The organism is Lolliginicoccus lacisalsi, from assembly GCF_014841105.1.
GTDB classification, from domain to species: Bacteria; Actinomycetota; Actinomycetes; order Mycobacteriales; family Mycobacteriaceae; genus Lolliginicoccus; species Lolliginicoccus lacisalsi.
Window position 1 is genome coordinate 325,064 of record NZ_JACYWE010000001.1, and the last position, 56,696, is coordinate 381,759.

At 69.5% G+C, this 56,696-nt stretch carries 53 protein-coding genes and 1 tRNA gene (1 of these 54 cut by a window edge); 25 read left to right on the plus strand and 29 right to left on the minus strand.

Annotated features, from left to right (window positions below; all coding sequences use genetic code 11):
• Positions 1-166 precede the first annotated feature (166 nt).
• Positions 167-1,405 (minus strand): APC family permease, encoded by a 1,239-nt coding sequence (locus HT102_RS01485; RefSeq protein WP_192037633.1) that lies wholly within the window; start codon positions 1,403-1,405, stop codon positions 167-169.
• Positions 1,406-1,933: 528 nt separating this feature from the next.
• Here HT102_RS01485 and HT102_RS15760 point away from each other — a divergent pair.
• Entirely contained in the window at positions 1,934-2,491 is a 558-nt protein-coding gene (locus HT102_RS15760) for an endonuclease domain-containing protein (RefSeq protein ID WP_333473230.1), read from the plus strand.
• 239 nt (positions 2,492-2,730) lie between these two features.
• On the opposite strand, the gene HT102_RS01495 is transcribed toward HT102_RS15760, so the two are convergent.
• Together HT102_RS01495 and HT102_RS01500 are read right to left on the minus strand one after the other, a co-directional pair.
• Positions 2,731-3,666: a patatin-like phospholipase family protein gene (locus tag HT102_RS01495; protein WP_192037635.1), complete on the minus strand. Its 936-nt coding sequence runs from the start codon at positions 3,664-3,666 to the stop codon at positions 2,731-2,733.
• Positions 3,667-3,762: 96 nt separating this feature from the next.
• Positions 3,763-4,590, minus strand: a complete 828-nt coding sequence (locus HT102_RS01500) for a tRNA (adenine-N1)-methyltransferase (protein ID WP_192037636.1) — start codon at positions 4,588-4,590, stop codon at positions 3,763-3,765.
• Positions 4,591-4,760: 170 nt separating this feature from the next.
• On the opposite strand from HT102_RS01500, the gene HT102_RS01505 reads away from it, so the two are divergent.
• The 5 genes from HT102_RS01505 (at position 4,761) to HT102_RS01525 (ending at position 13,065) form a co-directional block, all read left to right on the plus strand.
• Positions 4,761-5,555 carry a RecB family exonuclease gene (locus HT102_RS01505; RefSeq protein WP_333473259.1) on the plus strand — a complete coding sequence of 265 codons (795 nt, stop codon included), beginning with the start codon at positions 4,761-4,763 and terminating at the stop codon, positions 5,553-5,555.
• A 194-nt stretch (positions 5,556-5,749) separates the two neighbouring features.
• The gene (locus HT102_RS01510) at positions 5,750-7,636 is read left to right on the plus strand and encodes a non-ribosomal peptide synthetase (RefSeq protein WP_192037638.1); all 1,887 of its coding nucleotides are present in this window, start codon (positions 5,750-5,752) and stop codon (positions 7,634-7,636) included.
• A 7-nt stretch (positions 7,637-7,643) separates the two neighbouring features.
• The gene (locus HT102_RS16225) at positions 7,644-8,855 is read left to right on the plus strand and encodes a cytochrome P450 (protein WP_192037639.1); all 1,212 of its coding nucleotides are present in this window, start codon (positions 7,644-7,646) and stop codon (positions 8,853-8,855) included.
• The gene (locus HT102_RS01520; RefSeq protein WP_192037640.1) at positions 8,852-12,175 is read left to right on the plus strand and encodes a non-ribosomal peptide synthetase; all 3,324 of its coding nucleotides are present in this window, start codon (positions 8,852-8,854) and stop codon (positions 12,173-12,175) included. Before HT102_RS16225 ends, HT102_RS01520 begins: the two co-directional genes overlap by 4 nt.
• A complete protein-coding gene (locus HT102_RS01525) occupies positions 12,172-13,065 on the plus strand; it encodes an ATP-grasp fold amidoligase family protein (protein WP_192037641.1) in 894 nt (297 codons plus the stop codon). Before HT102_RS01520 ends, HT102_RS01525 begins: the two co-directional genes overlap by 4 nt.
• Positions 13,066-13,112: 47 nt before the next feature.
• Here HT102_RS01525 and HT102_RS01530 read toward each other — a convergent pair whose 3' ends face one another.
• Positions 13,113-13,715: a TetR/AcrR family transcriptional regulator gene (locus HT102_RS01530; protein ID WP_192037642.1), complete on the minus strand. Its 603-nt coding sequence runs from the start codon at positions 13,713-13,715 to the stop codon at positions 13,113-13,115.
• A 97-nt stretch (positions 13,716-13,812) separates the two neighbouring features.
• Here HT102_RS01530 and HT102_RS01535 point away from each other — a divergent pair, with 97 nt between their 5' ends.
• From HT102_RS01535 to HT102_RS01555, 5 genes are all read left to right on the plus strand, one after another.
• Positions 13,813-14,748, plus strand: coding sequence for a sterol desaturase family protein (locus tag HT102_RS01535; protein WP_192037643.1), 936 nt, complete (start codon positions 13,813-13,815; stop codon positions 14,746-14,748).
• A complete protein-coding gene (locus HT102_RS01540) occupies positions 14,745-15,851 on the plus strand; it encodes a DUF6670 family protein (RefSeq protein ID WP_192037644.1) in 1,107 nt (368 codons plus the stop codon). The genes HT102_RS01535 and HT102_RS01540 overlap by 4 nt, the downstream gene beginning before the upstream one ends.
• A 34-nt stretch (positions 15,852-15,885) precedes the next feature.
• Positions 15,886-16,755 carry an SDR family NAD(P)-dependent oxidoreductase gene (locus HT102_RS01545; protein ID WP_192037645.1) on the plus strand — a complete coding sequence of 290 codons (870 nt, stop codon included), beginning with the start codon at positions 15,886-15,888 and terminating at the stop codon, positions 16,753-16,755.
• Positions 16,756-16,798: 43 nt separating this feature from the next.
• Positions 16,799-17,608: a thioesterase family protein gene (locus tag HT102_RS01550; protein WP_192037646.1), complete on the plus strand. Its 810-nt coding sequence runs from the start codon at positions 16,799-16,801 to the stop codon at positions 17,606-17,608.
• 121 nt (positions 17,609-17,729) lie between these two features.
• Positions 17,730-18,371, plus strand: coding sequence for a TetR/AcrR family transcriptional regulator (locus HT102_RS01555; protein ID WP_192037647.1), 642 nt, complete (start codon positions 17,730-17,732; stop codon positions 18,369-18,371).
• Between the two features lie 15 nt (positions 18,372-18,386).
• On the opposite strand, the gene hisG is transcribed toward HT102_RS01555, so the two are convergent.
• From hisG to metH, 8 genes are all read right to left on the minus strand, one after another.
• Positions 18,387-19,235, minus strand: coding sequence for an ATP phosphoribosyltransferase (gene hisG, locus HT102_RS01560; RefSeq protein WP_192037648.1), 849 nt, complete (start codon positions 19,233-19,235; stop codon positions 18,387-18,389).
• A 50-nt stretch (positions 19,236-19,285) separates the two neighbouring features.
• Positions 19,286-19,549 (minus strand): phosphoribosyl-ATP diphosphatase, encoded by a 264-nt coding sequence (locus HT102_RS01565; RefSeq protein WP_192037649.1) that lies wholly within the window; start codon positions 19,547-19,549, stop codon positions 19,286-19,288.
• Between the two features lie 39 nt (positions 19,550-19,588).
• Positions 19,589-20,647, minus strand: a complete 1,059-nt coding sequence (locus HT102_RS01570) for a hypothetical protein (protein WP_192037650.1) — start codon at positions 20,645-20,647, stop codon at positions 19,589-19,591.
• Positions 20,640-21,830 (minus strand): sensor histidine kinase, encoded by a 1,191-nt coding sequence (locus tag HT102_RS01575; protein ID WP_192037651.1) that lies wholly within the window; start codon positions 21,828-21,830, stop codon positions 20,640-20,642. The genes HT102_RS01570 and HT102_RS01575 overlap by 8 nt, the downstream gene beginning before the upstream one ends.
• Positions 21,821-22,867: a hypothetical protein gene (locus tag HT102_RS01580; protein WP_192037652.1), complete on the minus strand. Its 1,047-nt coding sequence runs from the start codon at positions 22,865-22,867 to the stop codon at positions 21,821-21,823. The genes HT102_RS01575 and HT102_RS01580 overlap by 10 nt, the downstream gene beginning before the upstream one ends.
• Positions 22,864-24,000 (minus strand): sensor histidine kinase, encoded by a 1,137-nt coding sequence (locus tag HT102_RS16230; RefSeq protein WP_192037653.1) that lies wholly within the window; start codon positions 23,998-24,000, stop codon positions 22,864-22,866. The genes HT102_RS01580 and HT102_RS16230 overlap by 4 nt, the downstream gene beginning before the upstream one ends.
• 103 nt (positions 24,001-24,103) lie before the next feature.
• Entirely contained in the window at positions 24,104-24,787 is a 684-nt protein-coding gene (locus HT102_RS01590) for an HAD family hydrolase (protein ID WP_192037654.1), read from the minus strand.
• Positions 24,780-28,346, minus strand: coding sequence for a methionine synthase (metH, locus tag HT102_RS01595; RefSeq protein WP_192037655.1), 3,567 nt, complete (start codon positions 28,344-28,346; stop codon positions 24,780-24,782). The genes HT102_RS01590 and metH overlap by 8 nt, the downstream gene beginning before the upstream one ends.
• 207 nt (positions 28,347-28,553) lie before the next feature.
• Here metH and HT102_RS01600 point away from each other — a divergent pair, with 207 nt between their 5' ends.
• Together HT102_RS01600 and HT102_RS01605 are read left to right on the plus strand one after the other, a co-directional pair.
• A complete protein-coding gene (locus HT102_RS01600) occupies positions 28,554-29,405 on the plus strand; it encodes a PAC2 family protein (protein WP_192038001.1) in 852 nt (283 codons plus the stop codon).
• Positions 29,406-29,480: 75 nt separating this feature from the next.
• Positions 29,481-29,777, plus strand: coding sequence for a hypothetical protein (locus tag HT102_RS01605; RefSeq protein WP_192037656.1), 297 nt, complete (start codon positions 29,481-29,483; stop codon positions 29,775-29,777).
• Between the two features lie 43 nt (positions 29,778-29,820).
• On the opposite strand, the gene HT102_RS01610 is transcribed toward HT102_RS01605, so the two are convergent.
• The 9 genes from HT102_RS01610 to HT102_RS01650 all read right to left on the minus strand — a co-directional run bounded on the left by HT102_RS01610 (position 29,821) and on the right by HT102_RS01650 (position 37,864).
• Entirely contained in the window at positions 29,821-31,248 is a 1,428-nt protein-coding gene (locus tag HT102_RS01610; protein WP_192037657.1) for a wax ester/triacylglycerol synthase domain-containing protein, read from the minus strand.
• A 36-nt stretch (positions 31,249-31,284) separates the two neighbouring features.
• Positions 31,285-31,653 carry a hypothetical protein gene (locus HT102_RS01615; RefSeq protein ID WP_192037658.1) on the minus strand — a complete coding sequence of 123 codons (369 nt, stop codon included), beginning with the start codon at positions 31,651-31,653 and terminating at the stop codon, positions 31,285-31,287.
• 373 nt (positions 31,654-32,026) lie between these two features.
• Complete coding sequence (gene mshC / locus HT102_RS01620) at positions 32,027-33,280, minus strand: cysteine--1-D-myo-inosityl 2-amino-2-deoxy-alpha-D-glucopyranoside ligase (protein WP_192037659.1); 1,254 nt, start codon at positions 33,278-33,280, stop codon at positions 32,027-32,029.
• A gap of 59 nt (positions 33,281-33,339) precedes the next feature.
• Complete coding sequence (locus HT102_RS01625; protein ID WP_192037660.1) at positions 33,340-34,128, minus strand: SCO1664 family protein; 789 nt, start codon at positions 34,126-34,128, stop codon at positions 33,340-33,342.
• On the minus strand, positions 34,128-34,727 hold the full coding sequence (locus HT102_RS01630; RefSeq protein WP_192037661.1) for a DUF3090 domain-containing protein: 600 nt from the start codon (positions 34,725-34,727) through the stop codon (positions 34,128-34,130). The genes HT102_RS01625 and HT102_RS01630 overlap by 1 nt, the downstream gene beginning before the upstream one ends.
• A gap of 47 nt (positions 34,728-34,774) precedes the next feature.
• Positions 34,775-35,461, minus strand: coding sequence for a histidine phosphatase family protein (locus HT102_RS01635; RefSeq protein WP_192037662.1), 687 nt, complete (start codon positions 35,459-35,461; stop codon positions 34,775-34,777).
• Positions 35,462-35,524: 63 nt separating this feature from the next.
• Positions 35,525-36,358, minus strand: a complete 834-nt coding sequence (locus HT102_RS01640; RefSeq protein ID WP_192038002.1) for an undecaprenyl-diphosphate phosphatase — start codon at positions 36,356-36,358, stop codon at positions 35,525-35,527.
• 38 nt (positions 36,359-36,396) lie between these two features.
• Positions 36,397-37,440: an LLM class F420-dependent oxidoreductase gene (locus tag HT102_RS01645; RefSeq protein WP_192037663.1), complete on the minus strand. Its 1,044-nt coding sequence runs from the start codon at positions 37,438-37,440 to the stop codon at positions 36,397-36,399.
• Positions 37,441-37,489: 49 nt separating this feature from the next.
• The gene (locus HT102_RS01650) at positions 37,490-37,864 is read right to left on the minus strand and encodes a hypothetical protein (protein ID WP_192037664.1); all 375 of its coding nucleotides are present in this window, start codon (positions 37,862-37,864) and stop codon (positions 37,490-37,492) included.
• 206 nt (positions 37,865-38,070) lie between these two features.
• On the opposite strand from HT102_RS01650, the gene HT102_RS01655 reads away from it, so the two are divergent.
• A complete protein-coding gene (locus HT102_RS01655) occupies positions 38,071-39,114 on the plus strand; it encodes a YncE family protein (RefSeq protein WP_192037665.1) in 1,044 nt (347 codons plus the stop codon).
• A 21-nt stretch (positions 39,115-39,135) separates the two neighbouring features.
• Positions 39,136-40,215: a quinone-dependent dihydroorotate dehydrogenase gene (locus tag HT102_RS01660; RefSeq protein WP_192038003.1), complete on the plus strand. Its 1,080-nt coding sequence runs from the start codon at positions 39,136-39,138 to the stop codon at positions 40,213-40,215.
• A gap of 159 nt (positions 40,216-40,374) precedes the next feature.
• On the opposite strand, the gene HT102_RS01665 is transcribed toward HT102_RS01660, so the two are convergent.
• Both HT102_RS01665 and HT102_RS01670 read right to left on the minus strand, forming a co-directional pair.
• A complete protein-coding gene (locus HT102_RS01665) occupies positions 40,375-40,905 on the minus strand; it encodes a YbhB/YbcL family Raf kinase inhibitor-like protein (RefSeq protein WP_192037666.1) in 531 nt (176 codons plus the stop codon).
• 82 nt (positions 40,906-40,987) lie between these two features.
• Positions 40,988-42,382 (minus strand): M20/M25/M40 family metallo-hydrolase, encoded by a 1,395-nt coding sequence (locus HT102_RS01670; protein ID WP_192037667.1) that lies wholly within the window; start codon positions 42,380-42,382, stop codon positions 40,988-40,990.
• 139 nt (positions 42,383-42,521) lie between these two features.
• On the opposite strand from HT102_RS01670, the gene HT102_RS01675 reads away from it, so the two are divergent.
• A tRNA-Leu gene (locus HT102_RS01675) sits at positions 42,522-42,606 on the plus strand.
• Positions 42,607-42,736: 130 nt separating this feature from the next.
• Here the strand turns inward: HT102_RS01675 and HT102_RS01680 are convergent.
• On the minus strand, positions 42,737-43,060 hold the full coding sequence (locus HT102_RS01680) for an HPF/RaiA family ribosome-associated protein (protein WP_192037668.1): 324 nt from the start codon (positions 43,058-43,060) through the stop codon (positions 42,737-42,739).
• Positions 43,061-43,264: 204 nt separating this feature from the next.
• Here HT102_RS01680 and HT102_RS01685 point away from each other — a divergent pair, with 204 nt between their 5' ends.
• Both HT102_RS01685 and HT102_RS01690 read left to right on the plus strand, forming a co-directional pair.
• Positions 43,265-44,698, plus strand: a complete 1,434-nt coding sequence (locus tag HT102_RS01685) for an SDR family NAD(P)-dependent oxidoreductase (protein ID WP_192037669.1) — start codon at positions 43,265-43,267, stop codon at positions 44,696-44,698.
• A gap of 75 nt (positions 44,699-44,773) precedes the next feature.
• Positions 44,774-45,166: a DUF2784 domain-containing protein gene (locus HT102_RS01690; RefSeq protein WP_192037670.1), complete on the plus strand. Its 393-nt coding sequence runs from the start codon at positions 44,774-44,776 to the stop codon at positions 45,164-45,166.
• 4 nt (positions 45,167-45,170) lie between these two features.
• Here the strand turns inward: HT102_RS01690 and HT102_RS01695 are convergent, their stop codons facing one another.
• Both HT102_RS01695 and HT102_RS01700 read right to left on the minus strand, forming a co-directional pair.
• Entirely contained in the window at positions 45,171-46,154 is a 984-nt protein-coding gene (locus HT102_RS01695) for an Acg family FMN-binding oxidoreductase (RefSeq protein WP_192037671.1), read from the minus strand.
• A 41-nt stretch (positions 46,155-46,195) separates the two neighbouring features.
• Entirely contained in the window at positions 46,196-47,062 is an 867-nt protein-coding gene (locus tag HT102_RS01700) for a nitroreductase family protein (RefSeq protein WP_192037672.1), read from the minus strand.
• A 224-nt stretch (positions 47,063-47,286) separates the two neighbouring features.
• Between HT102_RS01700 and HT102_RS01705 the strand changes: the two genes are divergently transcribed.
• From HT102_RS01705 to HT102_RS16100, 7 genes are all read left to right on the plus strand, one after another.
• The gene (locus tag HT102_RS01705) at positions 47,287-48,327 is read left to right on the plus strand and encodes a nucleoside hydrolase (protein WP_192037673.1); all 1,041 of its coding nucleotides are present in this window, start codon (positions 47,287-47,289) and stop codon (positions 48,325-48,327) included.
• Complete coding sequence (locus HT102_RS01710; RefSeq protein WP_192037674.1) at positions 48,314-48,940, plus strand: hypothetical protein; 627 nt, start codon at positions 48,314-48,316, stop codon at positions 48,938-48,940. The genes HT102_RS01705 and HT102_RS01710 overlap by 14 nt, the downstream gene beginning before the upstream one ends.
• A 117-nt stretch (positions 48,941-49,057) precedes the next feature.
• The gene (locus tag HT102_RS01715) at positions 49,058-49,846 is read left to right on the plus strand and encodes a histidine kinase (RefSeq protein WP_225443052.1); all 789 of its coding nucleotides are present in this window, start codon (positions 49,058-49,060) and stop codon (positions 49,844-49,846) included.
• Between the two features lie 28 nt (positions 49,847-49,874).
• Positions 49,875-50,639, plus strand: coding sequence for an energy-coupling factor transporter transmembrane component T (locus tag HT102_RS01720; protein ID WP_192037676.1), 765 nt, complete (start codon positions 49,875-49,877; stop codon positions 50,637-50,639).
• Positions 50,636-52,330 (plus strand): ABC transporter ATP-binding protein, encoded by a 1,695-nt coding sequence (locus tag HT102_RS01725; protein WP_192037677.1) that lies wholly within the window; start codon positions 50,636-50,638, stop codon positions 52,328-52,330. Before HT102_RS01720 ends, HT102_RS01725 begins: the two co-directional genes overlap by 4 nt.
• 190 nt (positions 52,331-52,520) lie before the next feature.
• On the plus strand, positions 52,521-52,817 hold the full coding sequence (locus tag HT102_RS01730) for a helix-turn-helix transcriptional regulator (RefSeq protein ID WP_225443053.1): 297 nt from the start codon (positions 52,521-52,523) through the stop codon (positions 52,815-52,817).
• A 110-nt stretch (positions 52,818-52,927) separates the two neighbouring features.
• Complete coding sequence (locus HT102_RS16100; protein ID WP_269902735.1) at positions 52,928-53,056, plus strand: hypothetical protein; 129 nt, start codon at positions 52,928-52,930, stop codon at positions 53,054-53,056.
• A 28-nt stretch (positions 53,057-53,084) separates the two neighbouring features.
• Here the strand turns inward: HT102_RS16100 and meaB are convergent, their stop codons facing one another.
• The 3 genes in view from meaB to HT102_RS01745 are tightly spaced (at most 2 nt apart) and all read right to left on the minus strand, a layout consistent with a single transcriptional unit that may run on beyond the window.
• Positions 53,085-54,062, minus strand: a complete 978-nt coding sequence (gene meaB, locus HT102_RS01735; RefSeq protein WP_192037678.1) for a methylmalonyl Co-A mutase-associated GTPase MeaB — start codon at positions 54,060-54,062, stop codon at positions 53,085-53,087.
• 2 nt (positions 54,063-54,064) lie between these two features.
• A complete protein-coding gene (gene scpA / locus HT102_RS01740) occupies positions 54,065-56,341 on the minus strand; it encodes a methylmalonyl-CoA mutase (protein WP_192037679.1) in 2,277 nt (758 codons plus the stop codon).
• On the minus strand, positions 56,338-56,696 hold the 3' end of the coding sequence (locus HT102_RS01745) for a methylmalonyl-CoA mutase family protein (RefSeq protein ID WP_192037680.1). It continues 1,534 nt past the right edge of the window; the window shows 359 of its 1,893 coding nt (coding positions 1,535-1,893); its start codon lies beyond the right edge, outside the window; its stop codon occupies positions 56,338-56,340. Before HT102_RS01745 ends, scpA begins: the two co-directional genes overlap by 4 nt.

A 56,696-nucleotide genomic window follows, 5' to 3' on the forward strand; every position in this document is an offset into this window, starting at 1 on the left:
AAACTTTTCCCGCTCCAGCCGGGAAAAGTTTCCACTGGTGGCTGGCGGCGGGGATCCGCGGCTGGCGACGGCGCTCCGGACCGCCCACGGGACACTCGCGGCGGGCACTCGCGACTGGCAGCGGACGACGGCGGGGCGCGGCCAACTGCCCGGCCGCCGCTGCGGACTATCGCGTGGCGTTCCGCCGTCGCGCCCCGTACACCGCAGCGCCCAGCGCGAGAACGACCAGGCCAGCCACCACCGAGGCCAGCGGCAGCGCGAAGCCAAGGACGACGCACCCCAACGCGCCCGCCAGCGGCACCACCCGGGCCCGGGCCGACCGATCCAGCGTCCACGCCGACACGTTGGCCACGAGGTAGTAGAACAGCACCGCGAAGGCCGAGAACCCGATCGCACCCCGTACGTCGAGCATCAGCACGAGCACCAGCACCGCGGCACCCACTGCCATCTCGGCGCGGTGCGGAACCCCGAACCGCGGGTGCACGGATGCCAGCGCCGAGGGCAGATGCCCGTCGCGCGCCATCGCGAACACCGTCCGTGAGACCCCGAGAAGCAGTGACAGCAATGCGCCCGCGGCCGCGACCACCGCCCCGCCGCGGACGACCACCTCCGCCCCCGGTATCGAGCTCACCGCCTGGGCCAGCGGATCGACCGCGCCCGCGACGCCGTCAGTGCCTAGCGCGGACACCACCGCCACCGCGACCAGGAGATAGACGCCCAGCGCGATCGCCAGCGCCCACCCGATCGCCCGCGGAATCGTCCGGGCCGGATCCCGCACTTCCTCCCCGAGCGTCGCGATGCGCGCGTATCCCGCGAACGCGAAGAACAGCAGCCCCGCTGCCTGCAGGATGCCACCCACGCCGACAGCACCCGTGCCAGTCCACGGCCAAGCGGGGCCGCCTGCATCGATCAGCGCGATCACCACCACGCCCAGCAGCACCAGCAGAACGAGCCCCACCATCAATCGGGCGGCGCGCGCGGACTTCTGCACCCCCGCATAGTTCACGGCTGTCACCACCAGCACCGTCAGCACCGCGACCGCAGTGGCATTGCCCGGCCACGCGTAGGCGCCGACCGTCATCGCCATGGCCGCGCACGACGCGGTCTTTCCCACGACAAAGCCCCAGCCCGCGAGATAGCCCCAGAACGGGCCGAGCCGCTCCCGTCCATAGACGTACGTGCCACCCGACTCGGGATATAACGCGGCCAGTCGCGCAGAGGAACGCGCATTGCAATACGCCACGACCGCAGCGATGGCCAATGCGACCAGCAACCAATCCCCCGCTGCCGCCGAAGCCGGGCCCAATGCCGCGAAGATGCCCGCTCCCACCATCGCGGCGAGTCCCACCATCACCGAATCCACCACGCCCAGCGACCGCGACAGCCGCGCATCCCCGATTCCCATGCCACACAAGCTAGTCCCGCCCGGGCCTCGGCGCAGGGAGCCAGCGCCCCGCTGCTGGTGCCCCTCTGCCGCTGGTGCCCCGCCGCTGGTGGAAACTTTTCCCGGCCAGATCGGGAAAACTCTCCACCAGCAAGAGCGGCTCGCTGCCAATCCGCGGCCAACGGAACCAACCCGCCCCCGGTTTGCGTCAAACCAGGCATGCTGCCGAAAAAGGTTTCGCGGGTGATCGCCAGCCACGATGGGGTGATCACCAGGTCTCGCGCGCTCGAGCTCGGAATGTCCCGGCACCAGATCGATGGTCGCCTAGACACGGGCGAGTGGCGTCGCCTGCACGCCGGGGTGTATTTGCCGGCTGACCGACCCGTGACCGCCGCAGCGAATCTGCGTGCCGCTGTGCTCGCGGCGGGTCCAGGAGCGGTGGCGCGTGGGCCATCCGCGGCGTGGTGGCACGGCATTCTCGACAGTCCGCCCGCCATTCCATGGGTCGTGATCCCGCGTGATCGACGAGCCTGCATTCGCAATGCCTTGGTGCTGCGCCGAGACATCCCGGCCGCTGACCGGACCCGCTCGCGTGGTGTCGCCGTGGTCTCCCGGGAACTCGCGATCCTCGAAACGGCAATCACGCTGCCCAGGGGCACAGCATTCCTGGACCGCGCGCTACAGCGCCACACCTTGCTGCCGTCGCTGATGCAGGCCCATGAGCGGAACCTGCCACGGCGCGGTGGCGCCCGATCGGCCCGGATGCTCGCGATCGCCGCGACCGGCGGGGCGTCCGAGGCGGAGCGGATGCTCGTGCGGGTCCTGCGGGGAAGTGGCATCACCGGGTGGCGGTTGCACGTCCGCGCCCACGGGTTCGAGATCGACCTCGCGTTCGAGCGCGAACGGGTAGCGATCGAGGTGGACGGGTGGGCTTGGCACCGGGATGCCGAGCGGTTCGCCCGCGATCTGCAGCGGCAGAACACCCTGGTCAACGCCGGCTGGCATGTATTGCGGTTCGACTGGCACCGGCTCGCGCATGATGTGGCTGGGGTGCTCGGCGAGATCCGTGCTGCTCTCGCGCGCGGGAGGACGCCTGGGCTTGGCTAGCGCGGACGAGCAACGGGATGTCGCCCCCGGCCCCGCTGCTGGTGGTCCGCCCGCCGGCCCCGCTGCTGGTGGTCCGCCCACCGGCCCCGCCGCTGGTGGTTCCCCGCCGGCCCCGCCGCTGGTGGTCCGCCCGCCGGCCCCGCCGCTGGTGGAAACTTTTCCTCCTCTGAGCGGGAAAGGTTTCCACCACGAAAGCGGCACAAGCCACCAAAGCCACCAAAGCCATCAAGGCCGCGCTGCTATTCCGCGAGCATGTCGTGCATGGCCACGGCACCGAGGTGGACGGCCTCGCGGTAGCCGCCGAGGTGCTTGGGATGGCGAATGATGCGCTCGGCCCCGTCGGGTGGCCGGACCTGGAGGATGTGCGGGGCGAGCTCGGGGTTGGTGCTGTGCTGGTGGAGGATGTCGTCGTCGGCGGTCTCGTGCTCGTAGCGATCGAGCCAGGCGGGCAGCGCACCGGGCGCGCGTCGAGCCAGCCATGCCCGCATGAAGGCGCGCTGGTGGACGGGTATCCGGGAGGGTGTGCTGCTCGCTGGGGTGGTGCGGAGCACGAGGATGTGCGTCGCGCCGTGGGATACAGCGCTGCGGTATGGGATGGGTTCGGCCACGCCCGCGTCGATGTAGCGGTGCCCGTCGATGGGAATGGGGGGCGCGCCGAGAACCACGAGGTTCGCGGTGGCGGCGAGGGCGCGCTGCAGGCTGGCGATGTCGGTGATGCGCGGGTGCAGGTCCACGGCGAGGCCTGTGTCCGCGTCGGTGGCGATGGGGTGGAAGCTGGTGGGGTTGTCGAGGATGCGCTGGTAGTCGAGCGGGATGACGCGGGTGTACACGGTGCGGGCGAGGTGGTGGGTGTCGACGACCGCGCCACGGCCGAGGAGATTGCGGGGGCGCCAGAGGTGTGGGAGGACGGCGGGGTCGGAGTAGGCGGCCGCGCCGAGCCCAGCTTGGTCGGCGAGCGCCCAGGCGGCGTTGAATGCCCCGGCGGAGGAGCCGTAGAGGGCGTCGAAGCGCGGGAGGAATCGGTGCGCGCCGAGGGCGGTGAGCATGCCCGCCGAGTAGGCGCCGCGCGGTCCGCCGCCCTCGATGGCGAGGGCAAGGCGATGGTTGTCGGTGTGGCCCGCGCGGCGTCGCGCGAGCAGCTCGAGGACGGGGTGCCTGCTAGGTGCCGGCGTCACCGGGCCAGTGTGGCACCTCCGACTGCTTCTTGCGCGGCCGGGGTGGCCGGCGCGGCCGGGGTGGCCGGCGCGGCCGGGGTGGCCGGGGCCTGGCGGCTATCCCTTGCTGGGGCGCCGCTGGGGCTTGGGCGCGACCACGCCGTCGGCGAGGCGGCGGGCGGAGACAAGGAACGCGGTGTGGCCCTGCATGCGGTGCTCGGGCCGTACCGCGAGGCCGACGACGTTCCATTCGCGCACGAGGGACTCCCACGACTTGGGCTCGGTCCAGCATTGTTGCTCGCGGAGCCCCTCGACGACGCGGGAGAGCTGTGTGACGGTGGCGACGTAGACGATGAGGACGCCACCGGGGATGAGTGCCTTGGCGACGGCGGGCAGCACTTCCCACGGCGCGAGCATGTCGAGCACGGCGCGATCCACCTGGCCGGTGAACTCGGACACGTCGCCGACGGTGAGGTGCCAGTTCTCGGGGATCTCGCCGTGGAAGTTCTCGACGTTGCGGACGGCATGCTCGGCATGATCGTCGCGGATCTCGTACGAGATGACCTCGCCGGTGGGTCCGACAGCGCGCAGCAGCGAGCAGGTGAGCGCGCCGGATCCGGCTCCGGCCTCGAGCACGCGGGCGCCGGGGAAGATGTCGCCCTCGTGGACGATCTGGGCGGCATCCTTGGGGTAGATGACCTGGGCACCGCGTGGCATCTTGAGCACGTAGTCGGTGAGCAGGGGGCGCAGGGCTAGGTATGCGGTGCCGTTGCTGGACTTGACGACGCTGCCTTCCTCGGAGCCGATGAGGTCGTCGTGGAGGATGGCGCCACGGTGGGTGTGGAACTCGCTCCCGGCTTTGAGCAGCAGCGTGTAGCGACGGTTCTTCGAGTCGCTGAGCTGGACCCGGTCGCCCTCGCGGAATGGTCCGCTTCTGGTGCTCATGCTGGGGGTATCCTCCCTTGGTACGTGACCGTGACACACTACACCGTCGCGGGGAACGCGGGTGTTGTCGGTGCTCGCGCCTATCCTTGGTCACCATGGATTCCCCGACGCCGCAGCAGGCCACCGTCCCGCAAGACGCCTCGACCGCGCGCGCTGCCACCGCATCGGTGGTGCGCAAGCCGCTGTCGCTGTCGCCGTCGCGGGCGAACGATTTCAAGCAGTGCCCGCTGCTGTACCGGTTCCGCGCGATCGACCGGTTGCCGGAGCCGTCGAGCAAGGCGCAGGCGCGGGGCACGCTGGTGCATGCGGCGCTCGAGTCGCTCTATGGGTTGCCGCGCCCACGACGCAGCCAGGAGCAGGCGATCGAGCTGCTGGAACCTGCTTTCGAGCGGCTGGTGGCCGATGATCCTGATGTGATCGAGCTGGTCGGCGAGGACCGCGAGGGGTTCCTGCGGGAGGCGCAGCGACTGGTCGAGCGGTACTTCACGATGGAGGATCCCACTCGCTTCGACCCGGAGTCGTGCGAGCTGTTCGTGGAGGCCGAGACCGGTGACGGCGTGCGGCTGCGGGGGTTCGTGGATCGCATTGACGTCGCCCCCACCGGCGAGGTGCGGGTGGTGGATTACAAGACGGGCCGGGCGCCGAGGCAGCTCTATGCGGGCAGCGCGTTGTTCCAGATGAAGTTCTATGCGTTGATGCTGCTGCGCACGCGCGGGGTGATCCCGCACCAGTTGAAGCTGATGTACCTCGGCGATGGCGGGGTGATGACGCTCAGTCCGGACGAGGCCGAGCTGCGGAGCTTCGAGAGGACGCTGGATGCGATCTGGGGCGCGATCCGGACCGCCGGGCTGACCGGCGATTTCCGGCCTCGCCCGAGCAAGCTCTGCGGCTGGTGCGATCACCAAGCGATGTGCCCGGAGTTCGGTGGGACGCCGCCTGACTATCCAGGGTGGCCGGGCGACTAGCGCTCGCTCTGCGATCCCAGGCCCGCCACGGCCTGGCAGCGGGCTGCAAGAGACAGACCGCCTAGATTTGTCCGGGCTGTGACGTGTCGCACGCCCTAATCGTCCGCTGCGGCTAGTTTGAGAGAACTTCCTCGCACGTTCTGTATGGAGGAACGGGTCCGTGGGTATCCCCGGGCAATCGTGAGGAGCAAGATATGACGGATCGGCGAGCTTCGCTTCATTCAGCAGCACAGGTATGGGCGCACCCGAGCCCCCCGGCCCCGCGGGCAGGGGTCGCGGGCAGGGTCGCGCTGAGGGCATCTGAGCAGCCGCGTGCCCTGGCTATCTGCGGGGGCGGCGAGAGTCTGGACTACCAGAACCTGGTCGCGCAGTCGCTGGCCCTCGCGGGCAGGCTGCGAAACGCGGGCGTTCGCGAGCAGGACCTCGTCGCTCTGTGCCTTCCACGCTCGGTCGACCTCGTCGTCGGTGCGCTCGGGATTCTTGCGAGCGGTGCGGCATATGTGGCGCTCGATCCGTCCCAGCCGGATGCCCGCTTGCAGTACATGCTCGAGAACAGCGGGGCTAGCATCCTGGTAGCTCACCAGGCTGTTGGCCGACGCCTCCGGGCCGATCACGTGCTCGCTCCCCGCGTCCCACCGGGCGATGCCGGGAACGAGGAGGAATCCGCCGCACAGGGACCCGCCGCCCCAGCATCCCTGGCTTATGTCGTCTACACCTCGGGCTCGACCGGGAACCCTAAGGGCGTCCTGGTCGAGCAGGACGGCCTGCTCAATCTCGCGGACTGGCACGCTCGCGCTTTCTCGCAGTCGGTGACGGATCGATCGACGCTGCTCATGAACCCAGGCTTCGATGTGTCGGCGAACGAGATCTGGCCCACCTTGCTGTCGGGCGGATCCCTGCATGTTGCCGACGAGGCCATCAAGAATGATCCACCTCGCCTGCGCGACTGGCTCGTCGCCGAAGCAATCACCCAGGGCTTCGTCGCTGCCCCGCTCGCCGAGGAACTGATCGCTCTGGACTGGCCCCGCTCGACCGCGCTGCGCTACCTCCATACCGGGGGCGATGTACTGCACCACCGTCCGCGTCCGGGCCTGCCGTTCGCGCTGGTCAACAACTACGGGCTCTGCGAGGTGACCGTGACGGCCTGCTCGGGCATCGTCGAGGCACCGTGCGAGGGGCAGCCGGATCTGCCGCCGATTGGTCGCGCTATCGACAATTCCTACCTCCGCGTCATCGATGAGGGCGGCCAGCCGGTCGCTGATGGCGTGGCTGGCGAGCTCCTCGTTTGTGGCGCATGCGTCGCCCGGGGCTATCTCAATCTTCCCGAGCAGACCGCGCAGCGCTTCATCACGGACCCGCTGGACCCTTCGGTCCGGGCCTTCCGCACCGGCGACCGCGCACGGGTGGGCGCTGATGGCTCGGTCGAGTTCATCAACCGGGCGGATGAGCAGGTCCAGGTCCGCGGCCACCGCGTGGAGCCCGGCGAGATCGTTCATGCCCTCAACGACTATCCGCAGTTGCGAAACAGCGTTGTCGTGCCGGCGCAGGGGCCGGGGGGCGTGCGGCTGTGTGCTTTCGTCATCGGCGAGCCGGGCGAGCGCATTGACATCACCGCGCTGCGCGCGCACGCCTCCTCCCGCCTTCCCGACCACATGCTGCCGAGCCTGATCGTGCAGGTCGACGACCTGCCCACCACTGCGCACGGCAAGGTCGACAAGAGCGCCCTCGTGGAGCTCGCCGTCTCGTTCGCGCGATCGCGGAGGAATCCGCACCGCCTGGCGCTGGTGGAGCCCCGCAACGAGCAGGAGAGAGTGCTCGCCGATCTGGTCGCCGAGCTGCTGTGGCTGCCCGAGGTCAGCGTGGACGAGAACTTCTTCCTGCTCGGCGGGCATTCGCTGCTCGGGGCTCAGCTCATCGGCCGGATATCGGAGATCTTCGAGGTGGAGATGACCATGCTCGCGTTGTTCGACAATCCCACCGTCGAGTCGATGGCGATCGAGGTGGAGCGGCTGATCATCGAGCAGATCGACGGGATGCCGCCCGAAGCGTTGCTCAGCGACGCCGAGGCCCGTGAGCAATGAGCGCACCGTGAATTCCGCGCGGGCTCCGCTCAGCCTGTACCCGCTGCTCGACCCAGCCGTGCTCAGCGACCCCTACCCCCTCTACACGCGCATTCGCGAGCATGCGCCCGTGACCTGGGATCCCTACCTGCATGTCTGGGTGGTCGCGCGCTACCAGGAAGCGACCGAGGCGCTCGCTCGCTTCAGCGCGGAGCGCGCCGCCACGCCGAGCGCCCTGCTCGCGCTCGGAATGGGCAAGCTCGTGCCGATGGCCGAAGTGATGCTGCGGCAAATGCTCTTCCTTGATGCGCCGCGCCACGGCCGGGTGCGGGGGCTTGCGGCGTCGGCGCTGAGCCCCCGCCGGGTCGCCTCGATGCGCGCCCGCATCGAGGCGATCGCTGGCTCGCTGGTGGACGCCGTCGCTGGGGATGGCGAGATGGACATCGTCGCTGATCTTGCCGAGCCGCTACCGGCGATGGTCACCGCCGAGCTGCTCGGCCTCCCTGCGTCCGATCATGTCCTGCTGAAGAAGTGGTCGCGTGATTTCGCCGATGTGCTCGGAACGTTCCAGCACAATCCCGTGAACGCTGCGTCGATCATGAGCAGCATCGACGAGATGACCAGCTACTTCCGCGATGCGCTGCGCGACCATGCCGACGAAGGCCTGATCGCGGCGCTGCTCCGGGCCCGCGCTGACGGCGACCGGCTGACCGAGGAGGAGATCATCGCGAACCTGATCCTGGTCATGGTCGGCGGGCAGGAGACCACTACCCCGCTGATCGGCAACGGCACGCTGACCCTGCTGCGGGATCCAATCGCTGCCGCTGCGCTGCGCGCGGACCCAGCCCTGATGCCCTCGGCCATCGAGGAGCTCCTTCGCTTCGAGAGCCCGAGCCAGCACACCGACCGGATCGCCGCGATGGATACCACCATCGCTGGCGAGGAGATAGCTGCCGGTGACACCATCGTGGTCGTCCTCGCGGCAGCCAACCGCGATCCGCGGCGCTTTGTCGACCCCGACCGCTTGGACCTTCGCCGCCCCAACAACCGGCACCTCGCGTTCGGCTGGTCCAGCCACACTTGCTTCGGCGCGGGTCTAGCGAGGCTGGAAGCGCGGATCGCGCTGGACGCGCTGCTGAACCGGTTGCCGGAACCGAGGCTCGACGAGGAGTCCGTCCGGTGGCGCTCGAACCACGCGTTCCGGAGCCTGAGCGCGCTGCGCGTGAGGTGGGAGTCATGACGTCGGCAGGAGACCCAGGCCTGGACGAGGCGCGCCGGGCCTTGTTGCGCCACCGCCTGCGCGGCCTCGGCAATTCCGGCGATCGGAGCGCGCGCCCCGAACCGAGCCCCGGCCCCTGGCAGGAGGGCCCGCTGCGGCTATCCGCTGCCCAGTCGCAGCTCTGGTACTTCGCGACCTACGCGCCCGGCACGGTTGCCTACAACGAGATCGTCACCCTGCGCAAGACCGGAGGCTTCGATGCTGACGCTTTCCGCTGGGCGTTCAACGAGATCGTGCGCCGCCATGAGGCGTGGCGGACCTCGTTCGGCGTCGTCGACGGCGAGCCGTGCCAGATCGTCAGCGAGCCGAGTGATTATGAGCTTCCCATCGCTGACTTCAGCTCGCTCGCCCTCGAGGACGCGATGGTAGCGGCGCGGGAACTCGTGGCCGACGACGTCCTGCGCCCCTATGACCTCGAGGCCGGGCCGCCGCTCCGGCCACACCTTGTCCGGATGGCTCGTGACGATCATTACCTGTTCCTCGCGGCGCATCACATCGTCTTCGACGGGGTTACCATCAATACGATCGTGCTTCCCGAGCTGATACGCCTCTACGAGGCGCGGTCCAGGGGGATCGCGGCATCGATCCCCCCTCCCGCCGCGCAGTACCGCGACTTTGCATCGTGGGAGCAGGACTGGCTCCGCGGTCCAGAGGCCGCGCGCCGGGTGGACCAATGCCGCAGCCGCCTCGCGGGACTGGTGCCACCGGAGCTGCCGCACGATCATCCGCGCCCGGCACGCCGTGCTTTCGCTGGCAACGCCGTGCCTCTCTACCTCGCTCCCCGGACCGTCGCGCGCCTGCGGGAGATCGCTGCCGGGCGCGGCGCGAGCCTCTTCCACGCGGTCGCCGCGGGCTATGCGTTCTGGCTGGCCCGGTACGCCGGTGGGGCGGAATCCAGTTTCGCTATCGCTAGCGATCTTCGACGCCCGCGGTTCGCGTCGGTGGCTGGCTACTGCCTCAACACGGTCGTGCTGCGGGTGCCGCTGGCGCGCACCGCGTCGTTCGAGCAGCTAGTGGGGGTGGTCCGCGGCGAGGTGCTCGCGGCGCTGGACTGCGCGGTGCCGTTCAGCCATCTGGTCCGCGCGCTCAACCTACCGCGCGATCCGCGCGCGAACCCCGTGTTCAATGCTCTGCTCGCCCTGGAGCCGCCCCCCGCGTCGCTCGACCCTGCTTGGAGCTCCCCACAGATGGACAACGCGCTCGCCGACGTTCCGGTCAGCGCTGTCTGCGACATCAGTGTCGAGCTCGACGAGCAGCCCGATGGATCGATCGCTGGTCGGCTGATCGCCGATTCGGCGTTGTTCGACGATGCGACGGCCCGGCTCATGGCGCAGCATCTCCTGAGGGTTCTCCGGTGTGCTGCCGAGCAGCCCGATCGCGCGCTCGGTGAGATCGCGGGCCCGGATGCTGCCGATCGCCGCGAGCAGCTCGGGGTGTTCAATCCCGCAGTGCCGCCCGGAGCGTTCCGTGCCGTCCATGACCTGGTGGCAGAGCAGTCCGCCCTCGCGCCCGATGCGGTAGCCGTGGAAGTGGGCGGGCAGGAGCTGACGTACTCCGGGATGGTGGAGCGGGCAGAGCAGATCGCCGATCTGCTCGCGACAGAGGGCGTGGGCCGGGGCGATGTCGTTGCGGTGTTTCTCGGCCGCACGATCGATCTGGTCCCGGCCCTGCTCGGGATCATGATGTCCGGCGCCGCCTACCTGCCACTGGAGAAGACCCACCCCGCCTCGCGCGCCCGGTTCATGATGGCCGACGCCGGAGCGAGAGTGATCCTCACTGATGAGGCCACGCGCGACGCCGTGCCCAAGGAGGGCAGGGCAGTCCTGGTGATCGAGCATGCGGCGGACTGTCCTGCGCGCCGTGGACGAACGCGTCCCGGGTGCATGGCGCCGGACCTGGCATATGTCATCTATACCTCGGGGTCGACGGGAGCCCCCAAGGGCGTGCAGGTCGAGCACGGCAATCTCGCGCACCTGGTGGACGCGATGCCCCGCGCGCTCGGGCTGGACAAGCAGGATCGGGTGCTGTCGGTGAGCTCGTACACCTTCGATGTGTCGGTCGGCGATATCTTCCCCACCCTCGTCGCCGGTGCCACGCTCATCCTCGCGACCGGCGAGCAGATCCAGGATCCGCGGCTGCTCGCCCGCTTGATCGACCAGTCCTCGCCGACGTTGCTCTGCGCGACCCCGACCGCCTGGACCGCGCTCCTGGCTGCCGGGTGGCAGGGAAAGCGTGATCTGATCGCGGGCAGCGTCGGCGAGAGCCTGCCCGATGCCCTGGCATCCGAGCTGCACGCGCGCTGCCGCGGCGTGTGGAATGGCTGGGGCCCCACCGAGGCGACTGTGTATGCGGGTGGCGGGTTCGTCGCGGCGGGCGAACCGGTTACCGTCGGACTCCCGCTGCGGGGAACCCGGATACTGGTCATGGATGAGGACGGGAGATTGCTGCCCACAGGGGTTCCCGGCGAGGTCGTGATCGCTGGCCGCGGTATCGCGCGCGGCTACATCAATCGGCCGGGCCTGACCGCGAGCCGATTCGTTCCTGACGGCCTTGCCCCGTCGAGCGAGGGTGGCCGGGCGTACCGCACCGGCGATCGTGGACGTCTTCTGGCTGATGGCCGGTTGCAGCACCTCGGTCGGCTCGACGACCAGATCAAGCTGCGCGGCTTCCGCATCGAGCCGGGAGAGATCGAGGCCGCGCTCACCGAGCATCCAGGCGTCGATGCGGCGGCGGTGGCCGTGCGACCCGGCCATGACGGTCAGGCACGCCTGATCGGCTATGTCGTGAGCAGCGCGGATCCGGGCGCGGCAGGGCTGCGCGATTGGCTGCGCGCGCGCCTGCCGGAATACATGGTGCCGACGGCCTGGGTTGTCCTGCCCGCCCTCCCGAGGCTCCCGAGCGGCAAGCTCGATCGCGCCGCGCTGCCAGACCAGGTCGGCTGGTCGGGCATGGACATCGGCGGGACGGGGGCCGAGGAAGTGATGCCGGAGGGGCCGTGGACGCCGGTGCAGCGCGAGCTGGCACGCATCTGGTCAGGCCTCACCGGGACCGCCGTGACCGACTTGCACGCGACATTCTTCGACGTTGGTGGTCATTCCTTGCTGGCCGCGCGCGTCGTTTCCCGGGTCGAGAGCGAGCTCGGAGCGCACGTGCCGCTCGCGGACTTCCTCGAGCGCGGGACGACGATAGCCACTCTCGCGCACCTCGTCGAGGCGAGCACAGGGTCTCCGGATGATGGTCCATACCGGGCGCCCGCGACGAAAGGAACTGCGCCATCATGATCTCCACTGCGACGCGATGCCTGGCACAAGCGCACCTGGCGGTAGTGCGGGCCATGCCGGTGACGGCACGCCGCTCCTACGGGTACCTCCTCGCGATGGGGCGTCCTCCTCGGCTCCGTCATCCACGCACGTTCACCGAGAAGGTGAACTGGCGCATTCTGCGGGACCGGCGGGAGCTGCTCGCGGGCACGTGCGACAAGCTCCGCATGAAGGAGCTAGCTTGGCAGAGCGCCGGGGACCTCGTGAGAGTGCCCCGCACCTTGTGGAGCGGCCGGGACCTGCGCGAGCTCGCGGGCATCGCGCTTCCGCACCGCTGGGTGCTCAAGCCAAATCACCGTTCCTCCGGAATCGTGATTCTCGGCGAGGGCGCGCCAGATATCGATGATCTCGTCGCTCGCACCCAGGGCTGGCTGGAGAACCCGAGCTGGGAGCTCGGCGGCGAATGGGCCTATAGCCATGCCCGGCCGATGTTCATCATCGAGGAGTTGATCGGGGATGGCAGCTCTCCCCCGTGCGACTTCAAGTTCTTCGTGTTCGATGGGGTTCCGCGCCTGGTGATGACGAGTGTTGATGCCGGGAGAACCATCAACACCTACACGCCGGACTGGAAGCCCTTCGATATCTGCGCGCGAAAGAAGCTGGGCGCGCCGATGCCTCGTCCAGACAGCCTGGACCGGATGCTGGCGATCGCTGCGCGGATCGGTGGTCCTTTCGACTTCCTCCGCGTCGACCTGTACGACCACGACGGCGTCGTGTGGTTCGGCGAGACGACACCGTATCCGGGCAGCGGGATGTCGGACTACAGCCCCCGCGGCAAGGCCGACGCCGAGATCGGCAGCTGGTGGACCTTGCCGGATCTCGCGCTCCACGAGGCGCGCCGGGCTTCGTAGCCCCATACCCGTAGCCCCATACCCGTAGCCCGCGCCGCTCGCGCCGGTCAGCGCTGCACGGTGGCGAGCGCGTCGATGAGCCGCTTGCTGCGGGCGCTCATCTCCGCGGCGGTCTGCTCGGGGTGGCGCAGCCACCAGTTGACGAGCGAGGTCACCGCTCCCATCCAGACGTCGGTGAGGGCGGAGAGATCGTTGGGGTCGGTGATACCGGTGGCGTCGAAGACCGTGGCGATTCCCTGCGCTGCTTGGTGGGCGATGCGTCGGCGGGCGATGCGCACGGCATCCCCGGCGGGGCCGCCGCGGGGGGCGGAGCGGTCGAAGAGGACGTTCCAGTCGTGGGGGCGTGGCTCGAGGGCGGCGAAGAGCGCGTCGAGCGTGTGTTGTGCCATCTCGAGGCTGGCGGTGCTGGTGATGGCCTGCTCGATGGCTTCGGCGAGGATGGTCGCGGCGCGCTCGACGCAGGCGGTGTAGAGGCCGTCCTTCGTGCCGAAGTAGCCGTACACGAGGGGCTTGGAGCCTCCGGCCTGGTGGGCGATCTCGGCGAGGGATAGCCCTGCGTAGCCGACGCGGCCGATGTGCTGGGCTGCGACGTCGAGGATCTGGCGCTCCCTCTCGGGGCGCGGGACTCCTTTGGTTCCGGCTGTGGCCATGGCCTCTATCCAAGCATTCGAGGGGAGAGGGGTTGACGGGACCACCCTCATTTGACTAAATAGTAACTTACGAACTGGTCAATTGAGAGGCGCAACGATGCTCCACGACATCTGGCAGCAGATCGAGAACCCGATCCTCTACGCCCTGCCCGTGTTTGCCATCTTCATGGGCATCGAGGCGATCGCGCTGCGGCACCATCACCACCACGAGGCCGGGATCGCCGAGTCCGAGCGCGAGGCAGCCCCGCCGCCTCGCGGGCACCTCGGCATCGACACCCGCACCAGCCTGAGCATGGGCGCGGGCGCGCTGGTCTTCATGGCGATCTTCAAGCTGCTCACCATGGTGGCGTTCGTCTTCCTGTTCACCTACCTCGCGCCCTGGCACCTGCCCACCGACACCTGGTGGTACTGGGTCCTGCTCTTCGTGGTCGTTGACATCGCCTGGTACTGCAATCACCGCTTCTCGCACCGCGTGCGCATCGGCTGGGCCGCGCACCAGGCCCACCATTCCTCCGAGTACTTCAACCTCGGCACCGCGCTGCGGCAAAAGTGGAACCCCTGGTCCGAGGCGATCTTCTGGGCCCCGCTCCCCCTCCTCGGCTTCTCCCCCTGGACCATCTATGTGGCGTTCGGGCTCAACCTGGTCTACCAGTTCTTCGTCCACACCGAGACGATCGGCAAGCTCCCCCGCCCGTTCGAGCTGGTCCTCAACACTCCCTCGCACCACCGCGTGCACCACGGCAGCGACCCCGAGTACCTCGACAAGAACTATGGCGGCGTGCTGATCGTCTGGGATCGCCTGCTAGGCACGTTCCAGGAGGAGCTGCACCGCCCCCGGTACGGGCTGACCACCCCGGTGGGCACGTACAACGTTCTCAAGCTCCAGTACCACGAGTACGGGAACATCTTTCGCGACGTGCGCTCGGCCCGATCCTGGCGCGATAAGCTCGGGTTCATCTTCGCCCCGCCCGGATGGAAGCCACAACAGGCCACTGTAGTGGCCAACCAGCAGGCAGAGGAGGCAAGCGCATGAGTGCCCTCGCTGGAGATCTCACGGAGAAAGCGCTCGGGCTCGGCACCCGCCTGCTGCTCGATCATGTGGCGCCCCGCCTCGATCAACGCATGTCCTTCTCGACGCGGCCGTTCGATGAGCCCACGCTGATGCGACCGCACGCGGAGTCACGCCGCTGGGCGTGGACGCACTACGGGGTTTTCCTCCCGCGCCTGCCCGAGCCCTACCGGTTCCTGAACACGATGACCTTCATCGGCGCCACCGGCACCCGGTGCTTCGACAATGACTACCTCGCGATGCCCGACGCCCGCGACACCGCGACCGTCCTGTCCACGACGGCGACCGGTCCGCATCATCACTACCAGGCGTATGACTCGCAGCGTGATTGCGGCTTCCGCGAGGACGGGACCGTGCTCTCCTGGGGAGAGCACCTCACCATCACCGCACGCCATCCCCGCTACGAGGCGCGCGGCCGCTACGAGCATCTCGCGGTGGAACTGGAGGTCGTGGCGACCAATCACGCCTCCTGGTTCGTGCGGACTCCCCCGTACGATCACCTCAGCCTGCTCGCTACGGTCACCGGCACCATCACCGACGAGCGCGGCACCACCTCGATCTCGGACCTGTGCACGGTCGAGTACGCCCGCTGCATGTCCCCCCAGGCGCTGACGGCGCGACCACTGCCCGAAGCAGCGAAGCTCCCCGTGGACTTCTTTACCTACCAGATCGTCAATCTCGATGAGCGCACGCAATTGCTGCTCACCGATGTGCAGGCCGCGGGCTCCACCGCCTGCCGGCTGGCGCACCTGCGATCGCTCGACGCGCCAGCCGAGGTCTACGACGATGTCGCTTTCGAGGTGCTCGAGCACCGGGCAGCGCCTGCCGTCGATCCGCTGGGGCGGAAGATGCGGATCCCTGAGCTCATGAGATGGACCGTGCGGAGTCTCGACGCCGGCGAGATCGTGGGGCACTTCGTGGCGCGGGTGGATTCCGAGCCGCGCTACGGCCACGGCCGCGGCTATGTCGCGGCGTGCACCTACGAGGGCGAATGGCGCGGCAGGCCCATCACCACCACCGGCTATCTGGAGTGGATCGATTGCCGCCCCGGGCCACCAACCGCATGACCCGTTGCGCCACGACTAGCGAAAGGCCAAGCGCTTGACCAGCAAGCCCGCGAAGAACTACCTGCTCGATCCGCCCCGGCGGCTCGGTGACACCGTTCGCTCCGTCCTCCCCGGGCGCCTAGACCGCTCCCGGCGGCAGGCCATCGAGAGCAGGGTCATCGTCGTCACCGGTGCATCGAGCGGGGTGGGCCGGGCTGCCGCGCTCGCCCTCGCCGCGCGCGGCGCCACCCTGGTCCTCATCGCCCGGGGCGCCGAGGCGCTGCACGAGGTCCGCGCCGAGATCTTCGCGGCCGGTGGCTCCGCGGAGGCGATCACCGGCGACCTGGCGAGCGCGGAGGATTCCGCGCGCCTGGCCACCGAGATCCTCGCCCTGCACGGGCGGGTGGACGTTCTCGTCAACAATGCCGGCCGCTCCATCCGTCGCAGTGGTGCTGACGCCGCCGATCGCTTCCATGACTACGAGCGGACCATCGCGATCAACTACTTCGGTGCGGCGCGGCTCACGATGGCGCTGCTGCCGTCCATGCTCGAGGCTCGCTCCGGGCACATCGTCAATGTCGCTACCTGGGGCGTCGCCGCGGGGTCCATGCCGTTGTTCACCGCCTACCACGCCTCGAAGGCCGCGCTCGCCGCGTTCGGCCGCAGCCTGGCCGCGGAGACCAGGCCCCAGGGCGTGGACGTCACCACTATCGGGTTCCCCCTGGTCCGCACCGCGATGATCGCGCCGACCGCGAAGTACGCCTCGGCGCCGGCGATCAGCCCCGAGCGCGCTGCCGAATGGATCATCGACGCGATCCGCACGCGGCCCGTGGAGGTGCACCCGCGCTACGCCCACGTGCTCCGCGCGATCGGGGCGTTCTCCCCCCGCGCGGTGGACGCCCTGGTGTGGCGCATGGGCATCTAGTGCCCGCTCGGCCCCATGGCGTCCAGGCGATAGGGTGGGCACCATGATGGCGCAGCCGTTCTACCTGCCCCTCGACGGGCAGGACGACACCGAGTGGGAGCACGTCCAGCCGACGAGCTCGACGGTGAGCGTGTGGTCGTCGAGCATGCAGCATGGCTCCCCGCCCGCAGCGCTGCTCGTGCGCGCGCTCGAGCGCTGCGGGCCGCGCGACGATGCCCGGCTCTCGCGCGTGGCGGTGGATATCCTCGGGCCCATCCCGCTCACCGAGTGCCGCGTCCGCGCCTCCGTCACGCGCCCGGGCACTAAGGTCGAGCTTCTGCGGGCCGAGCTCGAGGCCAAGCAGGACGATGGAACGTTCCGGGCGGTAGCGACCGCGCAAGCCTGGCGGCTGGCCACCGCGGACACCAGCGGCTCCACCATCGTGCACGACGAGGCCATGAGGCATCGCGATACCGGACGAGATGCTGATCCGGCCAAGTTCTTCCCGCCCGGCTACGTGCACATGGTGGAGTGGGTGCTGCTGAACAAGCCCGGCGGCACCGGGCCGGGGCAGTTCTGGGGGCGGCCGCTCGTGCGACTGGTCGGAGACGAGCCGATGTCTCCCTTGCAGCGCCTCTTCGCGGTGGTCGACTCGGCGAACGGGCTCGGCGCCAAGCTCGACATCCGCAAGTGGACCTACCTCAACACTGACCTGACCGTGCACCTGTACCGGCAGCCCGTGGGCGACTGGGTGGGTGTTTCCGCGGAGTCCTCCGTCGGCCCGGATGGCATCGGCATGTGCGCGGCAACGCTCCATGACGCGAGCGGGCCGCTCGGGCGCTCGGCGCAGACGCTGCTCGTGCGTCGCCGCTAGCGGTCCGGCAGGTCAACGCCCCGCTCGAAGCGCTGAACGACCCTGCGGCTCGGTAACATTTCGTGCCAGCAGTCGCGCGATCGCCACATCGCCACCCGCTGCCGCACTAGGGTTGTTCCCCATGGCAGATGAACCGAGCAGGAAGAAGTCCGGTCGGCCGAGAGTGCTGCACGAGCACGATATCGTGGCCGCCGCGCTCGCGGAAGGCCTGCTCGATGCCACCATGCCCGCCGTCGCACGCCGCCTCGGGGTGTCGCACTCCGCGCTCTACCGCTACTACGCCGACCGCAGCACCCTGATGCTGGCCTGCATCGGGCAGGCGGTCGCTTCCATGCCCTGGCCCGCCCCCGAGGAGCCCTGGCGCACGATGCTGCCGCAGCTCGCCGGGACCACCTGGGACATGCTGGAGCGCTACCCCGGCCTCACCGAGACCATGCTCACGGCGACCCGCTCCCCCGAGGAAATGACTGCCCTCGCCGAGAAGTTCGTCGGGGGGCTCGTTGCACAGGGTTTCACTCCGCGCGATGCGATCCTGGCGATCGAGCTGATCGGTGACCTGACCCTCACGACGTTCACGGCCGCGCAACGGCTCGATGTGCCCGTCGATGGTGGCGGCACCATCCGCGATCTAGCACGGGAGGACTGGGTTCGCCCCGGCGTGCTTTCCGACGCACTATCCGACGAGACGCTCTGGCACGGCCGCGCCAGGCTCGACAACAAGGTGGGGCTGCTCATCGACGGCTTCGCCCAGCGCGTCAGCTAGCCGGCCCCAGGCTCCCTACAAGCGGCAGGACCGGATGTCCGAGGCGAGGATCGCCTTGGTGCCCAGCGCCGCGAGGTCGTCCATCACATTGTTCACGGAGCGGCGCGAGACCATGGCCCGCACCGCCACCCACCCTGGATCTGCGAGCGGCGCCACGGTGGGCGACTCGATCCCGGGCGTGATCGCGGTGGCCTGCTCGAGCAGCTCCCTGGGGCAGTCATAGTCGAGCATCATGTACTGCTGCGCGAACACCACGCCCTGGATGCGGGCGACGAGCTGATCGCGCGCTGGCGTCGAGGGCACATCGCTCTCCCGCTCGAGCAGAACCCCCTCGGAGGCGCACAGGGTCTCGCCGAACGCGACAAGATCGTGCTGGCGCAGCGTGCGCCCGGAACCCACGACGTCCGCGATGGCGTCGGCGACACCGAGCTGGATGGAGATCTCCACCGCCCCATCGAGCCGGATCACCGTGGCGTTGATGCCGCGCCGCGAGAGGTCGGCGCGCACCAGGTTCGGGTAGGAGGTGGCGATGCGCAGCCCCTCGAGCTCCTCGACCGTCCAGTCGCGCCCCTGCGGCGCGGCAGAGCGGAAGGTGGACTTGCCGAAGCCGAGCGCGAGGCGCTCCCGCACGGGTGCCCCGGAGTCGGCGGCGAGATCGCGCCCGGTGATGCCGAGATCAAGCTCGCCGGAGCCGACATAGATCGCGATGTCCTTGGGCCGGAGGAAGAAGAACTCGACCTGGTTGATCTGGTCGAGCACGGTGAGGTCCTTGCTGTCCGAGCGGCTGCGGTAGCCCGCCTCGGCGAGGATCTCGGCAGCGGCCTCGGACAGGGCTCCCTTGTTCGGGACAGCAACGCGCAGCATGGAATTCGTTCCTTCGGTTCTCGCGGTCGTGGTGGGGGCGGAGGCAACGCTCAGAGATGCCGGTAGACGTCCTCGAGGGACAGTCCGCGCCCGACCATCAGCACCTGGACCCAGTACAAGAGCTGGGAGATCTCCTCGGAGAGCTCCTCGTTGGACTGGTACTCGGCCGCGATCCAGACCTCGCCCGCTTCCTCGAGGACCTTCTTGCCCTGGGCGTGAACGCCAGCGTCGAGCGCCTTGACGGTGCCCGAGCCCTCGGGGCGGGCGGCGGCACGATCCTGCAACTCCGCGAACAGCGCGTCGAAAGTCTTCACGACCGCCTATTGTGGCACGGAAGCCGCGCCGACCGCGATTCAGCGTGCCCGGGGCAACGATTCCGGCGTGATCTCGAACCGGGTGACACCGTTGTCCGCCATGCTCAGTACGGTCGCGATGGCCCCGCGGCCGGGAGGCAGCACGCGCGCCGTCACCGTCGTTCCCGGCCCCGCGTGGACCAGCGCGCCGCGCAGCGCCTCGCTGATCGCGTGCACGGCTGATGCTCGCTCCTCCTGCGCGAGGTGGTCGAGGCCGCCATCGTCGAGCAGGATGACTGTCGCGCCCCGGGCCCGGGCATCCCGAGCGGCCGCGAGGACCTCCTCGGTCGCCAGCGACCTGGCCCGGATGCGGTCGCGGAGCTGGGCCTCCACCGAGGAGATCCGGGCGAGATCGCTGGCAGAGATCTCGTCGGCGCGCACGATCGCCTCGAGCAGGGGCCGCGCGGTCGCGTTGAGGAACACGAGCTGGCGATCACGCTCGGCGACCCGCGCTGCCGCGCCCGATCGGTCGGCTTCCACCGAGGCAGCGGTATCGCGCAACTCGTTGATGACACTGACCTGTCGGCGCAGCGTGATGCCCAGGATGGTGCAGGTGCCGATCATGCTGAGGTTCCAGGACAGCTCCTGCCACGGATCGGCGATGTCCGACGGCACGGGGCCAGCGGCGAACCACCAGCCGAGGATGGTCGCCGAGAGCAGCGCCTCGCCCGCCCAGGCGGCGAGCGTCCGGCCGCGCAGGACCAGGAAGGACAGGATGATCGTGCCCGTCGGCCAGGTCCACGAGGCGTAGAGCGCCACGCGGTCCGGAGCGCCGATCATCGCGACGTTCGCGAGCGCCGCCAGACCAGGCAGCACCGCGATCGCGGCGGTCGCCCGGGCCGGCAGCGGGTCGCCGGGCGCGCGGAGGAGCAGCAAGGTCGCGGCGCCGATCAGCAGCACCGAGGCCAGCCACCAGGCGGGGCCGCGTTCCCACGTGCCCGTCGTCCACGCCCGCGCGCACTCGGCGATCGTCCATGCCGCGGCGATGGCGAGCGCCGGCCCGCTGCGCAGCCCGATCATCCGGGGCGTGTCGGTGCGGCCGCTAGTCCCCTCAGTCATCGTTGCCGCTCCAGGTCACTGTGACGGTGGTGCCCTCGCCGGGCGCGCTGTCGATCTCGAGCCCAGCACCCTCGATGAGCGCGACGCGTCCCCGCATCGCGGTGTGGATCCCGAGCCTGCGCGGCGGGACGCGCGCGGGGTCGAAGCCCCTGCCGTTGTCGGCGAGCATCGCGAAGATCGAGCCGGAGCCACATCGCACCAGCAAGCCGCGGCGCGCATCCTGCCCCGCATGGCGGATGCTGTTGCGGGCAGCTTCGGCGATCACTTCCTGGAGCATCCGCACTACCTCGAGCGGATAGGTGGCGCCAACGTCGTCGACGCTGGCGTGGAACGCGAAGTCCTCGCGGACATCACCGACGATCTGGCGCAGCCGAGCGATTGCCTCGCGAGCGATGACGGGCTCGGTGTCGCTGTCGCTGCGCGCGAGGGAGTCGAGCGTCTCGAGGCTGCCGAGCGCCGATTCGCGGACCTTGTGCGCGGGCGCCCCGGTGCATGCCGCCACGAAGGTCGAGACGATCGTGTCGTGCACGAGCGCGTCGAGCCTGTCGCGCTCCTGGTTGATGGCCGTCTCGCGGACCCGCTCGCCCGCCCTGGCGCGCAGCACCTCGGACTCGGAATCGATGAGTGCGGCATTCGCTTGCACGCTTCGGATCATCGCCGCGAAGATGACGCCGATCATGGCGATGGAGATGCCCTCGCGGATGGCCCAGTCCACGGGCACCCCATCCTGGGCCCAGTAGGTGTCGATCGCGTGCAGCGCGGCATAGATGACCGCGATCGGGACGAGCCTTCGCAGCGGCAGCACGAACGACGCGGTGATGATCGTCCCGGACCCGATGAGCAAGGGCCAGGGCATCGTGATGGGCGGGAGCTGGTGCGGCTCGAATGCCAGCGGGAGCGCGGCGATGACGGGGATGTACAGGACCGGATACGTGCCGCAGATGAGGCGGACGGCGCGAGCACTGCCCCACACCGAGGCGATGATCATCGCGGCATACATCCCCGGTATCGCGATGATCGCGGGAAGCAGCCACCACCATGGGTTTCCCGCCATCTGCTCGAGAATTGCGGGGAACTCGATGCCCAGGAACGCGGCCCCAGCGAATCCCAGGGCAAAACCGAGGACGCGGGTCATGCGTCCTGACGCGGTGTCCTCGCGAGCCATGAGCCTCGCTAGTGGCATGCGGGCCCCTCCGACTCCTCGTCGATCTGGATGGGTGTTCCCTGGCGCACGGTGACGCGGCGCGCCCCGTCGGGGGAGCTCGCGACGATCGAGCACGCGTGCTCGCGCCCCGGAGGCACTACCCGTACGGTCACGGTACCGTTCCCTTGCTCATCGAGCACGCGCGCGACCAGCGCGTCCACCGCATCCTTGGTTTCGCTGCGCGCGCCCGACAAGCCCCCATCATCGAGCAGCACGACATCGATGCCCCGGCGCCGAGCACGGGTGGCCGCGTCGAGCACGCGCTCGGTGGCCAGGACCCGCGCCCGCATACGGTCCCGCAGTCCGGCCTCGATGAGGAGCAGTTCCGAGCGCTCCCGCGCATCCAGCGGACCGCCTCCAGCGATGCGCTCGAGGCCAGGGATAGCGCTCTGCCGCAGCTCGGTGACCAATGCGGCGGACTCGCGCTCGCGGGCTGCCACCGCCGCCCGCTCCACGAGGAGGGACTCGCCTGCCGCGCGCAGCGTCGTGGCCCTGCGGCTCTGCGCCCGCAGCATCAGCGCGCAGCCGAGACCGATGGCGAAGAGGCACGAGGTCCAGATCAGCTTGGGCACTATGCTGTCCTGCCAGCCCGGGCCCGCCGCGACGGGCATGAGGGCATGCGTCGCCGACACCATGACGTGCCCGGTGATGGCGGTCGCGGTGCGTCCCCGCAGGGCCAGCACCGCCATCATCGCCGCGATCACTACCCACGCCCATCGCGGCTGGCTGGGTTGCATCTCGATCACCCAGCCCTCCGCGATCGCGACGATCATGGCCAGTCCCACCACCAGCCATGCACGTCGTGCGCGGATCGGCTCGCTCCGCCCGCTGACGGCGAGGATCGCCAGTGCCAACGTCGCCGGGCCGATGACCAGCGCTCCGATCGCCCCGAGCCACGTGTGGTTGGCGATCACTGCCCCGCTGGTCCCCACCACCACCCAGGCCGTGACGACGCCGATCGCTCCCCTAGTGCCGAGCCCCGCGATCGCCGCGGCGGACACGTCGTCGTTCCTCATGAGGCCTGCCAGCCGATCCGCACGGTGGTCCCCCGGCCTGGCATCGACTCGACCTCGGCGAGCCCGCCCGGCAGGTGCCGCATCCTTTCCTTGATCGACAGGGCGATGCCGATGCGCCTCGACGAGACCTTTCGTGGATCGAACCCGGCCCCGTCGTCGATGACACTGATCGCGATCCGCCCCGCGGCCACGTGCCCACGGATGCAGCGAGAAACGTGCCCGGGGCCGGCGTGGCGCAGCGAGTTCGCTACCGCCTCGCCGACGGCCGCCTGGACCGCGCGGACTGCCACGGCGGGGACGGGCAGCTCACCGACCGCGATGACATCCTGGGTGAAGCCGCATCGCTCGGCGTGGCCGGGCACGATCATTGCTGCGGCGACGCGCGGGGCAAGGGTGCTCGCGCCGTCCTCGTCGCGATGCTGGAGGCCGCGGATCGCGCGCAACCCTTCGCGGGCAGCCTTGACGGCCTCCTCGTCGGCGTGCCCCTGGCCCGCTAGGAGCAGGGCCGAGAGAACCGAGTCATGGACGAGAGCGTCCCCCCGCGCGCGCTCCTCGCTGCTCGCCCGCTCCGCCGCGACGCTCGCGGATTCCGCCCAGATCACCGCTGTCTCCCGATCGACCAGCGCTGCCCCGTTGCGCAGCGCGACCACGGCGACGACGAGAATGACGACAAGGGCCAGGGAACCGGAGATCTCCTCGCTGAGCAACCGTGCCCACAGCCCCCCGGTCGCCCAGCTCATCTGCGCCACGACCAGGCCCATCATTGCCCCCAAGTGGATCCAGGCGACCCTGCGGGAGGAGACCGCGGCGGCCACCGATGCCACTGCGCCACAGACGGCACTGGTCCAGGGCCAGCCTCCCCAGTCCAGGCTGCCCCGGGGATACGCGGCGAAACCGGACAGGACGATGAGGGCGTACAGCACGACGTAGGTGCTGCCCGCGCGGCACACCCCGCGCAACGGGGCCAGCGCCCCCGCCACTACCGTGAGCATGGCAGCGGCAGCGAGTGCCGCAGCGCCGGCGAACGACCATGCCGGCGAGGCGATGGCCGCTTGTTCACGGACCGCGGGAAGTGCCGCGAGGATGAAGACAACACCGGCGATCCCCGCCATGATCGCCACGAGCCGGATCACCCGCTCCTCGGTGCGCGAACGTGCGTCCAGTGCTCCGTGCTCCCCTCGTGCGATGCAGGCTCCGGCAATGGCCGTGGGTGGGATCTCCTCCCGGGACTGCCGGCTAGCTCGGCATCCAGATGGCGCGCAGGTCGTCCAGGGTGAGGCCCTCGAGGCTCTCGCGCTGGATGCGCCGGGGCCCGTCCGGAACGGGCACCGCGCAGGGGATGACCAGGACGGTCGCGCCCGCTGCCTCGGCGGCGGCGGTTCCCGTCGGCGAGTCCTCGATGGCCAGGCAATCGCCGGGCCGCAGCCCGAGCTCGTTCGCGGCCTTCTGGTACGGCTCGGGGTGCGGCTTGCCGAGCTGTACCTCGTCACCGCAGATGATGGCCTTGAACCTGTCCTGGCCCAAGGTGCCCAGCGCCCGCTCGGTGAGGTAGCGCTCGGTGTTGGTGACCAGTGCCATCGGCAGCCCGCTGGCCTCGACGAGATCGAGCGCCTCGCGCGCGCCCGGGCGCCATTCGAGCCCGGCGTCGAAGAGCTCGGCCGTCCGTGCACGCAGCCATTCCCGGGCCGTATCCAGATCGTCAGGCGTGCAGGGGATGCCGAGGTCGTCGAAGAGGATGGTCAGGCTGTGCGCCATGTTGGAGCCGACCATCGCTTCGCGTCCCAGGGTGGAAAGCGTGCCACCAAGATGCTCGGCAAGCGCCTCGAGGGAGACATCCCACAGCTTCTCGCTGTCGAGAAGAGTGCCGTCCATGTCCCAGAGGATCGCCGACGGCCCCCCGGCGCTGCTCCGGTCAGACATTGAAGTACTTCGCCTCGGGATGGTGCAGCACGAAGGCATCGGTGGACTGCTCGGGATGCAACTGGTACTCCTCCGACAGCACCACGCCGAGCCGACCTGGCTCGAGCAGGTCCACGAGCTTCGCCCGGTCCTCGAGGTCGGGGCAGGCCCCGTAGCCGAAGGAGTATCGCGCGCCCCGGTACGCGAGCTTGAAGAACTCCTGCACGTCGTCGGGGTCATCACTGGCGACCTTGCTGCCGCTCTCGTACACGAGCTCCTCGCGGACCCGCTTGTGCCAGTACTCGGCGAGGGCCTCGGTGAGCTGCACGCCGATGCCATGGACCTCGAGGTAGTCGCGGTAGGCGTTCTCGGCGAACAGGTCGTTGGCGAAATCCGCGATGGGCTTGCCCATGGTGACGAGCTGGAACGGCAGCACGTCCACCTGCCCGGTCTCTCGGGCATGCTCGCGGGACCGGATGAAGTCCGCCACGCACAGGAACCGGTCGCGCTGCTGCCGGGGGAAGGTGAACGAGCACCGCACGGGCGCATCCGGCTCGGGGGAATCGAGCACGTGCACGGTGTCCTTCTCGGAGATCGCCGGGAAGTAGCCATAGACGACGGCCGCGTGGGCGAGGATCCCCTCGGTGGCGAGCCGATCGAGCCAGTAGCGCAGCCGGGGCCGGCCCTCGGACTCCACGAGCTCCTCGTAGCTTGGCCCTTCGCTGCCCCGCACGCCACGCAGGCCCCACTGGCCCATGAACAGGGCCCGCTCGTCCAGCGTGGTGGAGTAATCGTTGAGGCTGATGCCCTTGACCACGCGGGTGCCCCAGAACGGTGGAGTGGGTACATCCATGTCGGCGGCGACATCGGAGCGCTCGGGCACGACGATGGGCGCCTGCTCGGCCTTGCGCTTCTCGGCGATGCGCTTGGAGCGCTCATGCCGCGCCTTGCGCTCCTCCTCCTTGCGCCGGGCCTCGATCGCCTCGGGACTGTCCGGGTCGGGCCCCTGGCCGCGCTTCTCGGCGATGATGGTGTCCATCAGCCGCAGGCCCTCGAACGCGTCGCGCGCGTAGCGGACCTGCCCGTCGTAGACCTCCGACAGATCGTTCTCCACATAGGTGCGGGTGAGTGCCGCGCCACCGAGCAGGACCGGGAACTGCTCGGCCATGCCGCGCTGGTTGATCTCCTGGAGGTTCTCCTTCATCACCACCGTGGACTTGACGAGGAGCCCGGACATGCCGATCACATCGGCGCGCTTCTCCACGGCTGCCTCGAGGATCGTCGAGATGGGCTGCTTGATGCCGAGGTTGACGACCTCGTAGCCATTGTTGCTGAGAATGATGTCGACGAGGTTCTTGCCGATGTCGTGGACGTCGCCCTTGACGGTGGCAAGCACGATCCGCCCCTTGCCGTCCTCGTCAGTGGCCTCCATGTGCGGCTCGAGGTGCGCGACCGCAGTCTTCATCACCTCTGCGGAGGTGAGGACGAAGGGAAGCTGCATCTGGCCCGAGCCGAACAGCTCGCCGACCACCTTCATGCCCGCGAGGAGGTGATCGTTGATGATCGCGATGGGCGACTTCTCGCCCATTGCCTCCTCGAGATCGTCCTCGAGGCCGTTGCGCTCGCCGTCCACGATGCGCCGCTCAAGCCGCTCGAACAGGGGCAGCGCAGCGAGCTCGGCTGCCCGGGACTCCCGCGCCGAGGCCGCCGAGACTCCCTCGAACAGCTCCATGAACACCTGGAGGGGGTCGTAGTCATCGCGCCGGCGGTTGTACACCAGATCCAGCGCGACCTTGCGCTGCTCCTCGCCGATCTTCGACATCGGGAGGATCTTCGACGCGTGCACGATGGCGGTATCGAGCCCGGCCTGGGTGCACTCGTGGAGGAACACCGAGTTCAGTACCTGCCGGGCGGCCGCGTTCAGTCCGAACGAGATGTTCGACACCCCGAGCGTGGTGTGCACGCGCGGACGCTTCTCCTTGAGCATCCGGATCGCCTCGATCGTCTCGAGCCCGTCGCGGCGCACCTCCTCCTGCCCGGTGGAGATGGGGAAGGTGAGGCAGTCGACGATGATGTCCTCCTCGCGCATCCCCCAGTTCGTGGTGATGTCCTCGATGAGGCGCTCGGCGATGCCCACCTTCCACTCGGCGGTCCGCGCCTGGCCCTCCTCATCGATGCACAGCGCCACCACGGCTGCACCATGCTCCTTGACCAGCCGCATGATTTTCTGGAAGCGGGAATCCGGGCCAGCGCCGTCCTCGTAGTTCACCGAGTTGACCGCGCAGCGCCCGCCCAGGTGCTCGAGGCCCGCCCGCAGCACCTCCGGCTCGGTGGAGTCCAGCATGATCGGCAGCGTGGACGACGTAGCCAGCCGGGAGGCGAGCTCGGACATGTCGGCGGCGCCATCGCGGCCGACATAGTCGATGCACAGGTCGAGCATGTGCGCGCCATCCCGCGTCTGGTCCTTGGCGATGTCGAGGCACTTCTGCCAATCGGCGTTGAGCATCGCGTCGCGGAAAGCCTTGGAGCCATTGGCGTTGGTGCGCTCACCGATCATCAGGATGGAGCTGTCCTGCTCGAACGGGACAGCGGAGTACAGCGAAGCCACTCCCGGCTCCGGCCGGGGATCCCGGCGGGCCTTCTCGACGGCCCGGACAGCGTCACGGACCGCGGTGATGTGCTCCGGCGTCGTGCCGCAACAGCCGCCCACGAGCCCGAGGCCGAACTCGGTGACAAAACCGGTGAGAGCGGTGGCGAGCTCGTCGGCGGTCAATGGGTACTCGGCGCCGTTGGCCCCCAGCACCGGCAACCCGGCGTTGGGCATCACCGAAACAGGCAGGCGCGAATGCTTCGACAGGTGCCGGAGGTGCTCGCTCATCTCCTCCGGCCCCGTGGCGCAGTTGAGGCCGATCATGTCGATGCCGAGCGGCTCGAGGGCGGTGAGCGCGGCACCGATCTCGCTGCCGAGCAGCATGGTTCCGGTGGTCTCCATCGTGACGTGCGTGATGATCGGCAGGCGCGTCCCCGCCTTGTCCATGGCGTGCTGCGCACCGATGATCGCGGCCTTGACCTGCAGCAAGTCCTGGCTGGTCTCGATGAGGATTGCGTCCGCGCCACCATCGATCATGCCGAGGGCACACTCGGTGTAGGCATCGCGCAGGTCAGCGAAAGGTGCATGGCCGAGGGTGGGCAGCTTCGTGCCCGGGCCAATGGACCCCAGCACGAACCGGCCGATGCCATCCTCGCCCGGGCCATACTCGTCGCAGGCCTCGCGCGCGAGGCGGGTGCCCCGCTCGGAGAGGTCGCGGATGCGATCAGCGATGTCATAGTCAGCGAGGTTCGGCAGGTTGCAGCCGAACGTATTGGTCTCGATGGCATCAGCGCCGGCCTCGAGATAGGACAAGTGGATATGGCGCAGCACATCGGGCCGCGTCTCGTTGAGGATCTCGTTGCAGCCCTCGAGGCCGAGGAAGTCGTCGAGGGTAAGGTCCGCCGCCTGCAGCATCGTGCCCATCGCGCCGTCGCCGATCAGGACGCGACGGGACAGGGCATCGAGAAACTTCGACGAAGGCACAGGCATGGGCTCCAGGGTAATGGTCAGGACCGACAATCCTCATCTTTGGCGCTCGCGCTGCAGCGCGAGCGCCTCGCCCGCGCCACGCTACCCGCTCGCTCAGGACCGCCGAAACCGCGCACCGGTACGCCGCCCCGGCCCGATCGGTCGTAGGCTGCATATGTGAGCTTCCGCTACGTGACCAACGACCCGCCAGTCCTCCGCGCCCCCGTCATGGTGGCCGCGTTCGAGGGATGGAACGACGCGGGCGACGCAGCCACCGACGCGGTGGAGCACCTCGAGCTCAACTGGGACGCCGCGCCGCTCGCCGAGCTCGACGCCGACGACTACTACGACTACCAGGTCAACCGCCCCATCGTGCGGCTTGCCAACGGCGTCACCCGGGAGATCACCTGGCCCACCACGCGCGTCTCCGCGTGCACGCCCCCCGGCAGCGATCACGACCTCGTGCTGCTGCGCGGCATCGAGCCGAACTTCCGGTGGAAGACCTTCTGCGACGAGCTGCTCGAGCTCGCCGAGTCCCTCGACGTCACCAGGATCATCCTCATCGGGGCGCTGCTCGCCGACGCCCCCCACACCCGGCCCGTACCGGTATCCGGCACGGCCTTCAGCGCCGAGGTCGCCAAGCAGTACGGCTTGGAGCAGACCAAGTACGAGGGCCCCACGGGCATCGTGGGCGTGCTGCAGGACGAGTGCGTGCGGCGCGGTATTCCCGCAGTAAGCTTCTGGGCCGCGATCCCCCACTATGTGGCGCAGCCGCCCAATCCCAAGGGCACCGTCGCGCTGCTGCGCCGCGTCGAGGACGTCCTCGACATGGAGGTCCCGCTCGGCGAGCTCCCCGCCCAGGCCGAGGAATGGGAGCAAGCGATCAGCGAGATGGCCGAGGACGACGAGGAGATCGCCGAGTACGTCCGGGCGCTCGAGGAACGAGGAGACGCCGAGGACGATCTCGGGCAGCTCGCATCAAAGATCGATGGGGATGATATCGCCCACGAGTTCGAGCGCTACCTGCGCCGACGCGGCCCTGGCACCGCCGGAGGGCATGGTCCCGGCTCCCCTGCCTAGCAGCGCCCCTCGCGCTCGCGCCGCGGATCCGGGATCCTGGAGGAGTACCACCAACGCCAAGAACAGGAGGATCGCATGTTCGCCATCCTCGCGCTGGTCGCCATCGCAGTGATGACCGCGACCGTGCTCGCCTTTGCCGCGACCGGGCCCAAGACCTACTGGAGGGTCAGCGCGGTAGTGCTGTGGGCGGGGATCGGGGTGTTCATTGCCCGCGCCACCGTGCTCGAGGATCTCGACGGACTACCGTTCCTCCTGCCGATCGCGATGCTGCTGCTGATCGCCGGGAGCATCGCCACCTACACGCGCGTCATCGTCAGCACCCTCGACACCCTGGAGCGACGGAGCGGCCCGATGGGACGACGGCGCTGGTAGCCCCGGCCGGGCTAGTCGCCGGTTGGGCTAGTCACCGGTTGGGCTAGTTCCCGGCTGGGCTAGCCCCGGCGCGCATAGCGGCAAGCTCCTGCGCGAACGCCCCCTGGTACGAATCGAGGTCGGTGATGCTTCCCGATCGCGCCAGGACACCGATCGTCATGTCATCGCCGAGCGTGGAAACCCAGTGCGCCACCCCGAGCCCCTCGATGAAGGGGACGCCCAGCGATCGATAGACCGGGGCACCGCCGAGCGCGAGCGGACCAGGACCGATCGGAACGTTGACCAGCACAGCGTTGGCCGCCGGAGCCTGCGTGCCCGGCGTCCGCCGTCGTTGCAGGCGGCCCAGCAACGACAGTGCCCGAGGCAGGAACAGCGGCGGGATCGCCTGCATCGCCCGTTCCCCATGCAGCCGAGGCCCGTCGGCGAGCGCGGTCTTGATCCGACCCGATGCGCCCGCGATCGCCGCGACACGTTCCAGCGGGTCCTCGATATCGGTGCGCAGGGGAAAGATCACCATGGCGAAATCGTTGCCGATCAACCGCTCCCGGCCATCCGTGCCACCAGTGGTCGAGACGGTCACGATCGATCGAAGCGGGACCTCGGGCAACGTGGCGTGCTCCAGAAGGTATCGGCGCAGCGCGCCGCCGACCAGCGCGAGCACCGCATCATTGACCGTCGCGCCAGGAATGCCCGCCCGCGCCTCGTTCATCGCGCGCAGCGAGGTCGTCACCACGAAGAACCGATGCCCGGAGCCCGCCGGATCAGTGGCCGCCCGCGGTCCACGGCCCTCCAGCCCCTCGACCGCTGCGCCGCCCGAGCCGGATCTCGTCCGCGCCTGCCCGATGCTCGCGGCGAACCGCAATGCGCGCCGCGGCATCTCGGCGATGCTGCTCGCGGCCACGACCGTCGCCGGGGGAAGAGGTAGGGCTCGTGCCCCCGAGCCGGAGTCCGTCGTGGGAGGCCGGGCCGGAACGAGCGGCGATACCGCCAGCAGCGCCCGGACGAAAGCCGCCGAGGCGCCCCCGTCCATCACGGCATGCTCGGTGCGCACCACCAGCGCCATCGTGCCCGGCCGGATTCCGGGCCCATCCGGCACCCCGGTCAGCAACATCACATGCCAGGGCGCGCGCTGCGGATCGAGGCGCTCATGGCGGATCGCCACCAGCCGGTCACAGAATCCTGCCCACGTCAGCGAAGGGTCGAGAGCCTCGACACTGACATGGTCAGCGATATCGAACCCGGGATCCACCACCAGATGGCTACTGCCCAGCCCACCCGGAGAACGAACGATACGACGCTGGAAACAGGGGTGATGCGCGAGGCGCTCCGCGACGAATCCCCGCAGCAAGGCCGACGAATCGGGAACCCCATCGGCCTGCCGGGGATCGACGAACAGGACATGCATTATCGCCGAAGCCTGCGCACCCTCGTTCAGGTAGGTCATCCAGGTGCTGGTGTCGTCGAGCCTCACAGGCTCGACCCTACGCCCCGGCGCTTGCCGGTGTCCCTAGCTCGCCATCGCCACGGGACGGGCCGCGCGCAGCGCCGGCGCGATCGTCAGGGAGTAGCCGCCCACGCTGGTCTGGCTGACGCCTGCCGTATACGTCGGCGGGCACCATGCCTCGACGATCGAGGACTCCTCCGGCCCGCCGAGGTACAGGAACACCGGGCGATCACGGTCGCCCCCGACGAGGAGCGTCAGCCCATGCGCGCTGCTCGCGGGCACTCGGAAAGCGACCGCTGCGCGAGGCGGGATCATGGCGGGAGCTGGAATGGCGTCGCTCCTGTTCGCTCGGTCGGCCGGGGAGGGCGAATCGACAACGAGCGGCTCTGCGGTGAGGTTGGTCACGCTGATGGTCAAGGCGGTGTTGCGCATCGAGTTGATCTCCACCTAGTTCTGCAGTGTGGCTGGGCACGCTCGGGGGCAACGAGCGTGGCGTACTACCCTGCTTATCGGTAGTTGCCGGAGCAATGTTTCAGGAATCCTGGTGAACACCCGGCAAACTCGGTGTGATAGCGCACACAGCGTGGGCTCCTCGCTGGCTCCGCGCGGTTGGCTCCCGCGCGGTGGGCTCGCGCGGTGGGCTCCGCTCGGTGGGCTCGCGCGGTGGGCTCCGCGCGGCAAAAGCACCCGATATCGCCAAACGCGATAGAAACTGACCTGGATTCGCAGCAGCTTCTATCGCGTTTGCGGGCCCGCGCCGCCACCGAGCGCCGAGCCAGCCAACCAGCGAGGAGCGCCGAGAAAGCTAGCCCAGCAGCGACACCCCGAGCAGCGCATCCACAGTGGCAGCAACGTCGGCACCGGCGGTGGCGCTGCGTCCTCCGCGATCGGTGGCCTCCGCCGCCCAGAAATCCAGGGCGGCCAGCGCGCCCGGGGTGTTCAGATCATCGGCGAGATGCCTGCGCACCTCCGCGATGACGCCGGAAGCATCGGGGGCGCCCTCTCGCCGGACGGCGTCGCGCCAGCGGGCGAGCCTGCGCTCCGCGTCGGCGAGCAGCTCGTCCGTCCAGTGCCGGTCCTCCCGGTAGTGGCCATTGAGCAAGGCGAGGCGGATCGCGGCCGGGTCGACGCCCTGCCCGCGCAGCCGCGAGACGAACACGAGGTTGCCCCGGCTCTTGGACATCTTTTCCCCGTCGAGGCCGATCATGCCGGTGTGCACGTAGTGCCGCGCCATGCGTCGCGCGCCCGTCGCGGCCTCGGCGTGCGCGGCGGAGAACTCGTGATGCGGGAAGATGAGATCGCTTCCGCCGCCTTGAATGTCGAAGCCGACACCGATGCGGTTGAGCGCGATGGCGGAGCATTCGATGTGCCAGCCAGGCCGTCCCTTGCCGAAGGGCGAGTCCCAGGACGGCTCGCCGGGCCGCTCGGCCCGCCAGAGCAGTGCATCGAGGGGGTCCCGCTTGCCCGGGCGATCGGGGTCGCCGCCGCGCTCGGCGAAGAAGCGGCGCATGGTCTCGGCGTCGTAGCCCGACTCGTACCCGAACTGCTCGGTCGCGGCGATGGGGAAATACACGTCCGGGTGCTCGGCATCGTCGACGGTGTAGGCATGGCCGGAGGAGACGAGCTTCTCGACCATCTCGATCACTTCGTGGATCGACTCGACCGCACCGATGTAGTCGCGCGGCGGGAGCACGCGCAGGGCTTCCATGTCCTCGCGGAACAGCGCGGTCTCGCGCATCCCGAGGACGATCCAGTCCTCGCCGTCGCGCTCGGCACGCTCGAACAGGGGGTCATCGACATCGGTGACGTTCTGCACGTAGTGAACGTCGTGCCCGAGGTCGCGCAGGACGCGATTGATGATGTCGAACGCCAGGTAGGTCGCCGCGTGGCCGAGGTGCGTGGCGTCGTAGGGGGTGATGCCGCACACGTACATCGTGGCGGTCGGCCCTGGTGAGACCGGACGCAGCGCGCGATCAGCGGTGTCGAAGAGGCGGAGCGCCGGGCCACGGCGATGCGGTGCCCCGATGGAGGGCAGATCAGGGGCAGACCAGGACAGCATGTCTCCCACTGTAGGCGTTGCGCTGCTGCTCGCCACAGTCGCGCGCCCTCATGCCCCGGCTACCAGAGCGGCCACGGGATGGGGTTCGGCGAGACCGGAACGGGCAGCATGCCTGATTCCCGCAGCCGCGCGGTCCGGTCGCGCAGCGCCGCGAGCTCCGCGGGGGGCAGGTGCTCGGCCAGCGCTTCCGAGAGGTTTTTGTCGAGCGCCGCGAGGAGCGCGCCGAGGCGGTCGTGCTCGTCCGCGGTGAGCGGCGCGCCCGCCCATCCCCACAGCACGGTGCGGAGCTTGTCGTCGGCGTGCAGGCAGATCCCATGATCGATGGCGTGGATGCGCCCGCCCGGCCCGGCGATGACGTGCCCGCCCTTGCGGTCGGTGTTGTTGAGCACCACGTCGAGCAGGGCGATCTCGCGCAGGCGCGGTTCGTCGCGGTGAGCGATGACGAGCTCCTCGGGTGGCTCGTCGTCGGACCATGCCCGCAGCACCGGCAGGTAGCCGGGCTCAATCGCGGCGGCGGGGAACACGCCCACGAGGTCGTCGGTCTCCTCGGTCGTCTCGATCCATTCCTGCACCATGCCCGGGCCGTGCGGGCCATCGCGCAGCACTGTCACGGGTATCGCTCCGATGCCGAGCGCGCGGTCGATGAGGTAGGAGGCGTGCTCGCGGCCTGCGAGCGTCCCGTCAGGAAAGTCCCAGAGTGGCCGCTCACCGCGCACAGGCTTGTAGATGCAGCGTTGCCGTCTCCCATCGAGCTGCGCGTCGCACAGGAAGCTGACGTTGCTCGCGGCGGGGATGCGGCCCAGTATCGCCAGCGCTCCCTCGCCGAGCACGCTAGCGGTGCCCGCCATCACTCGTCGTCGTCGCTATCGGGCGCTTCGTGCGGATCTATGTGCACGCCGCGGCGGTAGCCATTGAGCCGGATGCAGAGGTGGCCCTCGGGGTCGAGGGGCTCGCCGCAGAGGGGGCATGTGGGCCGTCCGGCGGAGACGATGGAATGAGCGCGCGCGACGAACTCCCGTGCCCGCTCGGGCACCAGGAACACGCGCAGTGCGTCGGGGCCTTCCTCGGCGTCGCCGAGCACCACGGATTCGTCGACCTCGCCCTCGGTGAGCGCGAGCAGCTCCACGACCACCGAGCCGGCCTCCGCGTCCCAGCCCAGGCCCATCGTGCCGACCCGGAACTCGGGCTCGACCGGGCTGACCAGCGGATCGGTGTCAGTGAACTCGTCCGCGGGCGGCGGTATGGGTGCTCCGAACCGCTTGCGCACCTCGTCGAGCATCGCCCCGACGCGGTCGGCGAGAACCTGGACCTGCTGCTTCTCGAGCATCACGCTCACCACGCGCTTCTCGTGGATCGCTTGCAGGTAGAACGTGCGATCGCCGGGCTGCCCGACGGTTCCGGCGATGAAACGATCGGGGCTGCGGAAAACATGGATCACGCGTGACATGGCTTCTCCAACCCTACTGTGTGCGGTTCCGGTCGCGCGAGTCGATGCTAGCGAGGCACATGGCCGCCCACGGCGGCCTCCGACGACGCGCCGCCGCCCGTGCCAGGGTGCCCGAGCCCATCGAAGCGCGAGCCATGGTCGTTCAAGTGGTGCAGGAACGGGCGCGTCTCGGTGTAGCGGACGACGCTCACCGAGCCGGGCTCGACTACGATCCGCTGGAACCCGTCGAGGTGCAGGCCCAGCGCGTCAGCGACGATCGCCTTGATGATGTCGCCGTGCGAGCAGGCCAGCCATGCCACATCGCGACCGTGCTCCGCGCGAAGGCGCTCGTCATGCTCGCGGACCGCCGCGACGGCGCGGGCCTGCATCGCTGGCATCGACTCCCCGCCCGGGAACGCCACTGCCGCTGGGTGCTGCTGCACCACCCGCCACAACGGCTCGTCCACGAGGTCCGCCAGCGAGCGGCCCGTCCATGAGCCGTAATCGACCTCGATGAGCCGGTCCTCGATGATCGGCTCGATGCCACAACGCTCGGCCAGGGGCGCGACGGTCTGGGCGCAGCGCAGCAGTGGCGAATGCACGATGCGGACGAGCGGGACGCCGGATAGTCGCTCCACCAGGTCGTGTGCCTGGGCCAGGCCACGCTCGTCGAGGCTGATGTCGCTGCTGCGCCCGGCGAGGATGCCGGAGGTGTTGGCGTGGGATCGACCATGGCGCAGCAGCAGGACCGTCATGCCATCACTGTAGTGCCGGTGCCGGCGCGGTGGCCGCCCCCATGTCGAGTGCTCGGCCTCCCGTCACGTCGCGCTGATCGTGCCCGCTGACAGCAGGGCCAGCATGATCACGCCGACGATGACCCGGTATCCCACGAACCACATCATCGAGTAGCTCTGGACGAAGCGCAGGAACCAGGCGATGGTCGCATAGCCGACGATGAAGGTGATCACTGTGGTCACCGCGAGCTGGAGGCCCGTGGCGCTCAGCCCCGTTCCCGACGGATTGAACGCATCGGGCAGGCTGAACAGTCCCGCGGCCACTACGGCGGGGATGGCGAGGTAGAACGAGAAGCGGGCGGCGGCGTAGCGGTCGAGGCCCAGGGCGAGGCCCGCGGTCATGGTGCCGCCCGAGCGGGACACACCGGGAATCAGCGCGAATGCCTGCGCTATGCCCATGCCTACGGCGTCCTTGCCGTTGATCTCCGCGACAGGACGGCGCTTGCTGCCCCAGTAGTCGGCGGCACCGAGGAGCAACCCCGCGATGATGAACATCCACGCGATGATCCACAGGTTCCGCGCTCCTTCCCGGACCTCGTCCCGGAAGATGAAGCCGAGCACGCCGATCGGCAGCGAACCAATGATGATGTACCAGCCCATCCGGTACTCGAACGCCTGCCGCGCCTCCTTGCTGATGAGGCCGTGCAGCCAGCCGCGCGCGATGGAATAGATGTCCTTGGCGAAGAACACCAGGACCGCCGCCTCGGTGCCAAGCTGCGAGACCGCCGTGAACGACGCGCCGGCGTCGGTGCCGAACAGCAGCTCATCGGCCAGGCGCATGTGCCCCGAGGAGGAGATGGGCAGGAACTCGGTGAGCCCCTGGATGATCGACAACACGATCACTTGCAGCCAGGACATGTGCTCGGCCGTCCCGGCAGCCTGCGCGACGAGCTGGTTCACTCGGCGACCCCTGACTTCTCGTACGCCTCGATGGCGGTGCGCAGGACCGCGAAGGGGTCGAGCCCCGGCATCACGCTGATGATGAGATTGGTGACGCCCGCCTCGGCGTACGCGCGCATCTTCTCCGCGATCCGGTCGACCGGGCCGAGCAATCCCACCTCGTCGAGGAACTCCGCGGGCAGCGCCGCCTGTGCCTCGGCGTAGCGCTTGGCGAGGAAGTGATCCTGCACCTCGTCCGCTGCGGCTCCGTAGCCCATGCGCGTGGCGTTCTGGTGGTAGAAGTTCTTCTCCCGGCTGCCCATGCCGCCCACGTAGAGCGCGGTGAACATGCGGGTCGCGTCGGCGGCGGCGCGCCAGTCATCGCCGGGCACGAGCGGCAGCGTCGGCGCGACGTCGAAACCGGCGAGCTGCTTGCCTGCCTTGGCGCGCCCGGCCTCCACGTGGGCGAGCTGCTCGGGCAGCATCCCGGGCGAGGCGAACATGCCGAGCCAGCCGTCCGCGATCTCCCCGGACAGCTCGAGGTTGCGTGGCCCGATGGCCGCCAGGTAGATCGGGATGTCCTCGCGGGCGCCCTGCACGGTCAGGTGGATCGGCTTGCCCGGGCCGTCGGGAAGCGGCAGGGGGTAGTGCTTGCCCTGGTGGACGAGCTTCTCGCGGCGCAGCGCGGACCGCACGATCTCGACGTACTCGCGGGTGCGGGCGAGCGGCTGGGAGAACCGCACCCCGTGCCAGCCCTCGGACACCTGCGGGCCGGACACGCCGAGCCCGAGCCGGAAGCGGTGACCGGACATCGTGTCGAGCGTCGCCGCGGTCATCGCGGTCATTGCCGGGGTTCGCGCGGGGATCTGCATGACGGCGGAGCCGATGCCGATGCGCGAGGTATGGGCGGCGATCCAGGCCATCACCGTGGCGGCGTCCGAGCCATAGGCCTCCGCCACCCAGACCGAGGAGAATCCGAGCTCCTCCGCACGCTTCGCTACTTCGAGGTTGCCCCCATCGTTGCCGAGCCCCCAGTAGCCGGCATTCAGGCCGAGTTTCATGCCTAGAACGGTACCGCGCCAAGCGTGCCGGGGGCGTGCGGACGGTGGATCAGCAGCGGGCGTGGCTTGGCTCGCGCCGATCGAGGAGGGAGGTGATGCGGTGGAGCCAGGTCGAGAGCGGGCTCTCGACACGGAGATGGTCGAGCCGATGCTCGGTGTCGGTGACCGCGTCGCGCACGGCCGCGATGACGCTGCGCTCGTCGGCGACGTCGATGTCGACGATGGAGAGGTCTGCTGTGCCTGCGACGTCCGCGGTGTCGGGTACGGTTGTCGAGAGGCCGGGGCGGTACACCTCCACGTGCAGGAGATGGTTGCGGACCTGGAAGGTGAAGGTGCGCCCGTCGGGCGTCTGCCCGAAGCCGTGGGCGTAGGGATCGAGGGAAAGGTCGTCGATGACAAAGCCGGGAGCGGTGCTCGCTGTCATGCCATTACCTCCATGCTGGTGAGTAACCACGTTGTTCCTCTAGACACGCAGAGCGCAATGGTCGGTTTCGTCCGCGACCTTCGTGGGCGCGTCCCCTATCATTGCAATGCCCACGGTACCGCCAACGACACGCCCGTATCGCACTTTTTGCGAGGCCCGTCGACCCGGCCCGCGTCGTCCCGCGCACTGGAAGGCTTACCCGCATCGTGAACGTCCCCCGCGGCCTCCCGGCCCTGCTCGCGCTTGCCTGCGCTCTAGCCCTGTCGGGCTGCGGCGACCAGCAAGGATCCCCGAACGTGCCCACCGTGCCTCCGGCGACCCCCGCGGCCGCCCCCGCGCAGGACGCTGCGGAAGACCTCGACATCGTTCCGCTGGCCAGCGCGGTCCACGGCATCGAGTGGGACCCCGCCACCGGCGCGACGATCCTGCTCGCAGAGCAGGCAGTCCTGATCACCCGCGAGCTCGCCACCGCGCCCACCGATGCTCCCCCGCCCGGCCTCGAGCAGATCGATCTGCCCGCCAGCCCGACGGCCCTCGCCCTCGACGGCGCTGGCACGGCCTACGTCACCGCCGGGCCGGCCGTGCTCGCGATCGACCTCAACGATCCCCGTCCGCGCGAGATCGCCCGCCTCGAGGGAGGCGCTGATCTCGTCTCCATCACCCTCGTCGCCGACGATGTGCTCGCCGCCGGCACCAGCGACGGGGCCATCCACGTCCTTGACCCGGCTTCAGAGGGAATCTCGCTCGAAGAACCGCGGATCACCGGGCTCGTGGGAACGGACGTGCTCGTCAGCGTGGGCGGCAGCATCGCCGCGCTCGACCGTCGCCAGTCCAAGATCACCGAGGTCCTGCTCGCGCGGGACACCGTCGGATTCGCTCTGCGGGCGGGCAACGGGGCATCCACCATGGTCGCGGATCCGCGGGGGCGCGTCCTCGTCGCCAACACCCGCGACGGCGAGTTGCTCGTGTACTCGCTCGACCGGCTCATCCTGCGCCAGCGCTATCCCGTTCCTGATTCGCCCCACGGCATTGCCTACGATGCACAAGAGGATCTTGCCTGGGTCACCCAGACGGGTCGCAACGAGATCGCCGCGTACACGCTCGACACGGGGATTCCCGTAGAGGTCGCCCGGTATGCGACCGTACGGCAACCTGACTCTGTCACCATTGACAGCGACAACGGATTTGTCTACATCGCGTCCGCGACCGGCGACGGAATCCAGCGCATCCGGGCCTCGGACGCACGCTAGCCGCACGATCAGGGAGAAATGGTGTACCGCATACTGCTGAGGCTGATGTTCCTCCTGCCACCAGAGGTCATCCACCGGTTCGTGTTTGGCGCGATCAAGGCGGTAGGCATCATTGCGCCGCTGAGCTGGATCAGCAGTGCGCTGCTCGCCCGCCACGACCCCATCCTCCGCAGCACCGCCTTCGGGGTCGGGTTCCCGGCACCCCTCGGCCTCGCCGCCGGCTTCGACAAGAACGCCGCGGCCGTCAACTCGTGGGGACCGATCGGTTTCGGCTACGCCGGGATCGGCACGGTCACTGCTCACGCCCAGCCCGGCAACCCCGCGCCGCGCCTGTTCCGGCTCCCCGCCGACCACGCGCTCATCAACCGCATGGGTTTCAACAACCACGGCGCCGGCTTCGCCACCAACAACCTCCGCAAGCGGCGCACCAGCATTCCGATCGGTGCGAACATCGGCAAGACCAAGGTCGTCCCCACCGACGAGGCGATCAGCGACTACCTCGCCTCCGCGCGCCTGCTCGGCCCGCTGTCGGACTTCCTCGTCGTCAACGTCAGCTCCCCCAATACGCCCGGGTTGCGTGACCTCCAGGCCGTCGAGTCCCTGCGCCCGCTGCTCACCGCGATCCGCGCTGCCGTCACCGTCCCCGTCCTCGTCAAGATCGCCCCCGACCTCTCCGACGAGGACATCGACGCCGTCGCCGACCTGGCGCTCGAGCTCGAGCTCGACGGCATTGTCGCGACCAACACCACGATCTCCCGAGCGGGCCTCAACACTCCCGCTGCCGAGGTCGAGGCCATGGGCGCTGGCGGGCTCTCCGGCGCCCCCGTCGCCGACCGCTCGCTCGACGTGCTCCGGCGCCTGCACCGGCGGACGGGCGGGCGCATCACCCTCGTCTCCGCGGGTGGCATCGAGACCGTCGACCAGGCCTGGCAGCGCATCCAGGCGGGCGCCTCGCTGCTCCAGGGATACACCGGGTACATCTATGGCGGGCCGCTGTGGCCGCGCCGCATCAACGAGGGGATCGCCCGCAAGCTGCGCGCCCACGGATACGCATCGCTCGCCGAGGCGGTGGGCAGCGAGAACCGGCAAGGCGCCCGCTAGCTGGGGCTGGCCCCAGCCGCGGAGCAGGAACCCCAGCCGCGGAGCAGGAACCCTAGCCGCGGAGTGGAAACTTTCCCCGCTCGGGCCGGGAAAAGTCTCCACTCTCAAGCGACATCGCCCGGCACCGCCACGCCCGGGCTTCAAGCGCGGCCGGGGCGGCTACTCCTGGCTGTAGGTGCCGACGATCACCGCGCGGGCGATGGCCTGCGAGAAAAGGTTGAACCCGAGGAATGCCGGCGTCGCGGTCTCGGACAAATCGATGCTCTCGGTCGCTACCGCGTGCACCGCGATGTAGTAGTGGTGGATCCCATGCCCGGCAGGCGGGCCGGCGCCGATGTAGCCACGGAAGCCCGCGTCGTTGCCGAGCTGCACCGCGCCCTCGGGAAGGGCGTTGCTGTCCTGGGAGCCCGCGCCGGAGGGCAGCTCGGTGACGCTCGCCGGGATGTTGGCCACGGCCCAGTGCCAGAAGCCGGAGCCTGTGGGCGCGTCCGGATCAAGGACGGTGACCGCGAAGCTCTTGGTCTCCTCCGGGAATCCGCTCCACGCGAGCTGCGGGGAGATGTCCTCGCCCCCCGCGCCAAGCATGCCCGAGACCTGGGGCATCGCCAGGCGCTCGCCGTCGGTGACATCGGTGGATGTCAGGGTGAAGGTGGGCAGCACGGGCAATGATGCGTACGGATTGATGACCATATGCTTTCCTCTCGTTGTTGTTCCCGCCCGTACCAGGTCGGCAGGGCTGCGTGATGCCACGCGCTCCGATGGGCAACTGGGGCTAGCAGCGCCTCAGGAGCTCGCCGAGAACGCGGGTGCCAAAGCGGAGCGCATCGACGGGCACTCGTTCATCGACGCCGTGGAAGAGCGAGGCGAAGTCGAGCTCGGGCGGTAGCTGCAACGGCGCGAACCCGAAGCAGCGGATGCCGAGCTTCGCGAAAGCCTTCGCGTCCGTCCCGCCGGAGAGCATGTAGGGCACGGTGCGCGCGCCCGGGTCCTGCGACAGCAGGGCATCGTTCATGGCGTCGACGAGATCGCCGTCGAAGGTCGTCTCGTAGCTATCGAGCTTGGTCACCCACTCGCGGGTGACGTCGGGACCGAGCAGCGCATCGACCTCCTTCTCGAACGCTTCCTGGCGCCCGGGCAGCACCCGGCAGTCCACGACGGCCTCGGCGGTCTGCGGGATGACGTTGGCCTTGTAGCCAGCGCGGAGCATCGTGGGGTTGGCGGTATCGCGGAGGGTGGCGCCGATGATGCGGGAGATGCTGCCGAGCTTGGCGAGGGTGCCCTCGAGGTCGGGAGATTCCGGGGAGAGGTCGAGTCCGGTCTCCTCCCCCACGGCCGCGAGGAACTGCTCCACCGATTCGGTGAGCACGAGCGGGAACCGGTGCCGGCCGAGCCGCGACACTGCCTCGGCGAGATAGGTGACGGCATTGTCCTCATGCAGGAAGGAGCCGTGCCCGGCGCGGGCCTTGGCGGTCAGCTTCATCCAGGCGATGCCCTTCTCGGCCGTCTCCACGAGGTACAGGCGGCGGTCAGTGCCGTCCGGCCGGGGCACGGTGAGGGAGAAGCCGCCGACCTCGCCGATCGCCTCGGTGACCCCCTCGAACAAGTCGGGGCGGTTCTCCACCAGCCAGTGCGAGCCGTACTTTCCGCCGGCCTCCTCGTCGGCAAGGAACGCGAACACGAGATCGCGGGGTGGCACGGTGCCCTCGCGCTTGAACTGCCGGGCGAGGGCGATGGTCATGCCGACCATGTCCTTCATGTCGATCGCGCCGCGGCCCCACACGTAGCCGTCCTCCACCGCGCCCGAGAAGGGGTGCACGCTCCAATCGGCGGGCTCGGCGGGCACGACGTCGAGGTGGCCGTGGATCATCAGGGCCCCTCGCGCGGGGTCGGCACCCGGGAGGCGGGCGAACACGTTGCCGCGGCCCGGCCCCCCCGACTCGACGTAGGTGGTCTCGTACCCGGCCTCGTGGAGCTGCTCGGCCACCCACTCGGCGCAGGGTCGCTCGGGGTTGAGCGTCTCGGGATCCCCGGTGTTGGTGGTGTCGAAGCGGATGAGGCGGCTGACGATATCCACGACCTCCGCCTCGGCGGCGCTGCGGCGTTCCCCCGCGGTGCTGCTCGCGGGAACGGGCTCGGATCCTGGAGTGCTGTGCTTGTCGGCCGTCACACTCCTTTCCTACCACCGTGGGCGGGCGAAGTCAGGGATGCGTGGCTGGATTACCCCCAGCATGCGGCGTGAGCAGCGGATTTTGGACTCCGGCCGCCGATGGGCTAACCTATCTCGGCACGCGCAAAAAACCGCGCATGTCCGGGTGGCGGAAATGGCAGACGCGCTAGCTTGAGGTGCTAGTGCCCGTATAGGGCGTGGGGGTTCAAGTCCCCCCTCGGACACAGAGGCAACACCCTGCATCATCGCGATGCAGGGTGTCTCTCGTTGTCGCGGGGTCAGCACGGATGCCGGTCGATCCGCCGGCTCCTCCGTGGCAGGTCCGGGCGCGCTTGTGCTGAGCCGACCAATCCGTCAACGCCGCCGCTGGTCCTCCTGCTTCGAGATCTGCTTGTCGAGCTGGCTCCACAGCTCGTCGCGCACCTCCGCGATGGCTGTCTCGATCTGCTGCTCGGTGGAGGTGGCAACGAGCTTGGGCATGCCGGAGATCCAGCACTCGAGGACGACGCGCTGCGAGGGGGTGTCGCGCTCCTTGACCGAGATCTCCATCTCGACCTGCTCGGGCGACCAGCGGGAGAGCCGGGAGTCGAGGCGACCGAACAGGATCCCGGTAATCGCATCACCGTCATCGCTGGTGAACTGGGGGACGATCCGCACGCGGTCGGCGTAGTCGCTCATGGTGGCTCCATTCGTTGCTGGCAGTGGTGCCCCCTCGATGCTAGTCCTGGAATTCACGATGCCGCTGGTGGAGCGGTATCATCGACGCCGCGCACGGGCTGCTTCGCGGCATCCCGGGGCGCTTGTCCGAGACGGCGGCACGATCGCGCGGGGTGGCTCGATGGCCCGGCGCCTGGAGCACAGAATGGCTGGCACGCACCCCTCATGATCGATCCCGACGAGCTGGCGACGTGCCTGCGCGTACTGGAGCAAGCCGGTGAGCTTGACCCGGAGCATCCCGATTCCCTCACCGTGCAACGCGCGGTGGGTGGCTTGTTCAAGTCCTTGAAGCGGCGCCGGCGCGTGCAGGCCCGGGCCGAGAAGAACGCCCACGACCGGGCGATCATCGAATCGACCGCCACCGGCTCGCCCACGCGCATTGACGACGAGACCGAGGGGATCCCGCTGACCTCCACCGCCAAGGGCGCCTCGGCAGGCACGCTGCTGCAGCCGCAGGGCTGCTACATCTGCAAGACCGATTACACGCGGATCGATGCGTTCTATCACCAGCTGTGCCCGCGATGCGCGGCCTCGAGCCATGCCAAGCGTGACGCCCGCACGGACCTCACGGGCCGGCGAGCGCTCCTTACCGGTGGCCGCGCCAAGATCGGCATGTACATCGCGCTCCGGCTGCTCCGCGATGGCGCGCACACCACCATCACCACGCGCTTCCCCCAGGATGCCGCGCGCCGGTTCGCCGCGATGGACGACAGCGCGGACTGGATGCACCGGCTCCGCATCGTCGGCATCGACCTGCGTGATCCCGCGCAGGTGGTGTCGCTCGCGGACCTGATGCAGGCCGATGGCCGGCTCGACATCCTCATCAACAACGCCGCGCAGACGGTGCGCCGCTCCCCCGGCGCCTACAGCGCGCTCGCCGAGGCGGAGGCCGCCCCGCTGGCCTCGGGAATGCTCGCCGAGGTCGTCACCTTCGGCAAGCCCAGCCAGTTGCACCCTGCCGCGCTCACCGGCGATCTCGACGTGGCCGCGATGGACGCCTCCCGCCTTGATGCCGCGACGGTGACATCCCTGGCGCTGCGGGCCGGCTCCGCGACCGTGGAGCGCATCAGCCAGGGCGTCGCGATCGATGCGGGCGGGCTGCTGCCGGACCTCGCGCGGTCCAATAGCTGGGTGCAGCGCGTGCACGAGGTCGATCCCCTGGAGCTGCTCGAGGTCCAGCTATGCAACTCGGTCGCTCCGTTCATCCTGGTGTCCCGCCTGCGCGCCACGCTCGCCGCCTCCCCGGCGCGCCGCAAGTACGTCGTGAACGTCTCGGCGATGGAGGGCCAGTTCTCCCGCCGCTACAAGGGACCCGGGCATCCGCACACCAACATGGCGAAGGCCGCGCTGAACATGCTCACCCGCACCAGCGCGGAGGACATGAAGGACGAGGGCATCCTGATGACCGCGGTGGACACGGGCTGGATCACCGACGAGCGCCCGCACTACACAAAGGTGCGCCTCGCTGAGGAGGGCTTCCACGCCCCGCTGGACCTCGTGGACGGCGCGGCGCGCGTATACGACCCGATCGTGCAGGGCGAGAACGGCGTGGACCTGTACGGCTGCTTCCTTAAGGACTACAAGCCCTCCGCCTGGTGAGCCAGCACCCGGCCCGGGCCACGTGCTGGCCAGGCCGGTCCCGCCTAGCATGGAGGGAGAGGCAGGAGGCGGATCATGGTGTACCGGATCATCGGCGACGTCACCATGGTCACGCATTTCCTGTTCCTCGTCTACGCGATGCTCGGGGGGTTCCTCGCCTGGCGCTGGCCGCGCACCATCATCCTGCATGTGCTGTGCGTGGCGTGGGCAGTGGGGCTGACGGTCGTCAATATGCTCGGTGTGGCCTTGTACTGCCCCCTCACCTATGTCGAGGATTGGGCACGCCGCCGCACGGGCGAGGAGGGACTGCCCGATACCGGGTTCATCGATCACTACCTCACCGGCGTGATCTACCCGGAGCAGTATCTCGGCCTCGCCCGCGCGGCGCTGCTCGGATGCGTGATCGTCTCGTGGATCGGGTTCGTCGTGATCCGGCGGCGACGCCGCAGCCTTGTCCTGGTCCGGTAGCGGGTCATTCGAGCTCGAGGAGATCCTCGAGCCGTCGCCGCGGAACCGGTGGCAGCGCGGGACCGCTCGCGAGTCCCAGCCGGATCGCGGCCTGGGTCCGGGCGAGCGTGGGGCCCGAGCGCGACGCTGCATCGTGGACGAGCTCGCGGGGGCGCGGTTCCTCGGTCATGTGGGTGAGCGTGCACGTTGCCACGCCTCGTGCCGTGGCCTCGAGCAGCACCGCGGAGAGCGCCTGCCCCGCCATCAACCACGCCTCCGGCGAGGCCTCGGCGGTAGCGAGGACAAGGACGCGGGCCTCGTCGGTCGTGCTGGCCGCGGGGAGCGTGCCCCGCTCGGTCTGGAAGTCACGGCCCGCTGCCCCGCTCGTGCCCGGGCGAGGCAGGGCGGTCGCCGGGATCCCCTCGTCGCGGGTGCTCGCGCCGATCCACCAGTGCGTGTCGTGCTGGTAGTCGGCGTCATACCGGTGCTGGGCGGTCACCATGCCGGATGCCTCGGTGATCAGGTGGTGCATGCCTGGGTCGATCAAGGTGCTGGACACCCCGAGCTCATGGGCTTGGGCGGCGAGCGTTGCCGCGAGATCGTCGAGCGTTCTCGGCTCGAGCGGCCGGTAGGGGCGCCGGTCGGTGCGGCGCAGCGGGATAGCGGCCGCGATGCGGGCCGCGCGCGGATCGGCACGGTCAAGCGGCGCGGCGGTGACCTCGGCCAGGATCCGCGGATCCCCGCCCGGCATCGGGCGGACGTGGGTCTCCCAGCCCTCGGCGCGCAGCGCGGCGCGCACATGGTGGAGGGCGGCGCCGCAGCTGATCATCGCCTGCCGCCCTTCCGGGTCGGCGTGCCGCAGCGTGCGCAGGTCGTCGAGGCGCAGGCGCAGGAGGCGCCCATCCGTGGTCCACAGCCAGGGCTGCGAGTTGTGGACCGAGGGCGCGTGCCGGGATTGATCAACAGCCGAACGGAGAGTCGCGAGGCCAGGGGTGTGAATGGTGGTCATCGGTGTGCCTTCCGGCGAGGAGGGGTGGGTAGGCCTGCTGGTCAGCGGCATTGCAAGAGGTCCTGCACGGCCCGCCGGTTGGTTCGCGGCAGCGCCGGGTAGCGGCGCACCCCGATCCGGAGAACCGCCTGCGCATGGTTCCCGGCGCCCGAGCCCGGGCCGGGGCCACGGGCGCAGCGTTGCGCCTCGCTGGCGATTCCCGCGCGGTCAGGGAGGTCCACGACGGGGCAGGTGGCGAGGCCGTGGGAGGTGGCGACGAGCAGCGCCTCGGAAAGCGCCTCCCCGGCGCGCAGCCAGTCCCTCGGGGTGTCGTGATGCGTGGTGAGGACAGCGATGGCGGAGTAGTCGGGATCCATGCCCCAGTGCCCGAGCCGCTCGGTGCGCACGGGCAGGCGCGCGGAGGGCGCGACGAGGTACGCGCCGCGGTCGTCGAGGATCGTGATTCCCACGCCGTGGTTCTCGGCCGTCGCGCGCAGCGCGGCGAACACGGCGTGGTCGTGGGCGGGCGCTGCCAGGGGCCGCGTCTCGGTGCGCCGCTGCTCGATCGCCAGGAACATCGCCATGTCGCGAGGGCTGGTCATGTAGCGCGGAGCGAGCCGCACGGTGGCTACCAACGTGTCGCTGATGCCGCGGGGGAACCGTTGCACCGCGCCGTCCCAGCTCTGGCCGAGCAACGCCACCAGACCGTGATGGAGGGCAACTCCGCAGCTCAGGATCGTGAGCCTGCCGAGCGGGTCGCGGACTCCGGACATCCGCTCGGGATCGGCATACAGGTGCAGGCCCTTGGTGTCGAACCGCCACTGCCAGGGCTGCCGGTTCCACACCGAGGGCGCGTGACGAGCAATGCCGAGGGCATCCTGGACGACGCCGGGGGCAGGCATGGTCGTGGGCATATCGATGTGTGGCATCGTGGTCTCCCCGGATGTGGCGACGCGGCGCGCGCTGGTGGTCCTGTCACGTTCCAGGGTCGCTCGCGCGGGGCCCGCCTCGACACGGGAGAAGGTCACTGCAGCGCGCCCCGGTATTCCCCAATGCCAGGGACCTTCGGCCACCATTGGTCCCGCATGGCCTGCTGCCCGGCGCTTCCCTCCATCTCGTAGGATGCTGGTGGCCCTGCGGGAAGGAATGGACCATGCGCCAGCAGATGATGATCGACCTCGATACGGGGATCGACGATTCGCTCGCGCTGGTATACCTGCTGGCGTCGCCGGAGGCCCGGATCCGGGGCATCGCCTCCACCGGGGGCAATGTGACCGCGCGGCAGGTCGCGGCGAACAACCTGGCCTGGCTGGATGTCTGCGGCGCGCCGGACATCCCGGTCGCCCTGGGCGCGGAGGCCCCGATCCTCGATGAGCTGCGCACCAGCGAGGAGACGCATGGTCCGCAGGGCATCGGCTACGCGGAGCTGCCAGCGGCCCGGCGGGAGCTGTCCCCGCTCAGCGCCGCCGAGCTGTGGGTGAAGCTCGCGCGCGAGCACGAGGGCACGCTCGTCGGCCTCGTGACGGGCCCACTGACGAACCTGGCGCTCGCCCTCGATCTCGAGCCGCGCCTGCCGGAGATGCTCTCGCGGCTGGTGATCATGGGCGGTGCGTTCCATCATCCGGGCAACACCACCCCGAGCACCGAGTGGAACATCTCGGTGGATCCGGAAGCCGCAAAGCAGGTCTTCGATGCCTTTGGAGCGGCCGAGACCCATCCGCTGCCGATCGTGTGCCCGCTCGATCTGACCGAGCGCATCATCCTGCGCCCCGACGACGTCAGCGCGCTCGCCGAGGTCGCGGGCGTGCCGGGCGAGGTCATCGCCCCTGATGATCCGCTCGGCGAGCGCTCCACCTCACCGAACCCGCTCATCCGGCACCTCTCCGATGCGATCCGGTTCTACATGGAGTTCCATCGGGCCTACGACCAGGGCTTCATCGCGCACATGCATGATCCGTTCGCCGCAGCCATCGCCCTGAACCCGCACTGGGCCAAGACCCGCGCAGCCACGGTGGACGTGGAACTATCCGGGACCATCACGCGCGGCACGACCGTCGCCGACTGGGCAGGCATGTGGGGGCGGCATCCCAACGCCGACATCGCCTCCGATACTGATCCGGAGGCGTTCCTCGCGCACCTCGTGGAGCGCGTGGGCAGCTTCGCGGCATCGTTGACGGCCGATGGGCAGCGCTGAGCCCAGCGAGCCCGTGTCGCCGCGCGGCCCCGATCGCGTCGCGCGATGGGAGCAATCCCTCGCCCTGCCGGTGCTGGTCGCCGCGCTCGTCTCGGTGCCGGCGGTGTTCCTGACCCTCATCGACGGTCCGCTCGCCACGCTGGGGCACATCGTCAACTGGCTGTCCGCGCTGGTCATCGTGGGCGAGTCCCTGGTGCTGATGATGGTCAGCGGTGATGCCTGGCGATGGGCGCTCCGGCACAAGTGGACCTTGCTGCTCACCGCAGCGATGATCCCAGCGGTAGTGCTGGCCATCGGGCCGCTGCAGATCGTGCGCGCGATCGCCTGGCTCGGCGCGCTGCGCATCCTGCGCGTCACCCGCATCATCAAGGCGGGGCGGATCATGCAGCAGCGCACCGGAATGGGCCGGCGCTCGGGCACGATCGTGATCGGCGGGCTGACGGTGGTGGCGGTGATCTTCGTGGTGTTCGCCCTCGCCGACCCTGGCAGCGGCACCCGGCAAGCGGCGTCGTGGGTACTCGAGGTGCTCGGCCCGGTGCCCGCCATCATCGCGGGGGTGATCGTGTTCGCCACGACCCTGGTGACGTTGCGCTTCCGGCAGCAGCGCCGCTAGCCGCGCTGCCTGCGGGTGTCCGGTTCAGCCGCGGTGCTGCTATCATTCTGCACGCCGTCGGGGCAGCGGCGGCCTGCGCACCAGACCTCATTGTCGTCGAGCCGAGCAGGAGTGGACGTGGCCGCCCCGAACCAGATCGTTCCCCGTCATCGCGCGAGCGTCATCCTCGGCGCTGGGATCATCATCGCTACCTACTCGTACCTGGTGCTGCTGCGGCCCGAGGGCCTGCCCGATGGCACGGGCATGGCGAGCGTCATCGCGCTGGTCGGCAATATCGCGGGCGCGCTGCTCCTCCTCGCCGGGGTGATCCATCGCTTGCCGCTGACGACGATCGCGTTGATCCCGAGCGCGATCGCGCTGAACATCGTCATGGGCCAGATCACCTCGCAGCTTGGCATCAACCTCTACCTGGATTCGCTGGGCACCGTCCTCGTCGGGGCGCTCGCCGGACCGGCCGCCGGCATCGCCGCGGGGGTGCTCGGCAACGTCGTCTGGGGCGTGACGCTGGCCCCGGTCGCCACGGCATTCGCCTCGGTAGCGGCGCTGACTGGCGCGATCGCCGGGTACATGGCGCGAGCCGGAATGTTCCGCCGCATCTGGACCGCCCCCATCGCCGGGGCGCTGACAGGCGTGGTGACCGCGCTCGTGGCCGCGCCCATCGCTGCGTTCGCGTTCGGTGGCACCACCGGGGGCGGCGCGACGGCCGCGGTCGCCGCGCTGCGCGCGATGGGCTCGAGCCTGCTGCAGGCGACCACCGTGCAGGGACTGATGTTCGATCCGCTGGACAAGGCCATCATCTTCACCGTGGCGGCCCTGGTCCTCGCCGCCCTGCCCCAGCGCGTCCTCGCGCAGTTCGGGCCCACGCCGACAAGACCGGAGCGCTTCCCGGAACCTGCCCGTGAATGAGCCGGGCCCCGTCGATAAGCTGGGGAGCGTGGATAAGCTGGGCCCCGTCGATGAGCTGGCCTGGGCACGGCGGCGCCACCCCGTGCTGCTGCTTATCGGGTTCCTGTGCTCGATCGTGCTGGTGTTCGTCACGCCCATCTGGTGGTGGCTGCTGCCCGGCATGATCGTGCTGGTCGTGGTGCTCGCGCGCGACGGCAGGGCTGGCGCCTGGGTCGTGCTCGCCGCCCCCTTCGCGGTGCTCGCCTTCCTGCTCCAGGGCATGTTCTATCCGGAGGGCGTCACCGAGCTGGCGAGCCTTGGCCCTGCCCGGGTGCCCACCGAGGGACTCGAGTTCGCGGCGCTGCTGAGCCTGCGCATCGGCACCAGCGTCGCGCTGTTCCTCGTGCTCGGGTCCGCCGTGACGCCCGCGCGGATGATGCCCGCGCTGACCAGCATCGGCGTGAGCCCGCGGATCTCCTACATCGTCATGTCGAGCGTGACGCTCGTCCCTGCGCTGCGGGACCACGCCACGACAGTGCTCGATGCCCAGCGTGCCCGCGGCCTGCGCACGCGCGGCGGACCCGTGCATCGCCTCCGCATCGTCGCCGGAGTGGCGCTGCCGGTGGTGCTGCGCATCATTGCCGAGTCCGGCGAGAAGGCGCTCATGCTGGAGCAGCGGGGATTCGGTGCCGCGCGGCGCCCAACGAGCTACCGGTCGCTGGAGTTCCCCCAGTGGGAGCGGCTTGCCAGCGTGCTGCTGGTGTTCCTAACGATCATCCTGGTGATCGTGCTGGTGACGCGGTGGGCGCAATGATCCGTGCCACGGGCGTTGCCTACGAGCACCCGCACTCCGCCGGACCGGTGCTCCACGGTCTCGAGCTGAGCGTGGCTGCGGGAAGCTGCACCGGGATCATCGGTGCGAACAGCAGCGGAAAGACCACCCTGGCACGGCTGATCGCGGGGTGGCAGGGGCATGGACTGCTCTCCGGCACCATCAGCATCGCGGGGCAGGACATCCACGCGGTGCCGTTCCGGGTGCGGGCCGGGCTGGTCGGGTTCGTGGGCGACAATCCCATCACCCAGCTGACCGGCATCACCGATACGGTCGAGGATGAGATCGCGTTCGGCCTCGAGCAGCGCGGCCTCTCCCCCGCCTCGATGCGCGAGCGGGTCGCCGCGATCGCTACCGAGCTGCAGATCGAGCACCTGCTCCCCCGTCGTCCGCGCACCCTCTCCGGCGGGGAGCAGCAGTGCGTGGCGATCGCCGCGATCCTCGTGGCCCGGCCCGAGGTGCTCGTGCTCGACGAGCCCACGACGATGCTCGACCCCCACGGCCGCGAACGTGTCTCCCGGCTGCTGCACCAAGCGCGGAAGGCCGGCACGACCATCCTGCTGGTCGAGAATGATCCTGTCCTGCTCGCCGAGCATGCCAGTACCATCGCGGTGCTCGACGAGGGCCGCATCGCGATGACCGGGGACGCGCGCGAGATCCTCGGCTCCCCGGGGCTCGCATCGACGGGCGCGAGGCCGAGCCGGTACAGCATCGCGGCGGCGCTGGCGCGCCTCCCGGGCCGGCCGCTTCCGGTGACGCTGCAGGATGCCATCGCCGTGTTCGCGCCCTTCGGATTGCGCGACCGGCAGCCGGATCGGCCGCCGCGCATCGACGGCGAGCACGCCCATGACCGGGAACGCGGGCTGACGATCGAGCTGGAGGACGCCGTCGTCGATCATGGCGGGGCCGTGCCGGCGCTCGATCGGGTGTCGCTGGTGATCCCCGACGGCAACCGGCTCGCCATCGTGGGTCGAAACGGCGCCGGGAAGTCCACCCTAGCCGCGCTGCTGAACGGCAGGTTGCTGCCATCCTCGGGGACGGTACGCGTCGCTGGCTCCGATACTCGCGAGGCGCTCGCGCACCGGCTGGCGCAGCGCGTGGGCGTCGTCCTGCAGGATCCCGATGCCCAGTTGTTCGCGCACACGGTCCTCGATGAGGTGACGTTCGGGCCGCGCGCGTGCGGGTTCCATGATGCGAGCGAGCGGGTCGCCGAGGCGCTGGGGCTGGTGGGGCTGGCCGGGCAGGAGCGGGCGCATCCGCATGACCTCGGGCGCGCGGGGCGGCGGATGCTCGCGCTGGCGTGCGTACTGGCCTTGCGTCCGGCGGTGGTGGTGCTCGACGAGCCCACGGTGGGGCTCGACGCCGCGGACCTAGCGCGGCTGGAGCGGGTGCTGGGCGTGCTGCGGGAGCAGCGCCGCACCATCGTGATCATCACCCACGATGTGGACTTCGCGGTCGAGCAGTGCGATCGGCTGGTGCTGCTCCACCAGGGCCGGATCATCGCGGACCGGCCCGCGGCAGCGATGGTGGGCAGCGGCCTGCTCGCTGAGATCTACGGGAGGGAGCCGCAGCTCGCGGCCCTCGCGGGGCGGCTGGGCTGGCCATGGGCCCCGCGCACCTGCGAGGAACTCGTGGAAGCGCTCGCGCCAGCGACGGTAGATCCGGGCGATTGATCGCTTCCGGGTCCGCGCGGGCATGCCCGGTCATGCCTGGTCATCGGCGATAGCGCTGTCATCTGCTTCGATGTCATCCTGCGCTGTACGGACTTCGTATGGCTATTCCGTACGGGATTGAGCGCAGGCCATTCCTGGATCATGATAAGGGGCACATACCGCATAGCGCCCATCCCGGAAAGGCCACGTGATGATGAGCCTCACCACGCTTCCCCCGACCCCGTCCCGCGGCAGCGATGATGAGGACAGGGGCTCGCGGCCGCGGCCCGGCTTGTCCCAGCGCGAGGAGGAAGTCCTCGTTGCCTGGATCAAGGCCGACACCAAGGAAGAAGTATCCCGGGAGCTCAAGGTCGCGATCGGCACGATCAACACCTACCTCGCGCGGATCCGGGCCAAGTACGCCGCCGTCGGTCGTCCAGCGAGCACCAAGGCAGCGCTCGTCGCCCGCGTGCTGCAGGACGGCATCATCGACCTCGACGACTTGTGAGCCGCCCTGCGCGAGGCTGCGAGGGGTGCGAGACTCTCCCCCATGGCAGGGGCAGCGCTGTCACCGATGAGAGCGGGCTCCGCGATGGCCTGTCCCGCTACTGGCGATGGGTGCTACGAAGCAACAAGCGCGCGACTGGCGCTCCATTGAGCTTCCTCGCGTTCTCGGTCGACGCTCGCCCCGACCGCATCCTCGGGCTGATCGAGGAGCACCAGTCGCGATTCGGCGCGGGTCGCTAGCTCGTTGTTCCGGGCGGTGTCGTCGGGCTCAGGCCGTGCCGTCGAAGGCGTCAAGGATGCGTTGCGCCCCGAGCGCCGCGGTCAGCTCGCCGCCACGCACGGCCGCTTCGACCTCGCTGCGGATGCTCTTCACGTCCGGGTTCTCGGCGAGCCGCTGCAGGATCTGATCGTGCACCATCGTCCAGGTCCAGTCGACCTGCTGCTGGCTGCGCCGCTCGTCGAACACTCCGGCCTCGGTGAGGGTGCGGCGGTGGCGCTGCACGGTCTCCCAGAACGTGTCGATGCCCGAGTCCTCGAGAGCGCTCATCGTCAGCACGGGAGGCTGCCAGAGCGACCCGCGCGGGTGGATCAGCCGCATCGCCCCGGCGAGCTCGCGCGCGGCCTTCTTGGCGTCGCGCTCGTGCGGACCGTCGGCCTTGTTGACCGCGACCACGTCGGCGAGCTCGAGGACGCCCTTCTTGATGCCCTGGAGCTGATCCCCGGTCCGCGCGAGGGTGAGGAAGGTGAAGCAATCGACCATGTTGGCGACAGTCACCTCGGATTGCCCGACCCCGACGGTCTCGACGAGGATGACGTCATATCCGGCGGCCTCGACGAGCACCATGGTCTCGCGGGTGGCCTTGGCGACGCCGCCGAGCGTTCCCGCGGTCGGGGACGGACGGATGTAGGCATCCGGCTCCACGGAGAGGCGAGCCATGCGGGTCTTGTCACCGAGGATGGAGCCACCGGTGCGGGTGGAGGACGGATCCACCGCGAGGACGGCGACGCGGTGCCCCTTGCTGATCAGCTGCATGCCCAGGGCATCGATGAAGGTGGACTTGCCCACGCCCGGCACGCCGGTGATGCCGACACGGTAGGCGTTGCCGGAGCCGGGCAGCAGCTTCAGCAGCAGTTGCTGCGCGAGGTCGCGGTGATCGCGGCGGGTGGATTCCACGAGGGTGATGGCGCGGGCGAGGTCGGCGCGCCGACCATCGCGGATGGCGTCGGCGAGTGCGTCGGCATCCATGCTCAGGCGGGCTCGCTCGTCTCGTGTCCGAGCTGGCGAGCAAGCTTGTCCAGCAGGTCCACCGCGGCATCGGCGATGACGGTGCCGGGCGGGAAGATCGCGGCGGCACCGGCCTGGTGGAGCTCGTCGAAATCGCCGGGCGGGATGACTCCGCCCACCACGATCATGATGTCGGGCCGCCCGACCGACGCGAGGGCATCGCGCAGCGCGGGCACCAGCGTGAGGTGCCCAGCCGCGAGCGAGGAGACGCCCACGACATGCACGTCGTTGTCGGCGGCCTGCTGGGCCACCTCCTCGGGAGTCTGGAACAGCGGGCCCACATCGACATCGAAGCCGAGATCGGCGAACGCGGTGGCGATGACCTTCTGGCCGCGATCATGGCCGTCCTGGCCCATCTTCGCAACGAGCACGCGGGGACGGCGCCCCTCCTCGTCGGCGAAGCGCTGCACGACCTCCATCGCCCGGGACACGTTGCTCACATTGCCTGCCTCGTCCTTGTACACGCCGCTGAGGGTGCGGATCTCGGCCTGGTGGCGGCCGAACACCTTCTCGAGGGCATCGGAGATCTCGCCGACGGTGGCTTTCGCGCGGGCCGCATCGATGGCGAGCGCGAGCAGGTTCAGCTCGAGGCCCTCGCCCTCGCTGGGGTGACCGGCAGCGAAGGTGAGCTTCTCGAGGGCGGCCTGGACCGCGGCGGGGTCGCGGTCGGCGCGGAGCTGCTCGAGCTTGTCGAGCTGCTCGCGGCGCACCCGAGAGTTCTCCACCTTCAGGACCTCAACGGCATGGTCCTCCGGCACCTGGTACTTGTTGACCCCGATCACCGGCTGGCGGCCGGAGTCGATGCGCGCCTGGGTGCGCGCCGCGGCCTCCTCGATGCGCAGCTTGGGAATGCCCTCGCTGATGGCCTGCGCCATGCCGCCATGCTCGGCGACCTCGGCGATGTGGGCCCGCGCCTTCTTGGCTAGCTCGTGGGTCAGCCACTCGACATAGTAGGAGCCGCCCCAGGGGTCGATCGGCCGGGTCGTGCCGGATTCCTGCTGCAGCAGCAACTGCGTGTTGCGGGCGATGCGGGCGGAGAAATCCGTCGGCAGGGCCAGCGCCTCATCAAGGGCGTTGGTGTGCAGCGACTGGGTGTGCCCCTGGGTGGCGGCCATCGCCTCGATGCAGGTGCGGGCCACGTTGTTGTAGACGTCCTGCGCGGTCAGCGACCAGCCGGAGGTCTGCGAATGGGTGCGCAGCGAGAGCGACTTGGGGTTCTGCGCGTCGAAGCCCGCGACGAGCTCGCTCCACAGCAGCCGCCCGGCCCGCAGCTTGGCCACCTCCATGAAGAAGTTCATCCCGATGCCCCAGAAGAAGGACAAGCGCGGCGCGAACGCGTCCACATCAAGCCCGGCGGCCATGCCTGCCTTGATGTACTCGACACCGTCAGCGAGCGTGTAGGCCAGCTCGAGGTCAGCGGTGGCACCGGCCTCCTGGATGTGATACCCGGAGATGGAGATCGAGTTGAACCGCGGCATCCGCTGGCTGGTGTAGGCGAAGATATCGGAGATGATCCGCAGCGACGGCTGCGGCGGATAGATGTAGGTATTGCGGACCATGAACTCCTTGAGGATGTCGTTCTGGATGGTCCCGGCAAGCTTCTCCGGCGGCACGCCCTGCTCCTCGGCGGCCACCACATACAGCGCGAGGATCGGCAGCACCGCGCCATTCATGGTCATCGACACCGACACGCTGCCGAGATCGATGCCATCGAACAGCTGGCGCATATCGAGGATCGAGTCGATCGCCACCCCGGCCATGCCGACGTCGCCCTGCACGCGCGGATGGTCCGAGTCATAGCCACGGTGAGTGGCGAGGTCGAACGCCACCGACAGGCCCTTCTGCCCGGCGGCGAGGTTGCGGCGGTAGAACGCGTTGGACTCCGCCGCGGTGGAGAATCCCGCGTACTGGCGGACCGTCCACGGCTGGTTCACATACATCGTCGGGTAGGGGCCGCGGATGTAGGGGGCGGACCCGGGCACGCTGTCGAGCGGGTAGCCATCAGCGACAGCGCCCTCACGATCCTCCCGGGTGAACAGCGGCGGCACCGCGATGCCCTCGGGGGTGTGCCAGACGACATCCTCGGCCGAGTAGTTGTTCGCCCGCGCCGCCGCGGCCTCGTGCTCGCGCGCCTGCTCGGCGGTGGGTGGCGTGCTGGTCGATCCGGGATCGCTCAGCGGGATGTCCTGGAACGAGGGGAAGCCCTCGGCCGTGCCTGGCGTGGTTGGTGTGCTGGTCACTGGACCCCCAGTTGGTCGAGCAGTTCTGCGAGCGCGCGGGCCGCGTCCATGCGGGCGGAGACGAACCCATCGGGCCGGGCATCATCGGTCAGTGCATCCTCGGGAAGGGCGCGTGCGGATCCGGCCACGAGGACCGTGCCGATGCCACTGCCGCGGAGGGCCGAGATCGCCTCCGTGGCCTCGGTGCCGTAGCGGGCATCGGTGCCGCACACCACCGCGACGGTGGTGCCCGCTTCCTTCGCGGCGCTTCCGAGCTCGTCAAGGCTGGTGGGCCCGGGGTTGATGCCCTCGATGCCGCCTGCGGCAAGGAAGTTCATCACGAAGGTGGTGCGCACATTGTGCTCGGCGAGCGGCC

Bases quoted from the DNA above. Each gene is read 5' to 3' on its own strand.
- metH (WP_192037655.1), bottom strand. From the start codon at position 28,346: ATGCCTGTGCCTTCGTCGAAGTTTCTCGATGCCCTGTCCCGTCGCGTC.
- HT102_RS01700 (WP_192037672.1), bottom strand. From the start codon at position 47,062: ATGCCACACATCGATATGCCCACGACCATGCCTGCCCCCGGCGTCGTC.
- HT102_RS01600 (WP_192038001.1), top strand. From the start codon at position 28,554: ATGGTGGCCGCGTTCGAGGGATGGAACGACGCGGGCGACGCAGCCACC.
- mshC (WP_192037659.1), bottom strand. From the start codon at position 33,280: ATGCTGTCCTGGTCTGCCCCTGATCTGCCCTCCATCGGGGCACCGCAT.
- HT102_RS01635 (WP_192037662.1), bottom strand. From the start codon at position 35,461: ATGACGGTCCTGCTGCTGCGCCATGGTCGATCCCACGCCAACACCTCC.
- HT102_RS01510 (WP_192037638.1), top strand. From the start codon at position 5,750: ATGACGGATCGGCGAGCTTCGCTTCATTCAGCAGCACAGGTATGGGCG.
- HT102_RS01520 (WP_192037640.1), top strand. From the start codon at position 8,852: ATGACGTCGGCAGGAGACCCAGGCCTGGACGAGGCGCGCCGGGCCTTG.
- HT102_RS01550 (WP_192037646.1), top strand. From the start codon at position 16,799: ATGATGGCGCAGCCGTTCTACCTGCCCCTCGACGGGCAGGACGACACC.
- HT102_RS01685 (WP_192037669.1), top strand. From the start codon at position 43,265: ATGATCGATCCCGACGAGCTGGCGACGTGCCTGCGCGTACTGGAGCAA.
- HT102_RS01625 (WP_192037660.1), bottom strand. From the start codon at position 34,128: ATGGCGGGCACCGCTAGCGTGCTCGGCGAGGGAGCGCTGGCGATACTG.
- HT102_RS01730 (WP_225443053.1), top strand. From the start codon at position 52,521: ATGATGAGCCTCACCACGCTTCCCCCGACCCCGTCCCGCGGCAGCGAT.
- HT102_RS01535 (WP_192037643.1), top strand. From the start codon at position 13,813: ATGCTCCACGACATCTGGCAGCAGATCGAGAACCCGATCCTCTACGCC.
- HT102_RS01710 (WP_192037674.1), top strand. From the start codon at position 48,314: ATGGGCAGCGCTGAGCCCAGCGAGCCCGTGTCGCCGCGCGGCCCCGAT.
- HT102_RS01665 (WP_192037666.1), bottom strand. From the start codon at position 40,905: ATGGTCATCAATCCGTACGCATCATTGCCCGTGCTGCCCACCTTCACC.
- HT102_RS01615 (WP_192037658.1), bottom strand. From the start codon at position 31,653: ATGCGCAACACCGCCTTGACCATCAGCGTGACCAACCTCACCGCAGAG.
- HT102_RS01485 (WP_192037633.1), bottom strand. From the start codon at position 1,405: ATGGGAATCGGGGATGCGCGGCTGTCGCGGTCGCTGGGCGTGGTGGAT.
- HT102_RS01605 (WP_192037656.1), top strand. From the start codon at position 29,481: ATGTTCGCCATCCTCGCGCTGGTCGCCATCGCAGTGATGACCGCGACC.
- HT102_RS01555 (WP_192037647.1), top strand. From the start codon at position 17,730: ATGGCAGATGAACCGAGCAGGAAGAAGTCCGGTCGGCCGAGAGTGCTG.
- HT102_RS01725 (WP_192037677.1), top strand. From the start codon at position 50,636: ATGATCCGTGCCACGGGCGTTGCCTACGAGCACCCGCACTCCGCCGGA.
- HT102_RS01645 (WP_192037663.1), bottom strand. From the start codon at position 37,440: ATGAAACTCGGCCTGAATGCCGGCTACTGGGGGCTCGGCAACGATGGG.
- HT102_RS01695 (WP_192037671.1), bottom strand. From the start codon at position 46,154: ATGACCACCATTCACACCCCTGGCCTCGCGACTCTCCGTTCGGCTGTT.
- HT102_RS01640 (WP_192038002.1), bottom strand. From the start codon at position 36,358: ATGTCCTGGCTGCAAGTGATCGTGTTGTCGATCATCCAGGGGCTCACC.
- hisG (WP_192037648.1), bottom strand. From the start codon at position 19,235: ATGCTGCGCGTTGCTGTCCCGAACAAGGGAGCCCTGTCCGAGGCCGCT.
- HT102_RS01680 (WP_192037668.1), bottom strand. From the start codon at position 43,060: ATGAGCGACTACGCCGACCGCGTGCGGATCGTCCCCCAGTTCACCAGC.
- HT102_RS01525 (WP_192037641.1), top strand. From the start codon at position 12,172: ATGATCTCCACTGCGACGCGATGCCTGGCACAAGCGCACCTGGCGGTA.
- HT102_RS01705 (WP_192037673.1), top strand. From the start codon at position 47,287: ATGCGCCAGCAGATGATGATCGACCTCGATACGGGGATCGACGATTCG.
- HT102_RS01530 (WP_192037642.1), bottom strand. From the start codon at position 13,715: ATGGCCACAGCCGGAACCAAAGGAGTCCCGCGCCCCGAGAGGGAGCGC.
- HT102_RS01570 (WP_192037650.1), bottom strand. From the start codon at position 20,647: ATGACTGAGGGGACTAGCGGCCGCACCGACACGCCCCGGATGATCGGG.
- HT102_RS01630 (WP_192037661.1), bottom strand. From the start codon at position 34,727: ATGTCACGCGTGATCCATGTTTTCCGCAGCCCCGATCGTTTCATCGCC.
- HT102_RS01575 (WP_192037651.1), bottom strand. From the start codon at position 21,830: ATGCCACTAGCGAGGCTCATGGCTCGCGAGGACACCGCGTCAGGACGC.
- HT102_RS01580 (WP_192037652.1), bottom strand. From the start codon at position 22,867: ATGAGGAACGACGACGTGTCCGCCGCGGCGATCGCGGGGCTCGGCACT.
- meaB (WP_192037678.1), bottom strand. From the start codon at position 54,062: ATGGATGCCGACGCACTCGCCGACGCCATCCGCGATGGTCGGCGCGCC.
- HT102_RS01540 (WP_192037644.1), top strand. From the start codon at position 14,745: ATGAGTGCCCTCGCTGGAGATCTCACGGAGAAAGCGCTCGGGCTCGGC.
- HT102_RS01590 (WP_192037654.1), bottom strand. From the start codon at position 24,787: ATGTCTGACCGGAGCAGCGCCGGGGGGCCGTCGGCGATCCTCTGGGAC.
- HT102_RS01690 (WP_192037670.1), top strand. From the start codon at position 44,774: ATGGTGTACCGGATCATCGGCGACGTCACCATGGTCACGCATTTCCTG.
- HT102_RS01650 (WP_192037664.1), bottom strand. From the start codon at position 37,864: ATGACAGCGAGCACCGCTCCCGGCTTTGTCATCGACGACCTTTCCCTC.
- HT102_RS01500 (WP_192037636.1), bottom strand. From the start codon at position 4,590: ATGAGCACCAGAAGCGGACCATTCCGCGAGGGCGACCGGGTCCAGCTC.